Raw genomic sequence first — 56,253 nt, 5'->3', positions numbered from 1 at the left:
GCCACCAGCCGGTCCGGGTCGGCTCCGATTTCGAGGCCCCCGTCGTGGTCACCGGGGAGTACGAGGTCGGCATGCAGGACCAGGCCTTCCTCGGGCCGGAGTCGGGTCTGGCCGTGCCGGCCGAGGACGGCGGGGTGGACCTGTTCGTCGCGACCCAGTGGCTGCACGTGGACCGCGGCCAGATCGCGCCGTGCCTCGGCCTGCCCGAGGAGAAGGTACGGCTGTCGCTGGCCGGGGTGGGCGGCGCGTTCGGCGCGCGCGAGGACCTGTCCATGCAGGTTCACGCGTGCATGCTGGCGCTGCGCACGGGCCGCCCCGTGAAGATCGTCTACAACCGCGAGGAGTCGTTCTTCGGTCACGTTCACCGGCATCCGGCCTGGATGCGCTACGAGCACGGCGCGACCCCCGAGGGCAGGCTGCTCTACGTCAAGGCGGAGATCCTGCTCGACGGCGGCGCCTACTGCTCCTCCTCCCCCGCCGTGGTGGGCAACGCCGCCTCACTCGGGGTGGGCCCGTACGAGGTGGACAACATCTGGATCGACGCCTACGGCGTCTACACCAACAACCCGCCCTGCGGCGCCATGCGCGGCTTCGGCGCGGTCCAGGCCTGCTTCGCCTACGAGTCGCAGATGGACAGGCTCGCCGAGGCGTGCGGCATCTCCCCCGTCGAGGTTCGCATCCGCAACGCGGTCTCCCAGGGCTCCAGGCTGGCCACCGGCCAGGTGATCGACTCTCCCGCACCGCTGGCCGGCATGCTCCGCGAACTCGCCGCGATGCCGCTTCCGGCCGCCGCGGGATCGGACCTGCTGGACATGCCCGGCGGCGTCTCGCAGACCACCCACGGCGAGGGGGTACGGCGCGGCGTGGGGTACGGCGTGGGCATCAAGAACATCTGCTTCTCCGAGGGCTTCGACGACTACTCCACCGCCAGGGTCAGGGTGGAGCTGCTCGGCGGCGAGCCGCATGTCCTGGTGCACACCGCGGCGGCCGAGGTGGGTCAGGGCCTGGTGACGATCCAGGAGCAGATCGCCAGGACTGAGCTCGGCATCGACCAGGTGACGGTCGCCCAGGCCGACACGGCGGTGGGCTCGGCCGGGTCCTCGTCGGCCTCCCGCCAGTCCTACGTCACCGGCGGCGCGGTCAAGGCGGCCTGCGAAGCCGTACGGAAGCGGCTGGACGACCTGCGGGCCGACGGGTCGACGCTGGTGGAGGCGCTGGAGCGGGCCGGCGCCGTCGAGGAGACCAGGGAGTATCGCCACCGGCCGACCTTCCCGATGGATCCGGTCACCGGGCAGGGCGACTCCCACACCCAGCTCGCCCTGTGCGTGCACCGGGCGGTGGTGGACGTGGACGTGGAACTGGGCCTGGTCAAGGTGGTGGAGCTGGCGGCGGTCCAGGACGTGGGCAAGGTGCTGAACCCGCTCGCGCTGGAGGGACAGATCCACGGCGGCTCGGCGCAGGGGCTGGGCCTGGCGCTGATGGAGGAGATCCAGGTCGTAGACGGACGGGTGCTCAACCCCTCCTTCACCGACTACCTGATCCCCACCGTTCTCGACATGCCGCCCATGCGCGTGTCGATCCTGGAGAACCCCGACCCGCACGCCCCCTACGGCCTGCGAGGCGCGGGCGAGCCCCCCACGCTGTCCTCCACCCCCGCCGTGGTCGCCGCCGTGCGGGCCGCGACCGGCCTGCCGCTCTCCCGCGTGCCGATCCGCCCCCATGACATCGCGCTGAGCGGGTAGGAAACGGTCATCCCCCGTGCGAGGGGGGAGCTATGGATCGGTTCTTCGAGCTGTCGGCGCGGAGCTCGACGGTCGCCCAGGAGATCAGGGGTGGCCTCACCACGTTCATGGCCATGGCTTACATCATCCTGCTGAACCCGATCATCATCGGCGGGGCCACCGATGTCACCGGGGCGAAGCTGTCGGTCCCGCAGCTCACCACGTCGACCATCATCGCCGCGGCGGTGAGCACGATCCTCATGGGACTGGTGGGCAACGCGCCTTTCGGCGTTGCGGCGGGGCTGGGCCTGAACGTGGTGGTCGCCTACCAGGCCGCGCCGCACATGACCTGGGCCCAGGCGATGGGACTGGTCGTCCTGGAGGGGCTGCTGATCGTGGTGCTGGCGGTCTCCGGGCTGCGCCGCCTCATCATGGACTCCATCCCGCTCGCCCTGAAACACGCGATCAGCGTGGGAATCGGCATGTTCATCGCGCTGATCGGGCTGGTGGACGCCGGGTTCGTCGGGAGGGGGACGGGGGCGCCGGTGCAGCTGGGCAGGACCGGTCACCTGACGGGCTGGCCGGTCGCGGTGTTCTCCTTCGGCCTGTTGCTGATGATCGTGCTTTTCGTGCGCAGGATCCACGGGGCCATCCTGATCAGCATCGTGATCACCGCCGTGCTGGCGATCGCGGTCAATTCGGTCACGAAGATCAATCCAGCGGACTGGGGCATCGTGGTGCCCCGCGTGCCGGAGGCGGTGGTGTCCCCGCCGGACTTCGGACTGGTCGGCCAGGTGGACCTGTTCGGCGGATTCACCCGCGCCGGGATCGTGACCGCGACGATCGTGCTGTTCACGCTGGTGCTGTCGGGGTTCTTCGACGCGATGGGCACCATCATCGGGGTGAGCGACGAGGCGGGCCTGGTGAACGTAGAGGGCCAGGTGCCCCGGCTGGGGGCCATCCTCACCGTCGACGGCGTGGCCGGAGCGATCGGCGGGTTCTGCAGCTCCTCGGCGAACACGGTCTTCGTCGAGTCGGCGGCCGGGGTCGGCGAGGGGGCCAGGACCGGCCTGTCCGCCCTGGTCACCGGCGCCATGTTCCTGCTGACCCTGTTCATCACCCCGCTCGCCGCGGTTGTCCCCGCCGCCGCGGCGGCTCCCGCGCTGGTGCTGGTGGGCGCGTTGATGATGACCCTGGCCAGGAACATTCCCTGGGATGACCTGGCTCTGGCCATCCCGGCGTTCCTGACGATCGCCATGATGCCGTTCACCTACAGCATCACCAACGGCGTCGGCGTGGGCGTGATCAGCTACGCGGTGGTCCTGACGGCGACCGGCCGGGTCCGCGAGGTCCCGTGGCTCCTCTGGGTGGTCACGCTGATCTTCGCGGCGTACTTCTCCATCGAGGGTCTTCAGGCACTGTTCGCCTAGGGAGCGCCACCGGGCCCCGAGGTGGGGGTGGTGAACTGCTTGCGATTGAGTGTTCATAAGTGTTGTTTAGATACCATCAGTGCTTTACGATCTTCGACGTGAACCTGACGGAATGGGCCAGAGCGCAGGGCGTCGCGCCGCGTACCGCGTACCGCTGGTTCCGTGAGGGCACGTTGCCGGTCCCCGCCGAACGAGTGGGACCGCGCACGATCCTGGTGAACATCGAGGCCAACACCGCGCCACAGAAGACCGAGGGAATCGGCCTGTATGCGCGAGTGTCCTCACAAGACCAGAAGTCCGATCTCGAGCGGCAGACCACCCGGCTGATGGAATGGGCCGCGCAGGGCGGTCACCGTGTCGTCCGGGTCGAATCCGAGATCGGCTCGGGGACGAACGGGGACCGGTCGAAGGCGAAACGGCTGCTGGCCGATCCGGCTGTGACCGTGATCGCGGTGGAGCACAAGGACCGGCTTGGCCAGGTGAACGTGGAGCTGGTCGAAGCCGCGCTGTCCGCGACCGGCCGTCGCCTGGTGGTACTGGACGACGGTGAGGTCGAGGACGATCTCGTCCGTGACATGGCCGAGATGCTGACCTCGTTCTGCGCCCGCTTGTACGGTCGCCGGTCGGCGAAGAACCGTGCCCAAAAGGCCCTGAAGGCCCTGAAGGCCGCCGAGCATGGCTGAACAGCGGAAGCCGTTGCGGCAGATCGCCCGGCCGTTCGTCGCCGACGGACCGTCGGGTGTGTCGATACGGGACCGCCTCAAGGGCCTCACGCCCGAGGACGACACCGCTCCCGCAACGAGTGGTTCCAGAAAACCCGCCGCTTAGCGATCCTGGAGACCGGCTACGAGCAGGTCAAGGCGGAGCGGGATGCCGGGAAGGTCTCCGCGGTGCGAGGCGGCCGTCGGTTGCTGAAGCAGCGGCACAATCTCATCATCGCGAACAAGACGTATGAGCAGTGGCGGTCCGAGTGGGAGGCAGCGCGCTGGTTCCTGACCGCTGACGGCGAGTCCGGCAAGCGATATGGCAACGAGACGATCCGCGTCACCCCGGACGGGGAGGTGTCACTCAAGCTGCCCGGCCCTCTGGCGGACTTGGCGAACGCCCGGCACGGCCGGTACATCCTCACCGCCCGCGTCACCTTCTCCCACCGGGGAGAGGAGTGGCGCGACCGGATCGAAGCGAACCGGGCGGTGGCCTACCGCATCCATCTCAACACCACGTCCGGCCGCTGGTACCTCGACGCCTCCTGGACCCGCAAAGACCTCCCTGTTGTTCCGCTGGATGCGCTGCGGGCCGGTGGCGTGGTCGGCGTGGACACCAACGCCGACCACCTCGCCGCCTGGCTGCTCGATGAGCACGGCAATCCGACCGGTGCGCCCCGCCGCTTCGACTACGACATGTCCGGGTCGGCCACCCACCGGGACGCTCAGCTCCGCCACGCCCTCACCCGGCTCATCCACTGGGCCGAGTCCACCGGTGTCGAAGCCATCGCGATCGAAGACCTCGACATCACCGGCTCCAAGACCCGGGAGAAACACGGCCGCAAGAAGCGGTTCCGGCGGCTCATCTCGGGCATCCCCACCGGCAAACTCCGTGCACGCCTGCTGAGCATGTGCGCGGAAGCCGGACTCGGCGTGATCGCTGTCGATCCCGCCTACACCAGCCTGTGGGGGGCCGAGCACTGGCAAAAGCCCCTCACTACCGCACGACGCCCCGCCAGCCGCCACCAGGCAGCGAGCGTGGCGATCGGACGACGCGCCCTCGGCCTCCGGATCAGGCGACGGACGGCACCGCCCCGCCAGCACCAGAGCGATGCCGGCGGGCATCGGACCGCCCAGGCCCGGCCCGAAGGCCGAGAACGCGAGGGAAACCGCCCCCGTGTGCCCGGACCACGGACACGATCCGTCGGCGCTAAACGCGGAAGGAACGCGGTGGACCAGCCCATCCAAGACCGTTCGGGATGGGCTCAGTGCCAGATTGATCTTCACGGTCACTTCTGATCACTGTTCAGGAACGGTGAGAGCCGCCGAGGTCGCCGTGGACGTGGCTGCCGGGGTCGCCGTCGGGGCGACCGGGGCCGACGTGGTCGTCGCCGGAGCGGGCGTGGTCTGCGGGGTCACGGGCTGGCCGGAGGCCGGGGGCGTGGGGACCTGCGCGGTCGGCTGGGGCTGGCCCGTGGACGGCGTCCCGGTGCTCTCGGTATTCCCGGCGCTCCCGGTGCCGGACAGCCGGGCGGCCATGGCGTCGGCCTGTTCCTTGGTGAAGGAGCCGGTGATGCTCAGGCTGTCCTGGGTGATCACCTGGGCGACCCGGGGAGCGGCCACCACCTTCTCCCCGACGACGATCGCGATCGGCTGGTTGACCGCCTCCTTGGTCAGGTCGTTGATCCGTTCGAGGAACGTGGGCGCGAACGCGATCCTGACGGAGTACGCGCCGCTCGTCTCCTGGATCACCTCGATCTTCCGCACGGCGTTCACGCTGACCCCGGCGGCGAGCGTGTAGCAGATCTTCCCCTCGTCGTCGGGTATGGCCTCGGGGGCCGTGCAGGGGGCGGCCCCCGTCCCGACCACCGGGGCGAAGTGGATGGGGGCGGAAAGGCGCCGGGGTGGCGCGGCCCCGAGCGGCATGTCGGGGTTCTTGGTCATGAGCACGGCGAGAGTGCCGAGCACGCCGGTGATCAGCACGACGACGACCAGCGCGAGAACCAGGACGACGGTGGTGAGCCGGCTCGCCTGGGGCTCACCGGGCAGGCCGGCGCCGGCCTGCCCGCCCGGCCCGGCCCCCGGTCCTCGTGGCCCTTGTGGCCCTTGCGGTCCCGGGGAACCGTGGGGTTCGGCCTGGGGTCCCGGCGGCCTCGGGGGATGCCCGGAAGGCCCTGGTGGAGGTCCCTGTGGCACGGGTGGGTCGTCCGGACCCGCGTGCATCTCCATCGTCATATCCCCGTACTCTTCGCATTTGCTCGCGGTGAGCTTATCGATCAGCGCAAGGAACGGGTAACCGGTCGGCCGAGTCCGCTTCCAAACGGAAGAATGGACTGCAATTTACATACTGTCAGCAAAACTGACCCACTCCTTCCATCTTGCGCGTAGTGACCCTTTTCCCAGGAACGCACAGTAAAGAGGAGACAGGCGCGAATTCTGGAGGAGTTGTGAAGATCGCAGTTCCCCGCGAGGTCAAGAACCACGAGTATCGCGTGGCCCTCACTCCCGCTGGAGCCCATGAGTTCATCCGGAACGGCCATCAGGTCTTCATCGAGAAAGACGCGGGAGCCGGGTCCTCGATCCCTGACGCCGATTTCCAGAGCGTGGGGGCGACCATCGTGGACTCAGCGGACGATGTGTGGGCCGTGGGCGATCTGGTCCTGAAGGTGAAAGAACCGATCGCCGAGGAATATCACCGAATGCGCAAGGGACAGGTGCTCTTCACCTACCTGCACCTGGCCGCGTCGGAGGCGTGCACCCGAGCCATGCTCGAATCCGGCGTCACCGGCATCGCCTACGAGACCGTACAGACCGCGAACGGCGCCCTGCCGCTGCTGGCCCCGATGTCAGAGGTGGCCGGCCGGCTCGCCCCGCAGGTGGGCGCCTACCACCTGATGCGGCCGGAAGGCGGCCGCGGCGTGCTCATGGGCGGGGTGTCGGGTGTGCACGCGGCCAACGTGGTCGTGATCGGCGCCGGCGTGTCGGGAATGAACGCCGCGGTCATCGCGCTCGGCATGCAGTCCGAGGTGGTGCTGCTGGACAAGAACATCGACCGGCTTCGCCAGGCCGACGTCATCTATCAGGGCCACTGCCAGACGGTCGCGTCGAACAGCTACGAGATCGAGCGTGCGGTCCTGGCCGCCGACCTGGTCATCGGCGCGGTGCTGGTCCCGGGCGCGAAGGCGCCCACACTGGTCAGCAACGAGCTGGTGTCGCGGATGAGGCCCGGTTCCGTTCTGGTCGACATCTCCATCGACCAGGGCGGCTGCTTCGAGGACTCCCGGCCGACCACGCACGCGGAGCCGATCTACCAGGTGCACGACTCGATCTTCTACTGCGTGGCCAACATGCCGGGCGCGGTCCCGCACACCTCGACCTACGCCCTGACCAACGTGACCCTGCCCTACGCCGTGGCCATCGCCGAACAGGGCTGGCGCGCGGCGCTGCGCGGCGACCCCGCCCTGGCTCTCGGCCTGAACACGCACGAGGGGCACCTGACCAACCAGCCCGTGGCCGAGGCTCACGGGTTGGAAGCGGTGCCCCTGGGGCAGGTGCTCGCCTAGCGAGAGGTCCGGCTCGCCCGCCGCGCGAGGCCGTACCGGTAAGGCGACCTCAGGAACTCGGCGTCGCGCTGGGCGACGGGGTCGCCTTGGGAGCCGTGGACGGCTTCTGGCTCGGAGCCGCCGTCGGGGCGGTCGCCGGAATCGGGGCCTCCGCGGTGGTGGTGCTTATGCCGCCGCTGCAGGACGCTCCGAACTCGGGGGTCTCGGCGCTGTTGTTCCTGTATTTGGCGATGTATTTGGGCAGGCGCGGGTCGTCCGCACCGTCCAGCTTCAGCTGCTTGTTCCAGGAACTGGCCACGACCTTGGCGGGCAGCCCCGGGTACGGGCTCAGGAGCATGTAGTCCTTGGAGGCCAGCTCCTTCAGCCTGGCCACCTGGTCCTTGGGCAGGTCCGGCTGGTAGGTGATCCACACGGCGCCGTGCTCCATCGAGTGGACGGCGTTCTCGCTGTTGATCGGCTGGTCGTAGATGCCGCAGTTCTGCCAGCCGGGGTTGTGCTCGCCGCCCATCGGCGGGTTCTCCTTGTAGCTCACCTTGGCCGCGACGTGCTGACCTCCGGCGTACTTCGCGCTCGTGACGGCGTCCAGCGAGGTCACGACCCGCTCGTTGATCAGGTAGAAGGCGACCAGCCCGACGAGCAGGACGATGACGGCGCCTCCGGCACCCCACATCAAGAGCGCGGTCCGGCGCTCCTTACGCTTCTGCTCCGCACGCATCCGGGCGAGATGTTCCCGCCTCGCCTGCGTCTTTTCCTTCGTCATCGAGCCTCCAGCCGGCAACCAACCTGCGGTCACACTATGCCCTACCGACGTGTGTGGAGAATAAGCGAATCACAATGCGCGATACAGCGACGATTCACGACAGTGGGTAGTCTTGGCAAGCAATGAAAATCCCCACCGAAGAGCCCTCGAAGCCAAGACGTCGTGCGGCGCTGGGCGTGCTGCTCGGCTGTCTGGCCGCGGTGGCCGTCCTGATTCTGATCATCGGCAGGACCACGGCCCCGACCGACGCCTCGGCGGAGGCCGGGTTCGCCCGCGACATGGCCGTCCACCATGCCCAGGCCGTCGAGATGTCCTTCATCGCCAGAGACGGCAGCAAGGACGAGTCACTTCGGCGGCTCGCCTACGACATCATCGTCACGCAGACCGCCCAGCGCGGGATGTTCGGCGGCTGGTTGCAGCAGTGGGGGCTGAACCAGTCCGGTGAGCGGCCGGCGATGGCCTGGATGGCCGGTCACGGCCATGGAGGAGCCGCCGGGGCCCCTGCCACGATGCCCGGCATGGCCAGCGAGGAGGAGCTCAAAAGGCTCCGCGAGGCCACCGGCAAGGACCAGGAGATCCTCTTCCTGCAGCTCATGATCCGCCACCACGAGGGCGGCGTGCAGATGGCCCGGGCCCTGCTCAAACTGTCGGACCGCGACGAGGTGGTCACGACGGCCCAGCACATCGTCGACGGTCAGGCGGGAGAGATCAAGCTCATGACCGACATGCTGAGGCAGCGCGGCGCCCAACCGCTGCCTTCCATCCTTTAATCGCGCCATCCTTTAATCGCGTCGGCACGTCCCTGCGCGGCCGGGTTTCCGGCCAGGGCAGCATGGAGCCAACCTGGCCGGAGGAGATAAAACAGAATGGTGAACGACGAGCCGGAGAACCGCCTGGAGGTGAGCATCTCCGCCGAGGTCGAAGCGGGGCAGTACGCCAACTTCGCCTCCGTGTGGCACACCCAGGATGGCTTCGTCCTGGACTTCGCGGTGATCACCAGACCGCCCCAACTGGCCAACGACCCTTCCTCGGGTCAGCATTTCGTCAGCGTGCCGACCCGGATCGTCAGCCGTATCCGCATCCCCCCGAGCCAGGTGTTCGAGCTGATGAAGGCGCTTGAGCAGCAGCTCACCGCCTACGAGAAGGAAACCGGCCAGAAAAACTGATCTGCGGGGACCCGCCGTCCCCGGCACGGCGGGTCCCCCTGGATCACACGGATCCCTTCACGACAGCCCGATCGCCTCCCGTGCCGCGGCCATCAGGCCCGCGGTGCGGTCGGCGGCCCGCTCGGCTCCGGCGGCGAGGATCCTCGACAGCTCGGCCTGGTCGGATGACAGCTCGGCGTGGCGCTCCTGCAAGGGCCTCAACGTCTCCACCACGGCCTCGGCGGTGTCCCGCTTGAGCGCGCCGTAGCCGTCGTAGACGAGCGACTCGACCGGCTGCCCGGAACAGGCCGCGAGCATGGCCAGCAGGTTGGAGACACCGGGCTTGTCCTGGGGGTCGTAGCGGACCTCGGTGCCCGTGTCGGTCACCGCACGCATGATCTTGCGGTGGATGTCGGCGGGCGGGTCGAGCAGGTAGATCGTTCCCGCGGCCGAGCCGTCGGACTTGCTCATCTTGGAGGTGGGCACGGTCAGGTCCATGACCCTGGCGGCGACCGGCGGGTGCACGGCCTCGGGCACGGTGAACGTCTCACCGTAGAGGCGGTTGAACCGTATGGCGAGGTCTCTGGTCAGCTCGACGTGCTGACGCTGGTCCTCACCCACGGGAATGAAATGCGCCCGGTGGAGCAGGATGTCGGCGGCCATCAGCGCGGGATAGGTGAGCAGCGAGAGCCGCACCTCCTCCTGCTTGGCCGATTTCTCCTTGAACTGGATCATCCGCCGCATCTCTCCGAAGTAGGCGGTGCTCTCCAGCAGAAAGGCCAGCGCGGTGTGCGCGGGCACCTGGGACTGTATGTAGACCAGCGACCGGTCCAGCCCGCAGGCGAGCAGCATGGTGGCCATCTCCCGGGTGCGGGCGCGCAGGCGGGCGGGGTCGTGCTTGACGGTCAGGGCGTGCAGGTCGGCGACCGCGTAGACGCAGTCCGCCTCGTCCTGGAGCCGTACGGCGGGCAGCATCGCGCCGAGGAAGTTGCCGAGTGTGAGATGGCCGGACGCGGTGAAGGCTGAGAAGACGCGCTTTGTCATGGTCACTCCTTAGAAGAGAGACCGCCGCGCCCGCAGGCCGTACACAACGCGAAACGGCCGCCGGTCAACGGCGGCCGTTCGGTTGCGCAGTCGGAACTGGCTAGCGGGTCCGCCAATGGGCGGCCCGCCACAGACCCAGACTGTGCTTGCTCATGGTCAGGATGCTATCTCCTCCGCCACTGCGGCGGCAAAGGCGTCCACGTCGGCCTCTGTGGTGTCGAACGCGGTCATCCAGCGGACCTCACCGGTGGCCTGGTTCCACGTGTAGAAGCGGAAGCGCTTCTGCAGGCGCTCGGTCACGTCCGCCGGCAGGATCGCGAAGACCGCGTTGGCCTGCACCGGGCGCGGGACCTCGACACCGGGGATGTTCCGTACGGCGTCGGCGAGCCGCAGGGCCATGGCGTGGGCGTTGCGGGCGTTGCGCAGCCACAGGTCACCGGCGAGCAGCGCCTCGAACTGGACCGAGACGAACCGCATCTTGGAGGCGAGCTGCATCGCGCTCTTGCGCAGGTAGCGCAGGCCGTTCGCGGCGCCGGGGTTGAGCACCACAACGGCCTCGCCGAACATCATCCCGGCCTTGGTGCCGCCGAAGGACAGCACGTCCACACCCGCGTCGGTGGTGAACGCGCGCAGCGGCACGTCCAGCGCGGCGGCGGCGATGGTGGCGCGGGCGCCGTCGAGGTGGACGATCATCCCGAGCTCGTGGGCGTGATCGCAGATCGCCTTGATCTCGGCCGGGGTGTAGAGCGTTCCCTGCTCGGTGCTCTGCGTGATCGAGACGACCTTGGGCTGGGCACGGTGCTCGTCGCCGAAGCCCCATGCCTGCCTGTTGATCAGCTCGGGGGTGAGCTTTCCATCCGGGGTGGGCACGGTCAGCAGCTTGAGCCCCGCCGACCGCTCCGGCGCCCCGCCCTCGTCGGTGTGGATGTGCGCCGACTCCGCGCAGACCACCGCCTCCCAGTGCGCGGTCATCGCGCGGAGCGCGACGACGTTGGCGCCGGTGCCGTTGAACACCGGCCAGGCCTCGGCCGCCGGCCCGAAGTGCTTGCGGAAGATCTCCTGCAGCGCCTCGGTGTAGACGTCGTCGCCGTAGGCCGTCTGGTGCCCCTCGTTGGCGAGTGCGATCGCCTGGAGGATCTCCGGGTGGACCCCGGCGTAGTTGTCGCTGGCGAAACCCTTCACCAGGGGGTCGTGCCTGCGAATCGCGTCTGTCACTTCTCTCCCTTGGCCGGCGGCCTGGCGGGGCCGCCGGTCTCGCTCACTGACGGGTGAGGTCCACCCGGGTTCCGTTGGCGTCGGTGTCCCAGAGGGCGTCGAACGCCTCGGCGAGGTCGTCGACGTCGGTGAAGCCGGGGAACTTCCGCTCCGGGTTGGCGGCGCGCATGCCCTCGTGCACGAGCGCCTTGACGACCAGGATGTTCGCGGTGGAGGCGGTGCCCTCCAGCGCGTCGGCGAAGGCCAGGGTCCAGGCCTCGGAGGCGGCCTTGGCGGTGGCGTACGCGGCGTTGCCCTGGGTGGGGTGCTCGGCCGCCTTGGCGGAGACGATGGCGAACCGGCCGCGCTCGCTCGCCTTGAGCAGCGGCTCGAAGGCGAGCGTCACGTGCTGGAGGGTGCGGATCAGCAGGTTGTGCAGCAGGTCCCAGTCTTCGAGCTTGGTCTCGGCGAAGGTCGCCGAGCCGCGCCAGCCGCCGACCAGGTGCACGATCCCGTCCACCCGGCCGTGTTCGGCCTCGATGTCCCCCGCGAGCTTCCTGACGGCGTCTGCGTCGAGCAGGTCGACCGGCAAGGTCCCGTCGGCTCCGGACTTGTCGATGCCGATGACCGTGTGCCCCTTGTCCGTGAAGCGGCGGACGAAGGCCTGGCCGGCAGGACCGCCCGCGCCGGCAACAAGGATGATCATGCTCGGATCCCCTTCGTGGAGTCGATGACATCGCCGAGCTTACGGCTCAGGGCCTCGTAGAACATGCTCAGGGGGAACTCGTCGGGCAGCACCGCGTCCACCACGGCCTTGGGGAAGCCCTCGACCGGCAGCGCCTCCACTCCGCGGCTCCACACCGAGGCGGGGTGCGGCTTCACATAGGTCGCGACGAGCTGGTAGGCGGCCAGCCAGTGGGCCAGCTTGGAGCGGTCGATGCCGTCGCGGTAGAGCTTCTCCACCTCGCCGCGCAGGTCCGCGATGCCGTCGGCGAGACGGGCCCAGTCGACGCTCAGCCGGTTGTCGGTCCACCGGATGATGTCGTTGCGGTGCAGGTAGGCGAAGAGAAGCTGCCCGCCGAGCCCGTCGTAGTTGCGGACCCGGTCACCGGTGATCGGGAAGCGGAACAGACGGTCGAAGAGGATCGCGATCTGGACGTACCGGGCGTGCGGCACGCCTTCCTTCTCCAGCTTCACGGCCTCGCCGAACGCGGTCAGGTCGCAGCGGAGCTCCTCCAGGGAGTACAGCCAGTACGGCATGCGCTGCTTGATCATGAACGGGTCGAACGGCAGGTCGCCGTGGCTGTGGGTACGGTCGTGGACCAGGTCCCAGAGCACGAAGGTGTCCTGGGCCAGCTCCTGCGACTCGATCAGCCTGGCCGCGTCCGGCGGCAGCGCCAGCTTGAGCGTGGCCGCGGCGGCCTTGCTGACCGCGCGGAACCGGGCCGCCTCACGGTCGCAGAAGATGCCGCCCCAGGTGAACCGGGCCGGGGTCTCGCGGACCGCGACGGTCTCGGGGAAGAGCACCGCGGAGTTGGTGTCGTAGCCGGAGGTGAAGTCCTCGAAGGCGATCGGCACGAACAGCGGGTTGTCGTAGCGGGAACGCTCCAGCTCGGCCAGCCACTCGGGCCAGACGGTGCGGATCCACACGGCCTCGATGTAGCGGAAGGTGGTGCCGTTCTGGGTGTACATCGGGAAGACGACCAGGTGCTCCAGCCCGTCCACCCGCTGGGTGTCGGGGTGGAAGGCGTTGAGCGAGTCCAGGAAGTCGGGCACACCCAGGCCCTGCTCGACCCACTTGCGGAAGTCGGCGACGACGGCGGCCAGGTAGGCCTCGTCGTGCGGGAAGCGCGGCGTGAGGCCGTCGATGTGGTCGACGATGTCGGAGATCAGCGCCACCGCCCGGTCGTGGTCGCCCTCGATGGAGCCGTCCTTGGCCTGGAGCGGCTTGAGCGCCTCGACGGCGGCCTTGAGCCCCTGGAAGGCGGCGAGCGCCTCGCTCTCGGCGCTGGCCGACGGGGAGGGAACGCGCGCGGCCCAGGTGACGAGGTTGCCCCAGAGCGCGGCGTGGTCGTAGTCGCCGATCGAGTCGTCGCCGAACAGGTCGGAGTCGGCGACCACCACGACGCGGCCCTCGCCGTGCCGTACGGCCACGGCCAGCGGTTTGCCCGCGGGGTCGGCGGTGGGCGACGTCGCGAACAGGACGGTGGCGTCCTCGGGGGCGGTGAGGACTCCGGCCCGGTAGAAGCACGCCCGGCGGGCCCCGGCCAGGAGGTCCTGGTCACCGGCTTCGCCCGGGACACCCAGGACCCAGGAGGCCACGCCGTTGTGAGCGTTCCTGGGGTCCTGGACGGTGGTGTGCTCGACGCCGACGCCGAAGCGGGCGAGCAGCTCGGTGAGGTTGCTGCCGTACTTCTCCTGCTCGCACTCGGCCAGGACGATCAGGCCGCCGCCGCCGTTGACGTAGGCCTCGATCGCGTCGAGCTCCTCGACGGGGAGGACGGGGCTGCCCAGGCCGGTGGTGCGCTCCCAGCGGTCGGCCGAGGGGTGCGCGACGACGAAGACGTCATTGGCGCCCAGGAGGGACGGGGTGACCGGGCCCTCGGTGTGCGCGGCCACGGTGTGCCCCAGGCGGCGCAGGACCTCGGCGGCACGGGCGTAGCTGTTGTCGTCGGGGTGGCCGGGATTCATCGTCTCAGCCATGTCCCGGCGGATGGTCCAGGACTCGCTGTGTGCCTCGTCGAACAGCACCCGCGGGAAAGCCCTCACGATAAATCCTCCCTCAGATGAGACTCAATCACGGAAAATATACACAACGAGTCCAAATTTAGACATGTCCCTTATGGCAAAGCCTGGAGACACTGGAGATCTTCCAGGACGTCCGGGCCGGAGCCCCGAGCGCCGGGCCGGAGACTTCCGGGATGCGGGGACGGCGAAGGCACGGGATCCTCTCCGTATGACCGGGACGCCCAGGGATGTCGTGTTCGACGTTGTGATCGCCGCCAGCGTGTGCGCCGCCACGGTGCTCCCGCTCACCGGCGAGCCGTGGTGGATCATCGTGTGCGCCGTCCTCGCGTCGGCGCCGCTGCTCTGGCGGCGCCGGGCGCCCCTGACCGTGATGCTCGTCGTGGGTCTGGCGACCACCGTGCTGGCACTGCCGAGCGCCCTGCCCCGCCTGCCGTACGGTGCCCTGGTCTGCGTGTACACGCTGACGGTGCTGAGCCCGCCCGTGCTGATGTGGCTGGCCATCGCGCTCACCGCCGCCGGAGTGATCGTCTCCCTCGTCATCCCGCGCGAGGAACTGGCCGACTTCGGTTTCGTGGGCGCGGCCTATGTCGTCGCCGTCGCGCTGGGCATGAGCGCCAGGGCCCACCGCGCGCAGGTCGCCACGCTGCGGGAGTGGGCGCACAAGCAGGAGGAGACGGCGGCGGCCCGTGAGCGCGTGGCCATCGCCCGCGACATGCACGACATCCTGACGCACTCGGTCGGCATCATGGTCGTCCAGGCGGAGGCGGGCCCGCTGGTGATGCGGACCGACCCCGCCCGTGCCGAGGCCGCGTTCGGCGCGATCGCCGAAACGGGCAGGGGCGCGATCGTCCAGCTGAGGCGCGTCCTGGGCGCGTTGCGCTCGGAGGGCGGCCCCAGACCGGGCGCCGACTCGCTGCCGGACCTCATCGCGCAGACCCGGCGGACCGGACTGGAGGTGAGCCTTGAGCAGGACGGACGGCGCAGGACGCTGCCCGCGGACGTCGACATCGCGCTCTACCGCGTCGTCCAGGAGTCGCTCACGAACACGATCAAGCACGCGGCCGCGCGCACGGTTCGGGTGCGGCTGCGCTGGGCGGAGACCGTGCTGCGGGTCGAGGTGAGTGATGACGGCCGCGGCCCGCGGCCGGGCGGGACCGGAGGACATGGCATGATCGGCATGCGGGAACGGGTGCTGGCCTGCGGCGGGACTCTGCGCACCGGGCCCGGGCCCGCTGGAGCGGGATTCGCCGTGTTCGCGACCTTCCCGATTGGATGACCATGCTCCGCGTCCTCATCGCAGACGACCAGGACCTGTTCCGCGGCGGCTTCGCCATGATCCTCGATGCGCAGCCCGACATCACCGTCGTGGGCGAGGCCGCCGACGGCGCCGAGGCCGTCCACATGGCGGTCGAGCTGGACCCCGACCTGGTGCTCATGGACATCCAGATGCCGAACATGGACGGCGTGGCGGCCACGGCGCGGATCCGCGAGGAGACGAGCGCCAAGGTTCTGATCCTGACCATGTTCGACCTCGACGAGTACGTCTACGGCGCGCTGCGCGCGGGGGCCGGCGGCTTCCTGCTCAAGGACGTCCGCCGCGACGAACTGGCCGAGGCCGTCCGGACGGTCGCCGCCGGGGAGGCGCTGCTCGCGCCCACGGCGACCCGGCGGCTCATCGAGCACCTGGTGGGCAGCGGGCACCCCGTGCCGCACCTGGCGGCCCGGCTCGGGGAGCTGACCGTCAGAGAGACCGACACGCTGCGGCTGGTCGCCCGGGGACTGTCCAACGCGGAGATCGCGGCGGAGCTGTTCGTCAGCGAGCACACGGTCAAGACGCACGTCAGCAACCTGCTGACGAAGCTGGGCATGCGCGATCGCGCGCAGGCCGTCGTCTTCGCCTACGAGTCGGGACTGGTCGTCGCGGGATCCTCCGACCCGGCGGGACGGTGACACGGCCGCGAGGATCCGGGTGACCGGCCGCGGAGGTCCGAGTGGCCGGTCTCAGAGGTCGCGGGTGACCGGTCTCAGAGGTCCGGCCCCTGGATCTGGTCCCCGAGAGGGAGGCGGGATTCACTCCGCACGGCGATCCGCCGGGCGGGACGCGGACACGATCATCGAGGCAACCGACACGAGGAAGCCGATGATGTTCACCATGTCCCACCCTGCCGCCGTTGTGCCACTGATCGTGTCACTGGCGCTCGGCGGCTACGCCGCGTCACCTTCCGCGCGGACGACCGGCGCGTCCGGTACGGCCTGCGCCACCACCACTTCGCTGGGCTCCGTCGAAGGCAGGGCGGAGAGCGGGATCTGCGCCTTCCGGGGCATCCCGTACGCCGCCGCGCCGACCGGGGCGCTGCGGTTCCGGCCGCCGCAGCCGGTCGGCGCCTGGCAGGAAACCCTGAAGGCCACCGACGGAACGCGGGTGTGCCCGCAGTTCCCCGATCGGCAGGGAGAGGAGTATCCCGACGACAAGAAGGTGTTCGCCGACGAGGACTGCCTGCACCTGAACGTCTGGACCCCGAAGGCGGATCGCGGCAGGCGGCCGGTGATCGTCTTCATTCACGGCGGCGCGGCCACGTACGGCACGGGCAACGAGGCCAGGTACGCCGGGACGACCCTCGCCGCCAAGGGGGACGCGGTCGTGGTCAGCCTCAACTACCGGCTCGGCGTGCTCGGCTGGACCGAGCTCGGCGGGCTCGACCCGGCCTACCGGGGATCGGGAAACAACGGCCTGCGCGACCAGATGGCGGCACTGGCGTGGGTTCGCGAGCACATCGCCGACTTCGGCGGCGACCCGGAGAACGTGACCGCCGTCGGCGAGTCCGAGGGAGCCTTCTCCATCGGCGCGATGCTCGCCACCGACCATCCGGAGCGGCTGTTCCGCCGGGTGATCCTGCAGAGCGGCACCGGATACATGGCGCACTCCCCCGCGCTGAGCGCCAAACTCACCCCGCGCGGCCTCGATCTTCCGGCGCTGAAGGCGATGAGCACGGAGAAGATTCTCCGGCTTCAGGAGAAACTGCTGGGAGCCGTACCCGGCGCGGCGGGAAGAGCCGTCTACTTCGGCCCCAGCATCGACGGCGAGCTCGTCCGCGGACCGGTTCTCCAGCGGGTCGCGGCGGGCCATGCCAGGGGCATCGACATCATCTCCGGCTCCAACCGGGATGAGATGCGCTACTTCGCGCAGTTCGATCCGGCGGTGCTGAAGATGACCCAGCGCGAGTACGGAGCGTTCTTCCCCCGCGAACTGGCCGGGCGGCGGCAGCGGATGATCGCGGCCTATCGGGCGGGACGCCCAGGAGCCTCGGAGAACGACATCGCGCTGGCCATGCTCACCGACCAGGGCCTGCGGGTGCCCGCGACCAGGCTCGCGGAGGCGCAGAGCCGCTGGGCGAAAACCTACGTGTACCAGTTCGACTGGGCGCCGGAGAACAGGCAGAGCCTCGGGGCGATCCACACCGCCGAGCTTCCCTTCATGTTCGGCACGCTGCGCTTCACCGGCATACCGGGCGGCCAGGCGGCCCTGCGGACCGGCCGCGCCCGCATGAGCGGGTTGTCGAAGCAGATGGTGGAGGCCTGGACCTCCTTCGCGAAGACCGGCGACCCGAACGCGAGCCGTACCGTCCCCAGGCCCGCGTGGCCGCTCTACACCTCCGCGGAGCGCCGGACGATGATCTGGGACACCCCGCCGAAGGTCGTCCGCGCGCCGCGCGAGAAGGAGCGCGCGTTGTGGGACGGCTTCCGCTTCGACGGCCTGGATCTCAACTTCTGACGGCGCCCGGCGCCCGAAGACCGTCTTGCCGCGTTGTTGACACTCCCGGCTCGGCGCCCCATTGTGAACGTGCGTTCATGAACGCACGTTCACAATCATGGCCACACCGGAGCTCGGCCGCATCAACCCGGACGCCAGCGCCGAGGCCACCGCCACGATGATCGTCGGCGCCTGCCACGAGCTGATCCTGCCGTTCACCGATTCTCAGTGTGTGTCTGTGAGGATCGGTGAGCTGCCGCCCGCCGCGCCACGTGGTCTTGTAGGTCAGCTGGCGGCGCACCTCGGCCATGGCGGTGTCGGCGACCGCGCGGGCCAGCTTGCGGGTGGACTCGGCGGTGCGGATCATGCTCAGCCAGGGCAGGGTGCATGACGGCGGTCGGCCTCGATGCGGATGGTTCCGGTGGTGAACCGGCACGACAGCACGGCGCGGTGCTTGGCCCTGAACCGGGGAAAGCCGACCTTCTTACCGGCCCGGGTGCCCTTCCACTGAAAGACTCACGCCCGGCGCGCCCGCGACACCCGCACCCCACGCTCCGGCGCTTCCCATGACCGGTAGCAGCCGACCGGATGCTTCCGTGGTGCGCCGGCACCGGGTGTCCGGCGGGCCGTCCACCTCTCCGGGCGGAAGAAACCAGAGAAGAGCCGATAAACGCCGATAAACAATCAACAGTTCACATCCCCACCTGCTCTGGGGTCGCGGGCCGCCCTCTTACCCCGCGCGGGGGACGGGGAATCCGCCCCCGGACGGACGACCCGGTGGGAGGCGGCGGCCTACCTTCCTTGCGACAGTTCCCGCACAGGCAAGGAAACCCCATGTTCAAAGACTCGGCCGACTTCCGGCGCGTCGCCTCCGGCGTGCTGCTGATCGTCGCCCCGCTGCTCCAGGCCATCGCCGTCATCCTCGACCCCGGCACCTGGGGAGACGACCGGGAGGCCGTCAGCTACGGCGACAACCCGGTCCTCGCCCAGGTCCAGTCGGTCATGTACCACTGGGCCTACCTGCTGATGGCCCTGGTCGCCATCGGCCTGCTGCACGTGATGCGCCGCCGTGCCACGGTCTTCGGCCACATCGTGGGCCCGCTCGTCGCCCTCGGCTACATCAACCTGTCGGGCCTGCTTCTCAGCGACCCGGTGGAGTGGTGGCTCGGCCGGCACAACAGCCCCGAGGAGGCCCAGCGCATCATGGACGAGATGCTGAACCTGCCCGGCTTCATCTTCGGCTTCCAGATGCCCTGGCTGTTCTTCGCCATCTTCGGCATGCCGATCCTGCTGATCGGCGTCTGGCGTGCCGGGTTCGCGCACTGGTGGGTGCCGCTCGTCGTGGCCGTCGGCTACGGGGCCTCGATGGTGGTCCCGTACGGCCCGGCGACCGTCCCGCTGTGGGTCGCCCCGGCGGTCGCGCTGGGCTGGCTCGGCGTCAAGATGATCCGCATGAGCCGCCAGGAGTGGATCTCCTACTACCCGACGGCGGCCCCGGGCCGGACCACGCCCGACTCGTACGCGAACACCACCGCCTGAGCCCGGTCCCGCAGATGAAGCTTCATCAGCACCCGTGCCACATGGGTCTTGACCGTGGCCTCACCGACGAAGAGCTCGCCCGCGATCTCGGCGTTGGTCAGGCCACGGGCCAGAAACCGCAGCACCTCCAGCTCACGCGGAGTGAGCTCGGCGAGCTGCGGCGGGGGCGCGGGGTCGTGGCGGTCGGCGAAGGAGGCGATGACCCGGGTGGTGACGGCCGGGTCGAGCAGGGCGTCGCCGCCGACGACGACGCGGATGGCCTCCACGAGCTGCTCGGGCGGCGAGACCTTGAGCAGGAACCCGCTGGTCCCCGCGCGGAGCGCGGCGTAGAGGTTCTCGTCGGTGTCGAAGGTGGTGAGCATGACGACCTTCGGCGGATCCGGCCAGTCGAGCAGCTGCCTGGCGGCGGTGAGGCCGTCCATGCGCGGCATGGAGATGTCCATCAGGACGATGTCCGGCCGGGTGCGGCGGGCCACGGAAACGGCCTCCAGCCCGTCGGACGCCTCCCCCACCACCTCCATGCCCGGCTCGCTCTCCACCACGAGTTTCAGCCCGGCGCGTACCATCGCCTGGTCGTCGGCGATCACGATGCGAATGCTCACTTCTGCTCCTCGCCCGGCTGCTCGCCGGCTTGCTCCAACGTTCGACTTCTCATCGGCTCAGCCTCGCTCACTCGCGAACACCTCCTGGGAGATCGGCAGGGACGCGTGGACCCGGAAGCCGCCCTCGGGGCGCGGACCGGCCTCGAACCTGCCGCCGAACAGCGCGGCACGCTCGCGCATGCCGATGAGACCGTTACCCGTCGACAGCCCGGACGAGGCCCCACCGCCACCGCCGCCGTCCAGGACCTCCAGCTCCACCGAGTCGGAGTGGTAGGAGATCGTGATCCGGATCTCGGACTCGCCCGCGTGCTTGACCGCGTTGGTGAGGGCTTCCTGCACGATGCGGTAGGCCGACAGGTCCAGCCCCGGCGCGAGCCGTACCGGCTCGCCCCGGACATCGAGCCCGATCCGCAGCCCCGAGGAGACGAGCATGCTCACCGTGCCGGTCAGCTGCTCCAGGCCGGGTTGCGGGATGGCCTCGTCGAGCGGCATGCGCAGCGCGCCGAGCATGACGCGCAGTTCCTCGACGGCCTCGCGGCCCATCCGCTCGATGCCGAGCAGCGCCTCGTTCTCCCCGCCCTGCGTACGGCGGAGCACCCCGGCCTGCATGACCATCATGCTGACGCTGTGCGCGACCACGTCGTGCAGCTCGCGGGCGATGCGGACCCGCTCGTCGGCGACGGCCTGGGCGGCCTGGCGTTCCCTGTCGCGTTCCACCTGGACGGCGTGCTCGGCCAGGCGGCGGGCGCGTTCGGCGTAGGCGCGCACGGCGAGACCGGTGAGGTAGGCGGCGCCGAAGACGACGGTCAGGAAGATGGCCTCCTCGAAGGGAAGCCAGCGGTGGTCGACGGCACCGGAGTCGAAGACCAGGACCCCGGCCACACCCCAGGCCAGACCGGGCTTGAACGGGAGCTCGGCGCCGACCGTGTGAAAGACGATCAGCAGGGAGGCCAGCTGCCAGACCTGGCACTGCTCGTAGCCCTGCCGGTGCCAGGCGTACTGGGCGAGGATCATCAGGATGAAGGTCGCGACCGGTGCCTTGCGCCGGAACCACACCAGCACGCCGGTGACAAGTGCCTGGCCGATCCACCACAGTTCGGGCGTCTCGGTCGCACCGTACTCGGTGGCGACGGTGAAGGCCTCCAACGTGCCCAGAGCGACGATCGCGCAGCCGATCAGCAGATCGGGTCTCGGCACCGTGCGGAGGTGCCGTGAGATCGGCACCGTGCGGAGGTGCCGAGCGAGGGGGAAGGGAACCGCCATGCGGGGAGACTAAACCCTCGCGTCCTCATTGCATATGGGACAAAACACCCAAACAAGCCGCTTGCAAGTGGGTCACAAGTCACGACGCCCGGAAGGACACGCTTCGCACGAACCGGTTGGCCAGCGCGTCGTCGCACCCGCCGGGCGCGCAGAAGTAGATCATAAGCGCGGGTTCGTCCGGCCGCTCCGCCGCCCACCCCGTGAAGTCGAGCCGGCCACCACGCTGCGGGTCCGTGATCGACCCCTCCAGCCGCACGGCGGGCTGCCCGCCCACCCGCACCTGGACCACCTCCGAGAAGACGTTGACCGTACCAGGCAGCGAAGACTGCAGGGTCTCCTGCAGCTGCCGTGCCCCGCTGCGTGGATCGAGCGTGTCCAGAGTCTGCGCGTAGATGCCCGTGGCCTCTTCCGGCGCGCTCTTGATGATCTCGTTCACGGCCGCCCAGTCGGCGGTCACCGGCGTGCGGAACAGCGCCTGGAACTCCTCCACCCTCGGCGAGGCCATCACGAACACGTCCGCGTGCGGGCGCAGGTCCCAGTCGCCGGGATGCTCGAACGCGATCGGCACGGCGGCCGAACCCTGGTAGGGCACCCACTCGTCACCGCCCCGCAGGACCGTCGCGAGCACCGCGACCAGCGCGATGATCGCCACGATCGCGGCTCCCGCGCCGACGAGGATGCCCCGGCCCCCGGACCTGGGCTCTTTCTTTTCCTTCTCCTTCTTCTCCGCCGCCTTCTTCTCCGCCTGAGTGCTCTTCTCCGCCCGAGTGCCCGGGGCGAGCTGGTAGGCGTGGCCGCTGATCGCGTCACGCAACTCGGCGACGAACTGCGTGCAGGTGTCGTAGCGCTGCTCGGGCGACTTGGCCAGTGCCCGCATCATGACGCCGTCGACCTCCAGCGGGAGCTCGGGGCGCAGCGTGCTGAGTGGTGTGGGCACCTCGGCCAGGTGGGCCCACAACAGCGCAATCTCGTTGTCGCGCTGGAACGGCAGCCGCCCGGCCAGCGCCTCGTAGAGCACGCAGGCCAGGCCGTACTGGTCGCAGCGGCCGTCGATGTGCTCCTTGTTGATCTGCTCGGGTGACATGTAGCGGGGAGTGCCGATGAACTGGTCGGTCTGGGTCAGCCCGGAGATCGAGGTGCGGTGCTTGGTGATGCCGAAGTCGGTGAGGTAGGCGTGGTCGCCCTCGGTGTGACCGGCGATCAGGATGTTGGCGGGCTTGACGTCGCGGTGGATCAGGTCGTGCGCGTGCGCGGTGTCCAGCGCGGCGGCCACCTGGGCGAAGATCCGGTTGACCTGGCTGATCGGCATCGGTCCCCGGTCGTAGAAGAGACGGCGCAGGTCGGGTCCGTCGACATAGCGCATCGCGATGTAGAGCGTGCCGTCGGCGGCGGAGTCGGCCTCGTAGATCGGGATGATGTTGGGGTGGTCGATGCTCGCGACCGTCCGCGACTCAAGGACGAAGCGCTGGCGGAAGCGGTCGTCCTCACCGAGCAGCGGATTGAGGATCTTCAGCGCCACCCGGCGGTTCAGCCGGGGATCCACCGCGAGGTAGACCACGGCCATGCCGCCCTTGCCGATGATGTCCTCGATGTAGTAACCGGCCACCTCCTGGCCGATCAGTGCTCTCTCGTTCACCGGACTCACATCTCGGCCGGATGGCCGCAGTAGCCGCAGAAGCGATGCGCGGGCCCCAGCCGCATCCCACAGGCGGTGCAGTATTTCTGGACGGCCGCCTCCGCCGGTCTGACCCCGGTCCCGGGATCTCGCGCGACCAGCACGGGCTGGCCGGGCGAGGGGGAGGACGCCTTGGGCAGCGGGGGGAAGGACCGGCCGACGACGACCGTGGCGTCGGCCCCCTCGTCGAAGGCCGGGCGCTGCGGCGTGGGCGGCACGCCCGGGCTCGGCGTGCCGGCCTTCCCGGAGACGCCCTGCCCGGAGACGCCCTGCCCGGAGACGCCCTTCCCGGAGACGCCCTTCCCGGAGACGCCCTTCCCGGAGACGCCCTTCCCGGGGACGGCCTTCCCGGAGACGGTCTCCCCCGAGCCCGCCTGCCCGGAGACGGTCTCGCCGGATCCGCCTTCCTTCGGCTCCGGCGGCGAACGGCGGCCCCAGAGCAGGAGCGCGCCGGCCACCACGGCCGCCACGAGCACACCGCCCGCCGCGAGGAACGGCCACAGCGGTGGCCCGTCGTCGTGGCCGGCGAACTCTTCCCCAGAGGCCTTCCTGGTCCCCTCGTCCTCGGCGGTGCCGCGTTTCTGCTGGGACGTCCGCAGATGCGCGGCGGCCACGGTGTGCCCCGGATACAGCTCCAGAACGCGCTGGAAGGCGGGCACGGCGTCGCCGTAGTACTTGGTGTGGAAGCGGGTCAGCGCCTGTTCGAAGGCCGCGTCGATCGGGCCGCGCCTGGGCGTGACCTTGGCCTCGGCCAGCGCCTTGGTGATCTCCCGGACGCCGATCATCCGGGCGTCCTTGCCCCCGCCCACCAGCAGCCCGACGACCTCGCCCTTCTTGTCTTCGATCACCGGCCCGCCGAGCAGCCCCCTGTCGACGAGGGCACCCAGCTTCTCCGGCTCGTTGACCTTGTTCTGGGGGTCCTTGAACTGCCGCCCGCCCTCGCCGGCGCCTCCGGCGCGCAGGTGCGCGATGTCCACGGTCTCCGGCAGGTTCACGGCGGGCCGCCCGGTGAACCCGGCGACCGCCACCGGCGAGCCGTCCTTGTCGGGCACCGTGCCCGCGAGCGGCGCGGTGGGCAGCCCCGCGCCGCCGTCGGCGCGCCCGACGGGCATCAGGACGGCCGGGCTGTCCGGCTTGTCACTGGAACTGATGATCTCTGCTTTGAAGCCCTCCTTGTCGGGAGGGGTGATGTTGGGGAAGACCTGGATCTCGGTGGTGACGTCGAAGATGCAGGTCGCCGTGGGCTGCTTGGGCGGGTAGCACTCCTGCAGGTGATGGTTGAGCAGGTCGTCCTTGATCGTGTGCCGCTCGAAGTCGCCGGGGATCTTCACCTTGTGGTGCTCGGCGAAGACCTTGTTGGCGGCGTACACCTCGACGTCCTGAGCGGTCCTGACCACCCGGGTGAGGGTGACGACCGCGCCTTCGGGATTGACGACCGTCCCGGTGCCACTGCCGATCGGCACCTCGTAGGAACGCTCCACATGGACCAGCTCGCCGATGTGGTCCAGCAGGGTGACGTCGACATGCGCCCTCGCCTCGACGCGAACGACCGCCGGGGTCACCAGATCGGTGATCCCGCTCGGATGTTCGTGCGCCAGGGCAGGGACCACCGTGGCGGCCGTCACCACAAGGCCGCCGAGGAGCACCAGAGCCGAGCCGAATCGCCGCATCGCCACTCCCGGAAAGGGTTAGGACAAGCGTGGCAACCGTATTACAGAAGTCAATAGAACAATTGATAGACAAGCGCTTGGTAGGGAAATAACCTGCGGTCCGTGAGCGGGCGAGCCGATGGACACTGCGGCGTTCGCGAATGCGAACGCCGGGCCCCGGGTGAGGAGACCGTATGAACGGGCGAGCCGATGGGCGCGGCGGCGTTCGCGGATGCGGAACCTCGGGCGAGGAGAGCCGGTGAGCCATGCGATCGGGGTCGACGTCGGGGGAACGTTCACGGACGTGGTGCTCAGCGGGCCGGGCGGCGAGATCACCGTCGCCAAGTGCCTGAGCACCCACGACGACCCGGCCGAGGGGATCGTCACGGGCGTCACCGCGGTGCTGGGCCGTACCGCCCCGTCGGCGGTGACCAGGGTCGTGCACGCGACCACGCTGGCCACCAACGCGGTCCTGGAGCGCCGGGGCGGCCGGGTCGCCTACGTCACGACCCGGGGCTTCCGCTCGGCGATCCCCCTCGGCCGGTACGCCCGGGTCGAAGAAGACCGCTACGACCTCCGCTTCGACCCGCCCACGCCGCCGGTCGCGGCCGACGACTGCTTCGAGGTGCCCGAGCGCGTGAACAGCCGCGGCGAGGTGCTCCAGCCGCTGGACGAGGCGGCCGTGGCCCGGGTCGGCGAGGAGATCGTACGGCGGGGCGTCACGGCGGTCGCCGTCTGCCTGCTGCACTCCTACGCCAACCCGTCCCATGAGCAGCGGGTGGCGGAGATCCTCCGAGCCATGGTCCCGACCGTGGTGATCTCCTCGGAGGTCTGGCCGGAGCTGCGCGAATACGAACGGGCGACCACGACCATCATGTCGGCCTACGTCGGGCCGGTGATGGCGGGATATCTGCGGCGGCTGACCGCGCGGCTGGCCGGCATCGGGATCACCGCTCCCGTGCACGTGATGGACTCCGGCGGAGGCGTGATGTCGGCCGAGCTGGCCGCGCGCCGGGCCGTGGCCACGATCGAGTCCGGGCCGGCGGCCGGGGTGCTGGCCGCCGCCGCGACCGGGTATCCGGACGTGATCTCCTTCGACATGGGCGGGACGACGGCCAAGACCTGTGTGATCAGAGGCGGCAGGCCGGAGATCACCCATGAGTTCCACGTCGGCGGCAAGGGCAGCTTCGGCGGTCGCCGCGCCGGGACCGGGGTCCCGGTCAAAACTCCGGCCATCGACCTGGCGGAGGTGGGCGCCGGAGGAGGCAGCATCGCGTGGGTGGATCCCGGCGGCACCCTGCGGGTCGGACCGCGGTCGGCGGGCTCCGAGCCGGGCCCGGCCTGTTACGGTCTCGGCGGCGGCGAGCCGACGGTGACCGACGCCAATCTGGTGCTCGGCTACCTGGATCCCGCCTCTTTCGCCGCCGGGGCGATGCCGTTGTCCAGGGATCTCGCCTGCAAGGCCGTCGATCAGCGCCTGGCCGGGCCCCTGGGGGTGTCCAGGGTCGAGGCCGCGCACGCGGTCCACGAGATCGCCAACGCCTCGATGGGGTCGGCCGTGCACGTGGTCACCGTCCAGCGCGGCATCGACCCCCGAGGGTTCGTCATGGTCGCCTTCGGCGGCGCGGGCCCGATGCACGCGGCCCGGGTCGCCTCCCGCTTCGGCATCTCCACCGTGGTCGTCCCCGCCTACTGCGGCGTCGCCTCGGCGGCCGGGCTCCTGTCCGGCGACCTGTCCACCGACCGCGTCCTGTCCGCCCTGAACGCCGACCCCGACCGGGTCTTCGGCTCCCTCGCCGCGGCCGGCGCCCGCGACCTCGGCGTGAGCCTGGACTCTCCCGGCGTGTCCGTCGCGCGCTCGGCCGACGTCCGCTTCACCGGCCAGGCTCACGAGCTGACCGTTCCGTGGAGCGACTCCCCCGCCGAGGTGGCCGGCCGTTTCTTCGCCAGGTACCGGCAGGTGTACGGCATCGCCCAGGAAGGTCCCACGGAGATCGTCAGCTACCGCGTCCGCGTCACCCGGTCCGCCCACCGCCCCCCGGAACCGGTCAACGGCCCGGCGGCCGCCCCGGTCTCCGCCTCTCCCCCGGCGAGCCGGACGGCCTACTTCCCGGAGCTGGGCGGGTATGTGGAGGTGCCGGTGTTCACCCGGGCGTCCCTCGGGGAGACCGCCGGACCGGCGATCGTCGAGGACGCCGAGTCGACGATCGTCGTTCCGCCGGGGTGGACGGCCCGGCTCGCGGAGACGGCGGCCGTGGTCCTGACGGAGGCCGGCGCATGAACGACACGCTGACCGCGGAGGTGCTGCGCAACGCGCTGGTGGTGGCGGCGGAGGAGGCCAGCATCGTGGTGGTGCGGTCCGCCTACTCGACGTTCATCGTCGAGGGGTCGGACGCGTCGGCGGCGATTCTCGACGCGGGCGGGCGACTGGTCGCCCAGTCGATGGCCACCACGCTCATGAACAGCATGGCCCTCAAGGTCGCGCTGCCGGAACTGCTGGCCGACATCCCGGCCGAGACCATGAGCCCCGGCGACGTGTTCGTGCTCAACGACGCCTACCGGGGCGGCGTGCACACCAACGACCTGCTCGTCTACCGGCCGGTCTTCGTCGAGGGCGTCCCCGCCTACTTCACCGCCACGATGATCCACGTGTCGGACCTCGGCGGCCTGTCGGCGGGCGGCATGGCCCCGCTGGCCACCGACATCTTCCTGGAGGGCCTGCAGCTTCCGCCGATCCGACTGGCCACGGCGCGGGGCGTCGAGAGCGCGGTCGAGGCGATCCTGCGGGCCAACAGCCGCACCCCGGACAAGGTCATGGGCGACGTGCGGGCGCTCATCGCGGGCACCGCGGTCGCCGCCGCCAGGATCGAGGCACTGGCCTCCGAGTACGGCCCGGCCGGGCTCGCCCGGGGCATCGACGACTACCTCGACCACACCGAGGCGAGAACCCGCGCGGCCCTGGCCGAACTCCCCGAAGGCCGCTACGAGGCCTCCTACCTGATCGACGACGACGGCATCGACACCGGCACCTCGCACACGGTCAAGGTCGCGATCACCTTGAGGCCGGGCGCGGGGGCCGTGCTGGACTTCGACGGCACCGGCCCCCAGGTCCCCGCGGCGATCAACTCCTCGTCGTCGCAGTCGCTGGCCGCCGCGGTGTTCGCGCTGCGCTGTTTCCTGGACCCGGCGATCGCGATGAACGACGGCTGCCTGCGGGCGATCGAGGTACGGCTGCCGCCCGGATCGCTGCTGAACGCCCGCTCCCCCTACCCCTGCGGCGGCCGGTTCGTCCCCGTCTACGCGGCGATGGAGGCGATCTTCCAGGCGCTGTCGGACGCGATGCCCGACCGTGCCATCGCCGCCAGCGGGATCCTGCAGCCCTTCTCCATCGCGGCTGTGCGGGCGCCGTACTGGATCCACCTGTCCTACGACTTCGGCGGGGTCGGCGCCCGCCAGGGCAAGGACGGGCCGGACGCGACGGGTGTCCACTTCGGCCTCGGCCGCAACTCCGTCCCCCAGGCGGAACCGATCGAGACCCGCTGCCCGCTGATCGTCGAGTCGGTGGAGATCGTCCCCGACTCCGGCGGTCCCGGCCGCCACCGCGGCGGCCTGGGCTCCCGGACGGTGATCCGCTTCCTGGCCGACGCCCACGTCACCACGCGTGGCGACCGGCTGCGCAACGCCCCGCCCGGCCGTTCGGGCGGCCTGCCGGGGCGGCTCGGCGGCTTCTACCGGCGACGCCCGGACGGCACTCTGGAACGTCTCGCCTCGAAGGTCAACAACGTCTGTTTCACCGCTGGAGAGGCGTTCGTCATCGAGACGACGGGCGGCGGGGGCATCGGCTCGCCGTACGACCGTCCGGTCGAGGAGATCGAGGCCGACCTCAGGGCGGGCAGGATCACCGCCCGGGGTGCCCTGGCCGACTACGGTGCCACCGTGCGGGAGGACGGCTCGGTCGTGCGGCAGGAAGGATGAGGCCGGGTCAGGCGCGAGGGCGCAGAAGGGTGGCCGGATCGAAGCTGACCTCGAAGGGGGCGAACAGCGTCGCGACCTTCCCCGCCTCGTGTTTCTCCGCCGGTTTGTAATCGTCACCGGCGAGCTCGTGAACATGGAGGGATGGCCCGTCATCGAGCTCGACGCGCCAGTAAAGGGGGACGCCCGCCGCCGCGTAGGCGGACCTCTTCATGTGCCTGTCACGCGCCTGGGTGGTCGGGCTGACCAGTTCGACCGCCAGCAGGATGTCGGTCGGCCGGAACATCAGCTCCGTCTCGTCGACGACCTCCGCCGGCACCACGACGAGATCGGGGATGAAGAAATCACGGGGCCCCACTCGGAGATTGACCTCCGGAAGCGGCTCAAACTCCGGCGGCGCGGCATCCTCGAGGATCCTCAGAAGACGTGCGATCGCACGCTGGTGCAGGGGGGTGGGTGATGGGCTCACCAGTAGGCTCCCGTTGAAGAGCTCGTAGCGGTTCCCGTCATCGGGAAACTTGAGCAGGTCGTCGACGGTGAACGGCGGCTCTCCTGGAAGAACCGTCCGCCTGGTCGTCGGCTCTGTCGTCGCCATCGCGGTCACCCACTCAGTATCGGGAGTCTCGCCTTCGCTCACATGCTACTTCCGACAATTCCCTGACTTTCAGTAGTCGACCCATCACGATTCATCCAGTCACGGGCGCCTCGCCGTACCGCGTCGTGGACGGCGCGGGCGATGCGGGCACCCCACATCGAGCGCGGACCGCCGAAGAGCTCCTCGGGGCCCTCCTCCCGTACGGCCACGCAGACCGCGTCGGAGGCGGTGCCCGTGCAGGGGAAACCCTCCTCGACCAACGCCTGGGTCTTCGCCTCGGTCACGGTCATGACCGCGTTGACCAGGGCGGCGTCGCTCATCGCGACCGGGACGGCGACAATGATGTTGATCGTCCCGGGGACGTACATGGGCGCGAGCTCGGGATCGGCGACGCCGTCGGGGGCGGCCGCCCAGGTGGGGACCCGCAGGCCGACGGTCGCCGCCGCCTCCACTCCCCCGTCGACCGCCCGGGTGAACCGGTCCACCGAGGCCGCGGTCAGCATGCCGACGCCGGGTCCCGGCGGGGCCATCTCCAGCAGGTGGTCCACCGGGTCCATCCGCGAGTAGCCGCCGACCACCTGGGCGTTGAGCGCCCATTCGGCCGGGCCGATGCCGCCGCCGACCATGGCCGAGGAGATCGCCCGCCAGCCGGGGCCGAACCTCCACAACAGCGAGGCCAGCCGGGCCCCGTCCTCGACGCGGTGGCTCAGCTCCATGCGCGCTCCCGGCGAGCTCCGGGCCTGTCCCCGAGGCCGGTTCCGGCGTCGTGGCCCGCGTTCAAGGCCGCTCCAGGTGGACTTCGGGCCTGCCGCCGGGGCCGGTCCCGACGCGGACGCGGGCGTCGAAGTGCTCCGCGATCAGCTCGCCGGTCAGCACCTCGGCCGGGGAGCCGGAGGCCGCCACCCGCCCCCCGGCGACCAGCATCATCGAGTCGGCGTACTGACCGGCGACGCTCAGGTCGTGCAGGGTCGTGACCACGGTCAGCCCGTCGGCCAGCCGGAGCCGGTCGACGAGCTCCAGAACCTGCTGCTGATGCCCCAGGTCCAGGGCGGTGGTGGGCTCGTCGAGCAGGAGCACGGGGGCCTGCTGGGTCAGCGCCCTGGCGAGCACGACGCGCTGGCGCTCGCCGCCGGACAGGTGGCCGAGCGTACGGGAGGCGAAGGAGGACAGGTCGAGCCGGTCCAGCACCGACGCGGTCACCTCGCGGTCGTGGCGGCTCTCGCGACCCAGGTAGGGGATGTACGGCGTGCGGCCCAGGAGGGCGTAGTCGAACACGGTCATGTCGACCGGGAGCGCCGGGGCCTGCGGGGCGTAGGCGAGCAGCCGGGCCCGCTCCCTGGGCCTGAGCCGGCGGACCGGCGTGCCGTCGACGAGCACCTCGCCCGAGCAGGGCAGCACCCCGGCGAGCGCCTTGAGCAACGTCGACTTGCCCGCGCCGTTGGCTCCGATGACGGCCAGCCAGTCACCGCCGCCCACCTCGAACTCGACGCCGGACAGCACCGTCCGCCGCTCCAGGACGACCGTGAGGTCCTTCACCCTGACGTGGCTCACCCGGCCTCCCCTGCCCTCGGGCCGAGAGTCTCCGGGGCGGGGGCCTCCGGGGCGGGGGTCTCCGAGGCGAGAGTCTCCGGGACGGGGAAGGGTCTCAAGTCTCCACCCTTCTGGTCATGCGCAGCACGACCACGAAGAACGGCGCGCCGACGAAGGCGGTCACCACACCGATGGGCAGCTCGGCCGGGGCGAGCACGGTCCGGGCGATCAGGTCGGCGAGGACCAGGAAGGCGGCGCCGCCGACGAGCGAGAGCGGGAGCACGATCCGGTAGGACCCTCCGGCCAGGCGGCGGACCACGTGCGGGACCACGATGCCGACGAAGCCGATCAGGCCGCTGACCGCGACGGCCGCGGCGGTGGCCAGGGAGGCGGCGAGCAGCACGACGAGCCTGACCCGCACGACGTTGAGGCCGAGGCTGACCGCCTCGTCGTCACCGACCGAGAGCACGTCGAGCAGCCTGCCGTGGAGCAGCATGACCGTCACCGAGATCACGGCGTAGGGGATGACCAGCTTGACCTGGCTCCAGCCCCCGCCGACATCACCGAGGATCCAGGCGTAGATGCGCTGGAGCTCCTCCACTCTGAGCTGCTGCAGGAAGGTCTGGACGGCGGTGAGGAAGGACGAGACGGCCACGCCCGCGAGGACCAGCGTGGCGGTGCCGCCGCGCCCCGCGACATTGCCCAGCGCGTACGCCAGCAGGACACCGCCGATGGCCCCCGCGAAGGCGGCGACCGGGATGAGAAGCGCGCTGTCCTCGCCCTTCATGAACACGATCGCCGTCGTGGTCGTGAGGCCCGCGCCCGCGGCGGCCCCCAGCAGGTAGGGGTCGGCCAGCGGGTTACGGAACACTCCCTGGTAGGCGGCGCCCGCCGCGGCCAGCAGCCCGCCGACGATCGCGGCGAGCAGGATCCGGGGCAGCCGTATCTCCCACAGCAGGCCCTGCTCGACCGGGGCCAGCCCCGAGTCGGCCGAGACGAACGGCAGCCAGTCGAGCAGCTGCAACGCCACCTTCCCCGGCGCGATGTCCGCCGCGCCGATCAGCAGGGCGGCGAGCATGCTCGCAAGGAGAACGCCCGGCGCCACCAGGGACACCGCCGGGCGGAGCCCGGACGCCGGCCGTACCGGGACACGGGGCGTCTTCACCTAGTTGGTCGCGGCCTTCTGCACGGCGTCGCCGACCTGCTTGGCGAGGTCCACGACGCGCGGGCCCCAGCGGGAGGCGATGTCGTCGTCGAGGGAGATGACCTGGTCGTTCTTGATCGCCGAGAGCTTGGACCAGCCGGGACGCTTGGCGAGGGTGTCCTTGGTCTGGGCGCAGCACTTGGTGTCGGCCAGGAAGATGACGTCCGGGTCGGCCTGGGCGACGAACTCGGCGGAGAGCTTGGGGTAGCCGCCGGCCGCGTCGGGGGCCTTGTCCGCGATGTTGGTCAGGCCGAACAGACCGTAGATCTGGCCGATGAACGTGGTGGACGTGGCCGAGTAGGGCGTGACGTCCAGCTCGTGATAGTAGGTGAGCTTCTTGTCCTTGGGCGCGGTGGCCGCGACCTCCTCGATCTGCTTCCTCATCCCGGCCACGACCTCCTCCGCCTTGGTCTTGTTGCCGGTCGCCGCGCCGAGGTCGACGATCTGGTCGTAGGCCTCGTCGAGCTTGGTGGCGGAGGGCTCCAGAAGCACCGGTACGTTGACCTTGGCCAGCTTGGCCACGATGCCGTCGCTGTCGTTGGAGAGCACGACCAGGTCCGGCTTCTTGGCGATGATCGCCTCGGCGTTCGGCTTGAAGCCGGACAGGTCGGTCTTGGGCGCCTCGGCCGGGTAGTTCGACTGGTCGTCCACCGCGACGACCTGGGCCCCGGCGCCGACGGCGAACAGGCTCTCGGTGGCGGTGGGCGACAGGGAGACGATGCGCTCGGGCTTCTTGGCGATGGAGATCGAGCCGTTTCCGGCCTCGACCGTGACGGGGAAGACCGCCGTCGCGGGAGCCGCGGACGCGGTGGCCGCGCCGGAGGTGGCGGCGCCGGAGGCGGCGGCCGTGCCGGGAGCGGAGGTGGAGTTCTGACCGCATCCGGCCAGGGTCAGCACACCGAGCAGCGCGCCTGCGAAAGCGGTACGTACGGGCCTCAAGCGAGGTCCTTTCAGTTGCCGGAACCGGAAGACCCGCGAAAGGGACGGGTCACCCTTTTCCACGAGGGATGACGACGTCGGCACAGCGGAAGGCGACCTGGCTCGGCCTGTGGAGGACCATGACAGTTGCGGGACAGCGCCGGACTCACACCGGACTTCGCTACGCGCTGCGCGTCAGACAAACGTTATCAATCCCCCCGGACGTCTCGGAGTCAAGGGGTTCGGCCGGCTTCCTCCGCGCTACCCGGGCCGTCCCTCCACCTCACGGGAACCGCTCGTCCGCCTCACGCGAGCTGCTCCTCCGCGGCGGCGATGATCTCCTGAAGACGCAGGCCGTGGGCGGCGTCGAGCGGGTGGCCGCCACGCCGTACGGTCTGGGCGAACTCCGCGAGCATGACCGCGAAGACGTCGGAGCCGAGCCGGCTGCCGTCGATGGACTCCCGTCCCAGGCGGCCGTAGATGTCGACGCTGGAGGGCGGCGTCTCGCCCGGCACGCTCATGCACAGCGAGGCCTCGCTGACCGCGCCGGTCTCGTGCTCCAGGAGCAGACCGGCCCAGCCCCTGGGGTTGCCGTGGGCGCGGACCCCTGTGACCCGGCCGAGCGCGGCGTCCAGCATGTCGATCATGTGCGGGCCGACGTCGAGGATCGCACCGCGCTCCAGCCGCCACGGGGTGGCGAAGTCGCCGCCGAGCATGGATCCGGAGACGTTGGCCGCGCGCCCGCCGAAGGGCTCGATGGCCGACACTCTCGCCAGGAACGACCGGGTGGCCGCCGAGTAGCGCCAGGTGAGAACCATCTGCGAGGCCACGCCCGCCTCGCCGACCGCGTCGGCCAGCCTGCGGGCCCCGTCGAGATCGGCCGCGAGCGGCTTCTCCAGCAGCAGCGCCTTGCCCGCCTTGGCGGCCAGCACGCCGAGCTCGGCCTGTACGGCGGGCGGCACCGAGAACGCGACCGCCTCGCAGTTGTCGAACAGCTCCTCGACGCGTTCGTAGACCGGGACGCCGAACCTGGCGGCCATCTCGGGACGCCGTGCCCACACGCCTGTCAGGCGCGTGTGGGGTCCCGCCGCCAGCATCGGCGCGTGCACCATCTCCGCCCACGGTCCCGCGCCCACCAGACCCACAGATATCGTCACGGACCCAGCTTCTCACGGGTCCGTGCCCGAGGTGGCGTCCCCGGGCCGGTGCGCGACGGCACCGCCGCCGGCGATCGTCCGGCCGGTCACGCGGCGTGCCGTGCCGGTCGTCACCAGTCCACGTGCAGCGCCGTCAGGCCCCGGCCGACGATCGAGGTGCGGTAGGCGACGGGCGGTCCCGGGACCAGCCGCAGGTTCGGCAGGCGCTCGCCGAGCACCGTGAGGGCCGTGCGGAGCTGCAGCCGGGCGAGCGCGGCGCCCACGCAGAAGTGGATGCCGTAGCCCAGCGTCATGTGCGCGTCGGCGTTGTGGCGGTCGATCCGGAACCGTTCGGGCTCGGCGAAGACGGTTTCGTCGTGTGCCGCGGAGTCTGTGGAGAGCAGGCAGAGCGCGCCCGCCGGGACGGTGACGCCGTGCATCTCGACGTCGGTCCTGGCGTAGCGGAAGGAGCCGAGGCTGGCCCCGTCGATGCGCATGCACTCTTCGACCGCGTTCTGGACCGCCCTGGCCGGGACGGGCCAGATCTTCTCGCGCAGCAGCCGGAAAACACTGTTACCGAGCTGGTTGGGCACGGTGTCGTTGCCGCCGAGCAGGATCGTGGAGATCAGCTCGACGACCTCGCGGTGGGACAGCTCGGTGCCGATGAGCGACGTCATCAGCGAGGTGAAGTCGTCGCGCGGCTCGGCGGCGCGGGCGGCGACGAGTTTGTCCACGTAGTCGAGGTAGACCAGGAAGCTGCGCGCCAGCACGAGCTGCCGATCCGGCGGCTGCGGCGACAGGAAGAGCTGGAACCAGTCCTTCACGTGCTCCTTGACGAACTCCTCGTCCTCCTCCGGCACGCCGATGAACCGGGCGGTGAGCTTGGCGGAGGGCGTGTGCGCCAGGTCGGCGACGAAGTCGCCCCCGCCCCGCGCGGCCACCCGGTCGATCGCCGCCTCTGTCAGCTCCCGGAACCGCCCCTCCATGGCGGCCACGGCTCTCGGGGTGAAGGCCCGAGACACCGACCGGCGCAGGCGGGTGTGCGTGGGCGGATCCACGTTGGCCACGAAGCTGGACAGGAACGAGCCGTGCTCGCCGAGGACGTCCTTGGTCTCCTGGGCCAGGCTTCTGGAGATCGTCAGCGACCCCTCGGAGGAGAAGCGCCTGTGGTCACCGTAGGCGGCGCGGACGTCCTCGTGCCTGGTCAGGACGTAGGCGCCCAGGTGCTCGCTGTGGAAGACGGGTTGCTCGCGGCGGAGCCTGCGCAGGAAGTCGTACGGCGCGGCGACGTGCCAGGCCGCGCTGACGTCGAAGTCGTTGGCGGTGATCAATGGCCTGCCTCTCAGTACGGCCCGCGCCGGGCGAAGACGTCGCGAGGGTTGCCGACGAGCATCTGCTGGATCTGTTCCTCGGTGACGCCGCGCCGGCGAAGCTCCGGCAGCACGTCGCGGGAGATGTGGAGCAGGTGGTAGTTGGGGTGGCGCCGCCGTACCACGTCGTGGTCGAAGCGGTCGTTGAAGCAGTAGGAGTCGTGGGACAGGACCATCTTCGAGGCGTGGCCGCGCTCGCACATCGCGGCCACGACCGCCACCCGGTCCTCGAAGGAGCTGATCGTCTCGATTCCGAACCGGTCCATGCCCAGGTAGGAGCCGCCCGCGACGAGCTCCTCCAGGTAGGCGAGGTCGGTGGAGTCCCCGGCATGCCCGATGATCACCCGGGTCAGGTCCACCCCCGCCTTCGCCAGGAGTTTCTGCTGCTCAAGACCGCCGCCGGAGGCGCTGTGGGAGTGGGTGGAGATCGGTACGCCGGTCGCCCGGTGGGCCTCGGCGACCGCGCGGAACACCCGCTCGCACCCCTTCGTCATGCCCTGGTTGTCGGAGGCGCACTTGAGGATGGCCGCCTTCACCCCGGTGCGCCCGATGCCTTCGGTGATGTCCCTGACGAAGAACTCGGCCAGCCGGTCGGGCCCGCCGAACAGCGACCCCGGGCCCCGGTTGCCGAAGTACGGCGGGAGCGCGTCGTAGGTGTAGAGACCGGTGGCGGCCACGATGTTGACCTCGGTCAGCTCGGCCACCCGCTGCACGGCGGGCACGTAACGGCCGAGTCCCACCACCGTCAGATCCACGATCGAGTCGATGCCGTGGTTCTTGAGGTCGGTCAGCTTGTCCGCCGCCTCGCGGGCGCGGCGCTCGAGGTCCCAGCCTTCGGGGACGTCCGGCCAGTTCCACAGGATCTCCGGGCTGAGCCCGAAGACGTGCTCGTGCATGAGCGTCGCCCCCAGGTCCCCGACCGGCCCGGTGATCGTCTCGATGCCCGGGCCCGGCTCAGCGTTCATGATTCGCTCACCACTCCTCGCTCGCTCCAGGGGCGACTCGTCCCTCGCCGACCCCTCCGCTCACTACGTCGGGTTCGCTCAGCGTTCATGATTCGCTCACGCATGGGCGACGACCGGGAACTTCGGGTGCTCGAACGGCTGGTTGACGGTCAGCCCCAGGCCGTCCGTCTGCTGGTACGGCATGCCGGTGTAGAGCGCGTCCGCGTCGAAGTAGGTGACGGTGAACGACAGGCGGGCGGTGCCGAGGCGGTTGGCGGCGGCGCCGTGGACGGTCAGCGCGTGATGCGCGGTCGCGTCCCCGGAGGCCAGGTCGAGCGGCGGGGAGACCTCCAGTTCCTTGAGCCAGGGGTGCTGGCTGAGCTGGTCGTCGCCGTCGCGGGCGAAGGAGCGGCCGAGCGCCCCGTACCGGTGGGAGCCGCTGTAGAACCGGAGCGAACCCGCCTCCGCGGGCACGTCCACCAGCGCCAGCCAGACGGTGAGCATGGCCGAGCGGTCCATCGGCATCCACGGGAAGTCCTGGTGGAACTCGGTGGCCCCGTGCCCGCCGCCCGGTTCCTTGATCAGCAGGTTCGTCACCTGGATCCTGACCCCGGTCACCCCGTGCAGCAGCCGGGTGGCGCCGCGGCCGAGCGCCGGGGCGAAGGCCAGGTCTCTGAAGTGCTCGTCGGCCTCGGCGACGTCTCTGGACTGCCCGAACGCCTGGTCCACCTTGGAGGTGACGGCCCGGGAGCGCTCCCGGAGACGTCCCAGGGCCCGGTCGCGGAGCACGGCCACGTGATCGGGGTCGACCAGGCGCGGCAGCCGTACCCAGCCGTTGTCCTTGAAGAACGCGACCTCGTCGTCGGTCACGTCGCGGACCAGGGTGTTGTCAGCCATGGGCTCAGTGTCGGACCTCTCCCCTTTGTAGAGCAAGCGCTTGGTAAAATCGAATCGCGCGATGTCCGCCCGCCCCCGGTTCGTCTATTCTCTAGCAAGCGCTTGGTGCAAACAGAGGGGGTGCCGATGGACCGCCCGTTCCGGTTCGCCGCCGTGATCCGCGAGGCCGAGTCGGCCAGGGCCTGGGCCGGCAAGGCTCGCCGTCTGGAGGACTCCGGGTTCGACGTGCTGCTCGTCCCCGACCACCTGGTGGGGCCCCGCTTCGCCCCGATCGCGGCGATCACCGCAGCCGCGTGCGCGACCAGCCGCCTGCGGGTGGGCACCCTGGTCGTCGCCAACGACTTCCGGCACCCCGCCGTGCTGGCCAAGGAGGCGGCCACCGTCGACCTGCTGTCGGAGGGCCGCCTGGAGCTGGGCCTGGGCACCGGCTGGATGGCCGCCGACTACGCCTGCGCGGGACTGGCGTTCGAGCCGCCCGGAGTCCGGGTCGACCGGCTGGCCGAGGCGATCGCCGTGCTCAAGGGGCTCTGGGCCGACGGCCCGTTCACCTTCCACGGCGAGCACTACCGGATCACCGGCCTGGAGCAGTGGCCCAAGCCGTCACGCCGCCCCCACCCCCGGCTGCTGCTCGGCGGCGGAGGCCCCCGCATGCTGGGGCTCGCCGCCCGCGAGGCCGACGTGATCAACCTCGGCATGCGGGTGCGCGCCGACGGCACCGGCCCCGACGGCACGGACGGGGGCCTGGACGCCTTCCTCGCCAAGATCGACCTGGTACGGCGGGCCGCCGCCGGCCGCTACGACCGGATCGAACTCGGCACCAGCGTCCAGCAACTCGGCATACGCAAACAGGACGAGCCATGGAGTGCCGCGGACTCCTCCCGGCAGGACCGGACACCCCAGGTGCTGCTCGGCACCCACCAGGACATCGTGGACAAGCTTCGCTACTGGCGCGACACCCATGACCTGTCTTACTTCGTGCTCCACCACGAACGCGACCTGGACGCCTTCATCCCGGTCGTCGAGGAACTGGCGGGGCACTGACCGGCCGACGCGAGCCGTACCGGCATGATGGATCTCCTATGAACGAGATGCTTCTGCTGCGGCACGGCGAGACGGAGTGGAGCCGTGACGGGCGCCACACCGGACGCACCGACCTACCGCTGACCGAAAAGGGCGAAGATCAGACCCGGGCGCTCGCCCGGCTGGCCAAGGGCAGGTCGTTCGACCTGGTCCTGGTCAGCCCCGCGCTGCGGGCCCGCCGTACGGCCGACCTCGCCGGGATCACAGAGTACGAGGTCGACCCGGACCTGTGGGAGTGGGACTACGGCGGCTACGAGGGCATCACCACCCCGACGATCCGCGAGACCCGTCCCGGCTGGTACCTGTGGCGCGACGGGGTTCCCCCGGGCGACGCCGACCACCCCGGCGAGAGCGTGGAGGAGGTGGGCGCCCGCGCCGACCGGGTGATCGCCCGAGCCCGCGGGGCCGAGGGCGGCGTGGCCCTGGTCGCCCACGGTCACTTCCTGCGCGTGCTGTGCGCGCGCTGGCTCGGCCTGCCCCCGCGGGACGGCCGCCTGTTCCGCCTGGACACCGGCACCTACTCCCGGCTCGGGTTCGAGCACGGCGAGCCGGTCGTCCTCACCTGGAACGCCCTGGCGTGAAGCCGTTCGCCGGACCCTCGTCGCGACCGGTGAAGTAGCGCTCGATCGCCGGGCGCAGGCGGACGCGCTCGAAGTCGTCGTCGGGCAGGGCGAGCCGGTACGGGCGGCACCACTCGGTCACGGGGGCGGCGCGGTCGCGCCCCCGTCCCAGGGTGGGGCCTGAAGCGGTGAGAGCCGCGAGCCGGGGAACGGTGCCAGCAGGGTCTCCCGCCACGGGCCGGCCAGGAAGTCCCGCGACCGCTTCCGCCAGTCGAGCAGCCGCCCGTCGGGCTCCACCTCGTCGTCCAGGCCGAGCGCGGCGTCTCTCGCGCGCTGCAGGGCCAGGTGGTCGTCCAGCGACATGCCCCAGATCGTGACGACCTCGGTGTCGCAGAACAGCACCTCGTACAACCCGATCGGCCGGTGGCCGTGGTCGGCGAGGATGGGCGCGCGTTCTTCGCGAACCGCGTCGAGATAGTCCAGCGCCGCGCCGGGGCGCACCTGGGCGCTTTCGAACAGGTAGAACGGCGCCGCGTAGCCCTCGGCGGTGATGTCGGCCAGCGCCGGGCTGCCGTGCACCGCGCCGAGCGGGCGGGAGAAGGCGGAGAAACGCAGGTCGTCGATGTCGGACAGGAAGAGCTTGCCGTCGACGCCGTCGTAGATGTTCATCATCTGCCGCCAGCCGCCGTCCCAGCCGCCGTGGCAGTCCCAGAGCGTGACGGCCTTGAACTGGGGGTGGCCGGTGATGCCGACGGCGTAGAAGGCGCCCACGAGGTCGATCTCCCGCGACCTGATGGACAGCCCCTCGGTCAGCTCGGGGACGTCGAGGGTTTCGTCCTCCTTCTTGTACCGCGTGAGCCAGGTCAGGTACTCCAGGGGTTTGCGGGAGTTCATCGGCCGGAAGTCGACCTCTTCGATCAGGTAGATGCCTCGCCGCATGGAAAGCGCCTCCTCGACCCAAGCGAATGCTTGGTTGGCTACCCTAGTCGAGGAGGCGCAGGCCGTACAGCCTTGGGGTATCGCTCAGGCGACCGCCGTGGCGGGCTGGGGCCCGCGGCCGGTCAGCCACTCAAGGACCCTGCGATGGCCGTGGCAGGCATCCTCGAAATGGCCCCATCGCCAGTAGCGGGGCTGGTCGCGCACTCCGGTGACCCATGTGCGATAGGACACCGGAGCGGCCGCTCCATCCCCCCCGACCGGCGAGGCGACGCCGTAGGTACGAATCACGACGCGCCCCCCTGGCGCCAGCAACACGTCGTCGGCCACGGGATACAAGGTCATCTGGTCGAGCACGGCCTGGGCCCCCAATCACTGTGGGCTCAAACTCTCGCCTGCCGACCCACTCCCCCGGTTACATCGCCGACGCGACCGGGTTAACCAGTCGAGCCGGGCGTAAAAACAGCGTTACACCGTAAGGCTGTCGAACTCCCCGTCTTTCACCCCGAGCACCAGCGCGCGAATCTCGTCTCGGGTGTAGATCAGCGCCGGCCCCCCAGGAAAACGAGAGTTGCGGACGGCGATGCTGCCGTCCGGCAGTTCGGCGAGCTCGACGCAGTTGCCCGTCGAGTTACTGTGACGGCTCTTGCGCCAGCTGGCCCCGGCCAGGTCCGTGGCGGGCATGCCGTTGTAGGTCTGCTTCATTTAGATCTCTCTGAGAAGGTCGCCGAGTATCTCGGCAGTGCCCCCAGGCGTGGTGCTTTCCACACACAGCTGCTCCATGGCCGTGAGGTACGGGTCGACGTCCTCACGTTTGTCCAGGTAGAGGGCACCCCAGAGCTGCTCGACATAAACGACGTCCGACAGGTCGGACTCGGGAAATCGCAAGATGCTGAACGCGCCACCCTCGGCCGCGTGCATGCCGTACCGGAAGGGCATCACCTGGATGGTGATGTTGGACAGCGTGGCCACCTCCAGCAGGTGCTGGAGCTGCTCACGCATGGTCTCCTTGCCTCCGATGGGCCGCTTCAGGGCCGCCTCGTCGATGACCGCCCACAGGCGAGGGCCGTCCTTCTTCGTCAGGCGCTCCTGTCGCTGCATGCGCATGTGCACGCGACGCTCGATCTCCGCCTCCGGCGCGTCCGGGTAGCCCAGCCGGATCACGGTGCGCGCGTAGGCGGACGTCTGCAGCAGGCCGGGAACGAACTGCACCTCGTAGGTGCGGATCACGCTCGCCGCCTCTTCCAGCCCCACGTAGGTGGTGAACCAATTCGGCAACAGGTCGCTGTACTTGTGCCACCAACCGGGGGTGTTCGCCTCGCGGACCATCTCCAGCAGGCCGCGCCGCTCTGCGTCATCGAGCACGCCGTACAGGGTGAGCAGGTCTTCCACGTCTCGTGTCTTGAAACCGACACGGCCTAGTTCCATTCGGCTGATCTTGGACTCGGAGGCGCGGATGTGAAATCCCGCGACCTCACGGGGAAGCCCCTTCTCCTCACGCAGGCGGCGCAGGCTTGCGCCGAGCATGATGCGCCGAACGGTGGAACCGGTACCGGGCGGGTCCATGGACACGTGGTTGCTCCTCGCTCGCTTTCCTGATCGACAGTTTGTCACTTTGCGGCCCAAGATTCCTTAGCCGCGGACAAGATCCCCTTTCCCTTCAGATTGCCGAATCATGGGTAACCGTAGCGGTTGCACACACCTTATGCACGTGCATTCGCTCTTGCACCTGCACGGGAGTTTGCATCATGATGATCGCGTGCAGTCCGCCCAAACCGCGCCCCCTCGGACATCATGGACAGCGCTCGACTGGTGGCCCCCAGTCGGCTGGTGGCCTGATGCGGCGCGTGACCTTCTCTCCGGTTCTCCGGCCATGGCCAGCGCCACCTTCGTCCTCCCCCCGCAGGCCGAGTCCGTCCATTCCGCCCGCAGCTTCGCGACGGGGACTCTCATCGGCTGGAAGCTTCCCGAGCTGAGCGAGAACGTGGAACTGGTCGTCTCTGAACTGGCCACCAACGCGTTGAGGCACGGCCTGCGGCTGGCCGAGTCACGCGCGCGGGAACCGATCAGGCTCTCCCTGCTGCGCCGTGACAACCTCGTCACCTGCGCGCTCAACGATCCGGGTTCGGGCTTTCCCACGCTCCGCGACCCGTCGCCGCTGGAGATCGGCGGACTCGGACTGCACATCGTCGAGTCACTCAGTCTTCGCTGGGGCTGGGCACCGCTGGCTCCTTACGGCAAAATCGTCTGGGCCGTCCTGCGATAGAACCTCCCAGGAAGGCCGCCACCAGACCTTCCCGAAAGGCGCCGCCTCTTCCCCTCACCTGGCGCCGATCGGTCCTGGGACCGCCACGACCCCCCGTTGGCGGTCCCGGGACCGGTCAGAACGCGGAAGAGCATCTCTGGAACGCGTTGCATTCTGCGCGGTGCATGCCCCCAGGCATGTCCTCTGCATTACCGTGGATGCCTATGGCTCACGGAGAGTCCCGCGCGAGATTCCTGCAGAGAGCTGCGAGATGGACGATCACCTGCTCGGCTGGTTGAAAACCCTCGACGAAGAACGGCTCACCCGAGTCCTGGCCAACCGGCCGGACGCCATCGCCCCGCCGTGGCCGCGCCGCCTGGACACCCTGGCGCAGCGGCTGGGCAACGGGTTCGCGGTGATAGCGGTCATGCGCGGCCTTCCGCTGCCATCCCTGGAGGTCGCGCAGGCGTCCCTGGCCCTCGGCAACCAGGTGAGCCTGGAGGCGCTGGCCCGGTTCCTCGGCGTGCCGCAGGCCGAGGTCGCTCCCTGGGTCGACCGCCTGTTCGACCACGCCCTCGCCTGGCCGGACGACGAAGGGCGGATCCGGATTGCCGACGGGGTCGCCCGGTGGTGGACGGCTCCCTGCGGACTCGGCGAACCACTCGCGCACTACCTGAACTCCTGGACGGTCAGCGCCGACGCCCTGCGCGCGCTCGCCAGGGCGCTCGGCCTGCCCCACGGCCCCAGACGCCGTACGGTCGCCAGGGTCATCGAGGTCCTCTCGGACCCCGATCGGGTGGTCGCCCTGGTCGAGCGGGCTCCGCAGGGCATCGGGCGGCTGCTGGAGGAGTTCGCCTGGGACGGCCCGATCCGCGACGTCGACGGCGGCCGGTTCGTCATGCCGGGTGCCCCGGAGAAGTGGGCCACCGATCACGGCCTGCTCTTCCGGCCGAGCTGGAACGTGGCCGAGATGCCCCGGGAGGTGGCGCTCGCGCTGCGCGGCCCCGGCTACCACCCGCCGTTCACCCCCACCCCGCCCGAGCTCGCGACCGTCCCGGTGGATCCCGAGGCCGTGGACCACCTGATGACCCTGGCGGCCCCGCACGTGGTGGAGCGCTGCGCCGCCATGCTGGAGAACACGGCCAAGATCCCGCTGCCGCTGCTCAAGGCGGGCGGGGTCGGCGTGCGCGAGGTCAGGCGGCTGGCCAAGGACACCGGCTGCGACGAGGACGAGACCCGGCTGCTGCTGGACGTCTGCGCGGTGGCCCGGCTGCTGGCCTGGGACGAGTCGGCCGGCGGGCTGGTGCCCACCGAGAAGTTCGACCGCTGGCGGCTGGACGACGCGGCGGCCAGGCTGCGGGTGCTGCTGTCCGCGTGGTGGCGGATGGAGCGCTCGTCGCTCCGCCGGATCGACGGCAAATACGGCACGGTGCTCGGCGACGACCCCGCCGGAACCGCGGTCGCCCGGGCCCGGCGCGCGGTGCTCGGCGTGCTGGGCCGCTTTCCGGCGAGTACGGCCTGCCCCGATCTGGCCGGCCTGGTCCGGTCGGCGCACTGGCACTCCCCGCTGCTCGACCAGCCGCTTCTGGCCGAGTGCGCCCCGGCCGTGCTGGAGGAGGCCCGGATGCTCGGCCTGGTCGCCTACGACACGATCACCGACCTGGGCCGCGCGCTGGCCTCCCTGGACGCCGTCGCCGGAGACGAGAACGACGACTCCGCACCGCTGGTGGAGAACGACCCGGTGCTGGTCGAGTGCTCGACGCGGGCGCTGGCCAGCGTACGGCGGAGCGCGCTGTTCGGCGCCGACCTCACCGCCGTGGTGACCGGGCCGCCCTCCACGGAGCTGGCCGAGCTGCTGGACCGGGCCGCCGAGCGCGAGTCGCGTGGCGCGGCCTCGGTGTGGCGGTTCACTCCGGCGAGCGTGCGCCGGGCGATGGACGCCGGCCACACCGCCGACGGCCTGCTGGCCGACCTCGCCGAGGTGGGCACGGTGCCGCAGCCCCTCGACTACCTGGTGCGCGATGTGGCCAGGCGGCACGGCGAGGTCACGGTGACCACGGTCGCCTGCATCGTGCAGGCCTCCGACCCCGCGCTGCTGGCCGAGATCGCCGGGCACCGGCGGCTGGGCAGGCTGGGCCTGCGGTTGCTCGCACCCACCGTGCTGGCCAGCACGATGCCCGCCGCCAGGACCCTGGCCGCGCTCCGGGAGAACGGCTACGCCCCGGTGCCCGTCGAGGACACCGGGGAGATCACCGTCCGCCGCGCCCGGACCGAGGAACCGCAGACCGGGCGGCTGATCCTGCTGCCGGGCGGACGGGTGGCCGAGCTGGAGCAGCCGCCGTACCCGCTGGTCGAGCCGCCGCCGGACCCGCACGAGCACGCCCAGCGGCTGCTCACCGCCGAGGGCGACGCCGTCCGGCAGCACGGCAGGACGTGGGCGATCATCGGCCGCATGGCCTCCCGGCTGCCGACCGCCCAGCAGTCCCTGCTCGGCTTCGTGGTGGACCGCGGCGTGCGGGCCGCGATCACGCTGGCCGACGGCCTGACCGCCACCATCAGCCACGGCGAGCTGCGCAGCGGCGTGCTCGACGCGTGGTGCGAGGAGGCCGGAGACTACCTGGAGTTCCCGCTGGCCGACATCATCGAGGTCCGCGGCGCCTACGCCTGACCTCTCATCCGCCGGGACGGCAGACGGTGCCGTCCGGGGGCAGCCGCAGGCTGGTCAGATACCGGTTCACGTGAGCGATGGCGCACGAGTTGCCGGTGAGATAGAGGCCGTGGCCGTGGCCGTCGTAGCGAACCGCCGACGAGCCGGGCACTCGCCGTACGAGATCGTCGGTATACGCGAAGTCGATCCACGTACCCACGCCCAGGAACGGTGGGAGGCCACGAGCGGGCAGAGGGCGGGGCGGGTTGGTGACGGGGGCCGGCCAGCCGATGCAGCCGAGTGGGTGCCACTGCCTGATCCCGGTCATGTTCGGCGAGAGCTCCTGGCCGCGCCGCTGTCCCTCCTGGTATTCCTCGTAGCTCCCGTAGCCCATGCCGTCCAGGCAGTGGGTCATGTTCGCGCCGACGGCCGAAGAGACTTTCAGGCTTCCCGTCCCCTGTTCGACATAGTCGGCGAACCCTGAGGCGTCACCGTTCCTGGCCCTGCCGATGGCCTCGGCGAGCTGCCGCCATCGGGGGAACTCGGGCTCCGGGCCGGGTGATGTGAGGTGGGGGGCGGCGGCGACCTTCAGGTCGAAGCCGGTGTACGCGGCCTGGCGGGGTTTGCCCTTCACCGGGATCGGCGACCGGTCCGCGCCGGCCACGAGTCCTCGCCAGACCGCGCCGACGTCCTCACCGTTCAGCTCGCAGGAGGTGGTGGACCCGCACCAGGTGGTGAACCGCTCGAACTGCTTCTCGATTCCCGAGTAGGTCATCCGGTCGGATTCGGCACGATCGGGAAGCAGGTTGACGATGCCGTCCATCACCATCGCGCGGACGCGTGCGGGGAACAGCCGGGCGTAGGCGACCGCAGGCACTCCTCCGTAGGAGGTGGCGATGAAGCTCAACCGCTCCTCCCCCAGGGCGGCGCGGATCGCCTCGATGTCCCGGGCGACGGAGGCGGAGTCCATGTGATCGAAGAACTCCGGGTCGGCCTTGCGGCAGCGCTGCGCGGACTCCCGGTTCGCCTTCGCCAGCGCGGCGTACTGGGCGCGGTTATTCGGCAGGAAGATCCAGGGACCGGAGTCGAGGCACTCATATGACAGCACGCCCAGGTCGACGGCGTTCCGCGGGGCGAAACTGACCACGTCGAACCGCTCCCGCAGATCCGTGAAGCTGCCCGCGGACCCCTTCAGGCCATCGACCCCTGAGGCACCCGGCCCGCCGGGGATCGAGAACACCGTGCCGATCCGGCGCTCCGTGCCGGTGGCCGGCAGCCTGCCGAGCGGCAGGGTGATCTTCCGCCCGAACGGCTTCGCCCAGTCCACGGGCACCTGGATCGAAGCGCACCGCATCTCCGGCGGGACATCCTTGTCCGGACACGCCTTCCACGCCAGTGTCGACGAGGCCGGGGCCGCCGAGTCGTCCGCGAGGGCCGGAACCGCCCCTGCCAGGATGATCGCGGCCGCTCCGGCGGCCAGAACCTTGATCCTGCGGCCCTTCAGTGTGATCGCGACGGCTCCCGCGGTCAGCGCCGCGATCGTGTAGGCGGCCAGCAGGGCGACGGCCGCCGGCGGGGGCAGCAGGCCGCCGCCGACGCCGGCGATCTGGGAGGGGAGGTTCTCGATCATGAAGGAGCCGATCTGTGCCCCCAGAGGTCTGGGCAGGGTCTTCGCCACGACCGGGAGCACGAACAGGATCATGATCAGGGCGATCAGGGAGCCGGGGGTGGAGCGGATCGCCGCCCCCACGCCCAGCCCGATCAAGGCGACCGCCACCATGGACAGCCCGGCGACGACCACCGCGGTCAGCACGCCCGGCTCGGAGAGAGAGGCACCCAGCGTCCGCCCGTCAAGAAGCAGCTGACCGGCGCGGTCGCCGAGAACCGCCTGGCTGGCGAAGTGCATCGCGAACGCGAGGACCTGACCGGCGGCCAAGGCGACGGCCGCGAGACCCGGGATCTTGGCGAGCAGGAACACCTGCCGTCGTGGAACGGCCACCAGGCTCGTACGGATCATGCCGGTGGCGTACTCCGAAGTGATCGCGAGAGCACCGAGCGCGCCGAAAACGAAGTAGGCGACCGGCAAGCCGTTGGCGAGCCCGTCGCCGTTCGCCGGGAAGCGCATCTTCTCCTCCGCGCTCTGGGTGTCGAACCCGCGAGTGATCATGAAGGCGATCCCGGCGCAGAGCAGTACGGCGAGCAGGGAGACGGCCAGGAGGTAGAGGTTCGAACGGAGCGAGCGGAACTTCAGCCATTCCGAGGCGATCACGTCGATCATCGGGCCGCCTTTTCCTTACCGGTCAGGTGAATGGGCCGGGCACCGTACTCCACGCTCTCTTCGGTGAGTTCCATGAACGCCTCCTCCAGAGAGGCGCCACGCGGTGTCAGCTCGTGCAGTTCGATCCCGCTCGCCAGAGCCAGCGAGCCGATCCCGGCCGCGTCGATGCCGCTCACCGACAGCCCGCCGTCGCCTTCCGTGCTCACCTTCGCCCCGCGCGCCGCAAGGACGGGGACCAGCCGCGCCGGGTGTGGCGTGCGCACCAGCACGTCCCGCTGGAAGCGTTCAGCCAGGGACTCCATCGCGGTGTCGGCGATCAGCCGTCCGCGCCCGATGACCACGACGTGGTTGGCGGTGAGCGCCATCTCGTTCATCAGGTGGCTGGAGAGCAGAACCGTGCGGCCCTCGGCCGCGAGCGACCGCAACAGATCGCGGATCCAGCGGATGCCCTCGGGGTCCAGCCCGTTCAGCGGCTCGTCGAACATCAGGACACCCGGATCGCCGAGCAGCGCCGCGGCGATGCCGAGCCGCTGCTTCATCCCGAGGGAGAAGCCGCCGATCCTCTTGCCGGCGACCTCCGTCAGGCCGACCTGCTCCAGTGAGGCTGCCACCCGGCGGCGCCCGATGCCGTTGCTACGCGCCAGGCAGTGAAGATGGGCCTGTGCGGTACGGCCCCCGTGCACCGCCCCGGCGTCGAGCAGAGCCCCCATCGCGTGCATGGGCCGGCGCAGGGACGCGTAGGGGCGGCCGTCCACCAGCGCCTCGCCCGAGTCCGGGACCTCCAGACCGAGGATCGCTCGCATGGTCGTGGACTTGCCTGCCCCGTTCGGGCCGAGAAAGCCGGTCACCAATCCCGGTTTCACCGCGAAGGACAGTTCGTCGACGGCGAGCGTGCCGCCGTAGCGCATGGTCAGACCGCTCACTTCGATCATGACCTTCACCTCCCGGTACGGCCGGCACCCGGACCGCCGGATCCATCGATGAGCCTCATCACGGCCGGGAAATCATCTGGAACGGCCTTGCCAGGCATGCTGGTGATCACAAAGACTCCTGTCGCTTGAAGGTTCGGATCCAGCCTCCGGCGGTGGCTCACGGACCTCCATCGGTGCGCGCCTCCCGCGTGGGTGGGATGTCGCCACCCCTGTGGTAGGTCCAGGCCTACCGTCTCCGGTTCTCCTATCGGGCAGACTGCTCCGGTGACCATGATTCGCCGCACCCTGCGGCGCGGGCTCGGCTCGGCCGGCGGGCTGCTGCTGAACGCCGCCACGGGTGTGGCCGCGCTGCTGCTGATCGCCCTGATGCTGGTGAGCGCCGCGCTGGTCCCGGTGGCCGGGATCGGTCTTTGGCTACTGGCCCGGGTGCTCACGCCGGTCCGGTCGCTCGCGCGCTTTCAGCGGGCTTGGGCTGGCCGGACGCTGGGGCGGGGCATCACCGAGCCGTACCGCTCACCGGCCGGACCGGGGATCCGGGCACATCTGATCCCCTGTCTGCGAGATCCCGCCACCTGGCGCGATCTCGCCTGGCTGGCCGTCCACGGCGTCACCAGTGCTCTCTTCACCATCGCCGTCTGGGCGATGTGGTCCGCCATCGATCTGATCTTGTACCTCCCCGTGACACGGACAGGCTCGTCGGTGAGCGTCGCGCTCTCGCTTGCGATCACGGCCATCGTGGCCGTCACCCTGATGGCCGTTCCCCTGTTCCGCGCCGGACAGGCACGGCTGGCCTGCCTGCTGCTCCGGCCGGGGTTCTCGGCGGCCGAGCGGATCAGGCAGCTGACCGAATCGCGGGCCGCGACGATCGGCGCGCAGGCCGCCGAGCTGCGCCGGATCGAACGCGATCTGCATGACGGCGCGCAGGCGCGGCTGGTCTCGATCCGCATGAATCTCGGGCTGGCCCGGGGCAACCGTGACCCCGTCCAGATCCAGGAGCTGGTCGAGGAGGCCTGGGAGTCCGTCGGCCAGGCCCTGACCGACCTGCGGGACCTCGTGCGCGGCATCCATCCGCCGGTGCTCGCCGACCGAGGGCTGAGCGGGGCGATCGAGGCCGCCGCGCTGCTCTGCCCGGTGCCGGTCGAGATCGAGATCGACCTGCCGGGCCGGCCGGAGGCGCCGGTCGAGTCGGCCGCGTACTTCGCCGCCGGCGAGGCCCTGACCAACATGGCCAAACACAGCGGCGCCACCCGGGCCTGGGTACGGCTGCGTCACTCGGGCGACGTCCTGCGCCTGACCGTGGGCGATGATGGGCGCGGCGGTGCCGACCCCTCGGCCGGCACGGGCATCCGCGGTATCGAACGCCGACTGTCCGCCTTCGACGGCTCGCTCACGGTGAGCAGCCCCGTCGGCGGCCCGACCGAACTCACGATGGAGCTGCCGTGCGCGTTGTCATCGCCGAAAATCTCGCCCTCCTACGCGACGGCCTGACCCGCCTGCTGTCCGCCAAGGGGTTCGACGTGGTGGAGGCCGTCGACAACGGCCCGATGCTGCTCGACGCGCTGACCCGGCATCACCCCGATGTCGCCGTCATCGACGTACGGCTGCCGCCCACCTTCACCGACGAGGGCCTTCGCGTCGCCCTTGAGGCCCGGCGCCGCCTGCCGGGGCTGCCGGTGCTGATCCTGTCGCAGTATGTCGAGCAGCTCTACGCTCGCGAGCTGCTGTCCGATCGCGCGGGCGCGGTGGGTTACCTCCTCAAGGATCGGATCGGCGACGTCGACCAGTTCGTCGACTCCGTACGCCGGGTGGCCACCGGAGGCACCGCCATGGACACCGAAGTGATCTCCCAGCTTCTGACCCGCCACGGGAGGGACGAGCCTTTCGCCGAGTTGACCGCGCGGGAGCGGCAGGTGCTCGCGATGATGGCCGAGGGCATGTCCAACATCGCGATCGCCGGACACCTGCACGTCACGGACAAGGCGATCGGCAAGCACACGAACAACATCTTCGCCAAGCTGGGGCTGCCGCCGTCGGACGACCACAACCGGCGGGTGATGGCCGTACTGGCCTGGCTCGAGACGGACCCCGGGTCTCCGGCCCGCTGAGGCGACATGTCACGCCGACCGGCCGTGGCAGCCGGTGGCCATGACGGAACCGGATCCCGGCCGCCACCGCGGCCGGCGACTCCTGCGTGACGCTCGACGAGCCGAGCTCATCGCAGGACGAGGTCCCGCACCGCCTGCCTGGCGCGTGCCTCGCCGTACTCACCGGCCAGGGCCGTCATGTGCTCGGCGGCCAGCGGGGCGAGCAGGGCGTGGGCGAGCGGGCCCGCGTCGCAGCCGGGGCGGGCCTCGGTGAGCAGGATCTCCACGTGACGACGCCAGAACCGGTAGGCGCCGATCCGGTAGCGGGCGCCGGGACTGGCGGTCTCCGACATCCGGACCAGGTCGAGGTGGCCGAGCAGGTAGTCGAGGTAGGCGTCCACGAACGCGGCCAGCCGATCGGCCGCCGTGGCTCCGGGTCCCAGGGGGGCGGGGCCGGACAGGATCGCCTCCTGGAGCTCGCGCTCCCGCTCGTCGAGAAGCGCGACGGCCAGTCCGGACTTGTCGCCGAATCTCCGGAAGAGGGTGCCCTTGCCCACCCCCGCCTCGGCCGCGACCGCGTCCATCGACACGCCGTCCACGCCCTTCTCGCGGAACAGCTTCGCCGCCGCGGCCAGCACCTTCAGGCGGTTGCGTGCGGCGTCGGCCCGTTCCCTGGGCCGCTCGTCGAGCAGCGTCCGAAGCGGCTCGCTTGACGAAGCGGACCGTGGTCCGTTAAATTCCGAATCACTCACAGAAACGGACTATAGTCCATTTGAGGCCGGGGAGGCCAGAAATGACAGCACTGATCACCCGCGACGAACTGAAGGCCGCGATCGAGGCGGGCACCGTCGTCGTCGTGGACGCACTCGGCGGCGACTACTACGCCCAGCAGCACCTGCCCGGCGCGATCGCCCTGGTAGAGAGCGAGGTGTCCACCCGCGCCGCCGAGCTTCTTCCCGACAAGGACGCCGCCGTCGTCACCTACTGCTCCAACCCCGCCTGCGGCAACAGCGAGGCGGTGGCCCGGCGGCTGGCCGCCCTCGGCTACACCGACGTCCGCAAGTACCGGGAGGGCATCCAGGACTGGGTCGAGGCGGGGCTGCCCGTCGAGTCCGGCGTCGCCGCCCGCTGACACCGGCGCCCGCGGTGGCACCCGGTGATGGCCGCCCGCCTCCTCCGGGTGCCCCGAACCCATCGGGGACACCCGGGGACGGGCGCCGTGTTCATCGGCACCCGCCCGGCGGCCCGCTCCGGGCGTTCAGCCCCTGACCCCGCAGCGGCGCAGGGTCAGCAGGGCGAGCGCCCGCGTGACGTCCCGGAGCTCGCGCAGGTCGACCCGCTCGCGCGGGGCATGGGCGAAGCGCACGTCACCGGGCCCGTAGTGCAGGGCCGGGATGCCTCCGGCGGTGTAGAGGCGCAAGTCGCTCCCGTACGGCGCGGCCGTCTCCACAGGGCGGGTCCCGGTGACGTCGGCCACCGCCCCGGCGACCTCGCCCGGCAGTTCGTGCCCCGCGGGCAGCCGCCCGCTCGCGAACTGGCCGCCGGGCCAGGTGACGACCGGAGGATGCTCGCGCAGCCACGGGTGGCCGAGCTCGGCGATCGCGGCCTCCAGGGCGAGGCGCGCCTCGGCGGGGTCCTCGTCCAGGCGTACGCCGAGCCGGCCCTCCGCGACGAGCAGGTCCGGCACGCTGCTGGCCCAGTCGCCCGCACGGACCGTGCCGACCTCGATCGGATAGGGCAGCGGGTTGCCGTCGAAGATCGGGTCCGGGTCGCGGTTGCGGTCGGCCTCCAGGCGCCTGATCGCCTCGAAGACCGGCCAGAAGACCTCCAGCGCGTTGACCCCCTCGTAACGGGTGGCGCCGTGGGCCGCCCGCCCCGCCACCTCGATCCGGAACGTCAGCGCGCCCGCCGTCGCGGCGATGATCGCCCCGCTGGTCGGCTCGGTGATCACCGCGGCCTCGCCCCGATGGCCCCGGGTCAGGGTGGCGAACGCGCCCAGCCCGCCGTCCTCCTCCCCCGCCACACAGTGCACGGCCAGCGGGCGCGCAAGCCGTACCCCTGACCTGCGGAGGGCGGCGACGACGGCGAGGTTCGCCGCGAGCCCGGCCTTCATGTCGCAGGCGCCCCTGCCGTACAGGACGTTTCCACTGATCCGGGCGTCGAAGGGATCGCCTCCCTCCCACTTGGCCAGGTCGCCGGGGGGAACCACGTCCACGTGCCCCTGCAGGACGAGCGCGGGATCGCCCTCGCCCTCGGTGACGCCGACCACGCCATAGCCCTCGGTGCGCGGGGCCTCCATACCGGGGAACCCGGGGGCGGCCCGGAGCGCGTCGAGGTCGAGCTTCCAGACGTCGACGTCCAGCCCCGCCTCGGCGAGCAGCCGGCCGCAGCGGTGCTGCAACTCCGACTCGGCGTCCGTGCCGGTCACGCTCGGCACCCGCACCAGGTCGGCCAGCAGCCGGACCGTCTCCGCCTCGTCCAGGGCGGAAAGCACCCTCGCCTCGCTGTCGGACATACCGCTAGCCTTCCAGAGCCACCCGGCGGGCCAGGCCCAGGGGGAGGCTTCCGGAGCCCGCCAGGGTGTCGTGGAAGGTCCGCAGGTCGCCTCTGCCCGCCGCCGTGTAGTCGTCGCGGATGCGGTCGATCTCCAGGGCTCCCGTCAGGTAGGAGGGCGCCTGGGTGGGCCACGCGCAGTAGCGGTTGACCTCACCCTTGGCCGTGCCGGGGGTGAGCGAGGACCTGGTGGTCATGAAGTCCTCCGCCTCCTCGACGCTCATGTCGCCGCAGTGCAGCGAGACGTCCACGACGATGCGGGCCGCCCGGAAGAGACGGCAGTCCAGGTGGGCGAGCTCCTGGGCGGGGGTGGTGAAGTAACCCTGCTCCCACATCACCTTCTCGACGTAAAGGGCCCAGCCCTCGGAGAAGTAGGGCGTGCGGAACAGCTTGCGGGCTCGGTGCGGGCTGCCCGCCATCCACGACAGGTGCCAGTGGTGGCCCGGATAGGCCTCGTGGACGGCGATGGAGGGCATCTGGGCCCTGGAGTTGGTGCGCAGCCGCTGGCGCACCTGCTCCTCGGTGAAGGAGTCAGGGGTGAACGGCACGAAGAAGTGCCCGATCCGGGAGGTGGACAGGGGCGGGGGCTGCAGGTAGGAGGCGACGGAGAGGATGGGCCGCTGAAACTCCGGCGACGGCACCACGAGGCACTCCTCGCCGTCGGCGAACGTCACCAGCCCCCGTTCCCGCACGAACTCCCTGGCCCGCTCGGTCTCGGCCTCGTATTCGGCCCGCATGTCCTCCAGCGTCGGCGCGTGGTCGTCCTGGAGCGCCGTGACGGCCGCGTGCCAGCCGTCGGAGCCGCCGGGCAGCCGCCGGGCGACCTCGCGCATCCGGGCGTCCAGCTCGTCGTAGGCGGCCCGGCCGCGCGTGAGCAGTTCGTCGGCGCCGTAACCGAGCATCTCCCGCTCGCGTAGCAGCGTGGAGTACAGCTTCTCCCCCATCCGCCAGGTGCCGGTGGCCTCGAAACCCTCAAGGAACTCCACCAGCTCGTCGAAGGCCGCCGCCGCGGGCTCGGCCGCCGCGGCCAGCCGGGCGCGCAGGGACTCGTCCGCGACCTGGCCCGGGACCGTCTCGGTGAGGAAGTGCCGGGCGGTCCGCGCCTGGCCGAGGCCGCGCTCGACCAGCAGCGCGGCCGCCAGCTCCGGGTCCAGGTTCGTACGGCAGGCGGCCAGGACGCCCGGCACCTCGGCCAGCCGCGCGACGGCCGCGTCGACCAGCTCCGCCTCGGAGGACAACCGGTGAAGGAACGGGGCGAACATCGAGGCGAAGATCGGCACCGTGTAGACGGAGGGGTCGCGCCGCCACAGGGGCCAGGACTCGTAGGCGAGCCCGCCGCGCAGTGCGGACACGACGAGCTCGCGGTCGATCTCGTCGTCGAAGCCCGCGCCCTCTGTCGCCTGGAACCGCTCCAGCCAGCTCCGCGACTCCCGCTCCCGGGAGAGGAAGCCCGCCTCGGTGAAGTCGCCGAGGGTCCTGTCGTAGCCTTCGGCACCCGCGAGGGTGGCGGTGATGGGGTTGGTGCTCAGGTGCCAGTCGATGAAACCGTCGACCAGGTGGGGGGAGGGGTCCGTCATGACCCGTGAGCCTACTCCGCGTCCAGGATCTTGTTGCCATGTCGATTGTCGATGGCCACGTTCTGGCAGGCGCTGACCCCCCTGCCGAGCGCCGTGGTCGCCGTGAACACCGATGACACGCTCCGGCCGGCGGACGTTCCACTCGATCCTGAAGAACGGCAGGGCCAAGGCCATCCGGTTCACCACGCTGACCAGGCTCTGCGAGGTCCTGGAATGCCAGCCGGGAGACCTGCTCAGCCACCGTCCCAGGCGGGAGCAGTGACCTGGCCGTCCTCATCCGGGACGGCCGTACTGACGAGATGAGCCGGTACGGCCTCGCCGTTCCCATAAGCTTCTGGTGTGGGTGACCCGAAATTCGAGATCCAGATGCTCCACGACCGTGTCATGGTCAAGGTCGAGCAGGAGTCCGAGGAGCGCCGCAGCACGGCGGGCATCGTCATCCCGGCGACGGTGAAGATGGCCAACCGGCTCGTCTGGGGCGAGGTCTGCGGCGCGGGCGCGAGCGTCCGCACCGTGAAAGTCGGCGACAAGGTCCTGTTCAATCCCGAGGAGCAGTACGAGGTCGAGGTCCACGGCCAGGTCTATCTCGTCATGCGCGAACGCGACCTGCACGCCCTCGCCACCCCGCAGACCGACAACGGCACCGGTCTGTATCTGTGAGGCGGCCTCCCGGGTCGTGACCGGCACCGCGCCGGCACCGCGCCGGCGCTGCCCCGCCCGGGTCGCCGGGACGCGAGGCCCCCACCGGTCACGGCCTCCCCGCGGACGGCGAAACCCGTCCGTCCGGCGGATCACCTGCGGGTGTAGCTGAGATAGACCTTCCTGTCCCAGTCTTCGGCGGGAATGTCGGCCAGCACCCGCACGACCCTGCCCTGGAGATCGGCCACGACGGCCCGGTAGGCGCCCGCGCCGGACGTGACGGCGATGAGGTGCTTGTCGTCCCACCATCCCAGCAGGGCCTTCGGCTGGATGTTCACCCTGGCCGCGAGCCTGCCCGAGGTGCGGTTCCAGACGCAGACGTGTTCGGCGTAGGTCACCGGGCACCAGGTCGTGAAAGTCCGCCCGGCGGGTGAGAAGGCGTCCTCGCCTCCGGCGGGGGCGCCCGTCTTCACCAGGGTGCGCCGGATCGCGCCGTCCTGGCCGTAGAAACGGGTGCCTCCCCTGTATTCGGCGACCACGTCGACGCCGTCGGAACTCCACCGGAACCTGGCGGCCCTGTCCACCCCCGGCACGGTCACCGTCCGGGCCGTCCTCGCCGTCGCGTCGACGATCACGAAGCCGGTCGTCTCCCAGCCCGCGCCGTTCTTCCTCTGGACGGTCAGGACCGCTTTCCCGCCATCGCGGGACCAGTGGGCGAACTGGGCGATGAGCGGCTTGGCGACGGTCTGGATCCTGCTGCCCTTGTTCCCGGCCAGATCAGCCAGGAGCACCGAGTCGTGGCCCGTGCTGTAGGCGATGGGAACCGCGAGCGCCTTGGCACCCCCGGGCCCGACCGTGATCTCCTGATAGCCGACCTGCCTGGCGAAGCCGGTGCTTCTGCGCAGGTAGGCCACGTTGCCGAGGGTGTAGGAGGTGACCTTGAGCGGATCGGACGGGTTCTCGCGCACGGTCACCCGGGTGCCGGGCAGCGTGAGGTCCGCCGTCCTGGCGGCCTCGGCGGCGTGTGCGGCGGGCAGGACCGGCACCAGGGCCGGAAGCGCCGCCGAGATCGCGATGACGGCGCGACCGAGCGGCCGGTAAATCCCAGGAGTCACAGACACGGCGGCAGCCTAGGCCGGAAGTTCCTCATAGATCGTGATCTATAACGGATCGGTTGGTCTGGCAAGGGTGATCCTGTACGGCGGGCCCGCCGTACAGGCGTCCTCCTCCCGAAGGCGTCCCCAGCCGCCAACTAGCGCCGACAACTCAGAACCTTGATTCCGTCCGGTATAGATCATCGGCCGTGAGGCCATGCCCTGGGAAAACGTCGAAGGTGAAACTGGGCACCGACAGGCAAGCGGCAACCCA

At 70.4% G+C, this 56,253-nt stretch carries 52 protein-coding genes and 1 pseudogene (1 of these 53 only partly in view); 23 read left to right on the top strand and 30 right to left on the bottom strand.

Going from position 1 to position 56,253, the window contains the following annotated elements; all coding sequences use genetic code 11:
• From ACFY2X_RS42110 to ACFY2X_RS42095, 4 genes are all read left to right on the top strand, one after another.
• On the top strand, positions 1-1,742 hold the 3' portion of the coding sequence (locus ACFY2X_RS42110; protein ID WP_389949378.1) for a xanthine dehydrogenase family protein molybdopterin-binding subunit. Its footprint begins 472 nt before the window's first position; the window shows 1,742 of its 2,214 coding nt (coding positions 473-2,214); the start codon falls outside the window, past its left edge; the stop codon is at positions 1,740-1,742.
• A gap of 32 nt (positions 1,743-1,774) precedes the next feature.
• Positions 1,775-3,151 (top strand): NCS2 family permease, encoded by a 1,377-nt coding sequence (locus tag ACFY2X_RS42105; protein ID WP_389949375.1) that lies wholly within the window; start codon positions 1,775-1,777, stop codon positions 3,149-3,151.
• 98 nt (positions 3,152-3,249) lie between these two features.
• Positions 3,250-3,834 carry an IS607 family transposase gene (locus ACFY2X_RS42100; protein WP_389949372.1) on the top strand — a complete coding sequence of 195 codons (585 nt, stop codon included), beginning with the start codon at positions 3,250-3,252 and terminating at the stop codon, positions 3,832-3,834.
• 207 nt (positions 3,835-4,041) lie between these two features.
• Positions 4,042-5,154, top strand: a complete 1,113-nt coding sequence (locus tag ACFY2X_RS42095; protein ID WP_389949369.1) for a hypothetical protein — start codon at positions 4,042-4,044, stop codon at positions 5,152-5,154.
• Here ACFY2X_RS42095 and ACFY2X_RS42090 read toward each other — a convergent pair whose 3' ends face one another.
• The gene (locus ACFY2X_RS42090) at positions 5,155-6,084 is read right to left on the bottom strand and encodes a hypothetical protein (RefSeq protein WP_389949366.1); all 930 of its coding nucleotides are present in this window, start codon (positions 6,082-6,084) and stop codon (positions 5,155-5,157) included.
• A 218-nt stretch (positions 6,085-6,302) separates the two neighbouring features.
• Here ACFY2X_RS42090 and ald point away from each other — a divergent pair, with 218 nt between their 5' ends.
• A complete protein-coding gene (ald, locus tag ACFY2X_RS42085) occupies positions 6,303-7,418 on the top strand; it encodes an alanine dehydrogenase (protein WP_389949363.1) in 1,116 nt (371 codons plus the stop codon).
• 49 nt (positions 7,419-7,467) lie between these two features.
• On the opposite strand, the gene ACFY2X_RS42080 is transcribed toward ald, so the two are convergent.
• Positions 7,468-8,178 (bottom strand): DUF3105 domain-containing protein, encoded by a 711-nt coding sequence (locus ACFY2X_RS42080; RefSeq protein WP_389949360.1) that lies wholly within the window; start codon positions 8,176-8,178, stop codon positions 7,468-7,470.
• Positions 8,179-8,300: 122 nt separating this feature from the next.
• Here ACFY2X_RS42080 and ACFY2X_RS42075 point away from each other — a divergent pair, with 122 nt between their 5' ends.
• Positions 8,301-8,948, top strand: coding sequence for a DUF305 domain-containing protein (locus tag ACFY2X_RS42075; RefSeq protein WP_389949357.1), 648 nt, complete (start codon positions 8,301-8,303; stop codon positions 8,946-8,948).
• 96 nt (positions 8,949-9,044) lie between these two features.
• Positions 9,045-9,344 carry a DUF3467 domain-containing protein gene (locus tag ACFY2X_RS42070; RefSeq protein WP_389949354.1) on the top strand — a complete coding sequence of 100 codons (300 nt, stop codon included), beginning with the start codon at positions 9,045-9,047 and terminating at the stop codon, positions 9,342-9,344.
• A gap of 57 nt (positions 9,345-9,401) precedes the next feature.
• Here ACFY2X_RS42070 and trpS read toward each other — a convergent pair whose 3' ends face one another.
• The 4 genes from trpS to ACFY2X_RS42050 all read right to left on the bottom strand — a co-directional run bounded on the left by trpS (position 9,402) and on the right by ACFY2X_RS42050 (position 14,330).
• Complete coding sequence (gene trpS, locus ACFY2X_RS42065) at positions 9,402-10,367, bottom strand: tryptophan--tRNA ligase (RefSeq protein WP_389949351.1); 966 nt, start codon at positions 10,365-10,367, stop codon at positions 9,402-9,404.
• A 156-nt stretch (positions 10,368-10,523) separates the two neighbouring features.
• Entirely contained in the window at positions 10,524-11,582 is a 1,059-nt protein-coding gene (locus ACFY2X_RS42060) for a threonine aldolase family protein (protein ID WP_389949348.1), read from the bottom strand.
• A 43-nt stretch (positions 11,583-11,625) separates the two neighbouring features.
• Positions 11,626-12,267: an SDR family NAD(P)-dependent oxidoreductase gene (locus tag ACFY2X_RS42055; RefSeq protein WP_389949345.1), complete on the bottom strand. Its 642-nt coding sequence runs from the start codon at positions 12,265-12,267 to the stop codon at positions 11,626-11,628.
• Complete coding sequence (locus ACFY2X_RS42050; protein WP_389949342.1) at positions 12,264-14,330, bottom strand: DUF6421 family protein; 2,067 nt, start codon at positions 14,328-14,330, stop codon at positions 12,264-12,266. Before ACFY2X_RS42050 ends, ACFY2X_RS42055 begins: the two co-directional genes overlap by 4 nt.
• A gap of 187 nt (positions 14,331-14,517) precedes the next feature.
• On the opposite strand from ACFY2X_RS42050, the gene ACFY2X_RS42045 reads away from it, so the two are divergent.
• The 5 genes from ACFY2X_RS42045 (at position 14,518) to ACFY2X_RS42025 (ending at position 19,599) form a co-directional block, all read left to right on the top strand.
• On the top strand, positions 14,518-15,585 hold the full coding sequence (locus tag ACFY2X_RS42045; RefSeq protein WP_389949339.1) for a sensor histidine kinase: 1,068 nt from the start codon (positions 14,518-14,520) through the stop codon (positions 15,583-15,585).
• A 2-nt stretch (positions 15,586-15,587) separates the two neighbouring features.
• On the top strand, positions 15,588-16,259 hold the full coding sequence (locus ACFY2X_RS42040) for a response regulator (RefSeq protein ID WP_389949336.1): 672 nt from the start codon (positions 15,588-15,590) through the stop codon (positions 16,257-16,259).
• A 202-nt stretch (positions 16,260-16,461) separates the two neighbouring features.
• Complete coding sequence (locus ACFY2X_RS42035; RefSeq protein ID WP_389949333.1) at positions 16,462-18,081, top strand: carboxylesterase/lipase family protein; 1,620 nt, start codon at positions 16,462-16,464, stop codon at positions 18,079-18,081.
• Positions 18,082-18,178: 97 nt separating this feature from the next.
• Positions 18,179-18,451, top strand: a complete 273-nt coding sequence (locus ACFY2X_RS42030) for a hypothetical protein (protein WP_389949330.1) — start codon at positions 18,179-18,181, stop codon at positions 18,449-18,451.
• 443 nt (positions 18,452-18,894) lie between these two features.
• Complete coding sequence (locus ACFY2X_RS42025; protein WP_389949327.1) at positions 18,895-19,599, top strand: hypothetical protein; 705 nt, start codon at positions 18,895-18,897, stop codon at positions 19,597-19,599.
• On the opposite strand, the gene ACFY2X_RS42020 is transcribed toward ACFY2X_RS42025, so the two are convergent.
• The 4 genes from ACFY2X_RS42020 to ACFY2X_RS42005 form a co-directional block, all read right to left on the bottom strand.
• Positions 19,539-20,201, bottom strand: coding sequence for a response regulator (locus ACFY2X_RS42020; protein WP_389949324.1), 663 nt, complete (start codon positions 20,199-20,201; stop codon positions 19,539-19,541). The genes ACFY2X_RS42025 and ACFY2X_RS42020 overlap by 61 nt on opposite strands.
• Positions 20,202-20,258: 57 nt before the next feature.
• Positions 20,259-21,464 (bottom strand): sensor histidine kinase, encoded by a 1,206-nt coding sequence (locus tag ACFY2X_RS42015; RefSeq protein ID WP_389949321.1) that lies wholly within the window; start codon positions 21,462-21,464, stop codon positions 20,259-20,261.
• A gap of 79 nt (positions 21,465-21,543) precedes the next feature.
• Positions 21,544-23,100 (bottom strand): serine/threonine-protein kinase, encoded by a 1,557-nt coding sequence (locus tag ACFY2X_RS42010; RefSeq protein ID WP_389949318.1) that lies wholly within the window; start codon positions 23,098-23,100, stop codon positions 21,544-21,546.
• Between the two features lie 5 nt (positions 23,101-23,105).
• Positions 23,106-24,809, bottom strand: a complete 1,704-nt coding sequence (locus ACFY2X_RS42005; RefSeq protein WP_389949315.1) for a zinc ribbon domain-containing protein — start codon at positions 24,807-24,809, stop codon at positions 23,106-23,108.
• A gap of 238 nt (positions 24,810-25,047) precedes the next feature.
• On the opposite strand from ACFY2X_RS42005, the gene ACFY2X_RS42000 reads away from it, so the two are divergent.
• Both ACFY2X_RS42000 and ACFY2X_RS41995 read left to right on the top strand, forming a co-directional pair.
• Positions 25,048-27,069, top strand: a complete 2,022-nt coding sequence (locus ACFY2X_RS42000; protein WP_389949312.1) for a hydantoinase/oxoprolinase family protein — start codon at positions 25,048-25,050, stop codon at positions 27,067-27,069.
• Positions 27,066-28,763: a hydantoinase B/oxoprolinase family protein gene (locus tag ACFY2X_RS41995; protein ID WP_389949309.1), complete on the top strand. Its 1,698-nt coding sequence runs from the start codon at positions 27,066-27,068 to the stop codon at positions 28,761-28,763. Before ACFY2X_RS42000 ends, ACFY2X_RS41995 begins: the two co-directional genes overlap by 4 nt.
• Positions 28,764-28,770: 7 nt before the next feature.
• Here ACFY2X_RS41995 and ACFY2X_RS41990 read toward each other — a convergent pair whose 3' ends face one another.
• The 9 genes from ACFY2X_RS41990 to ACFY2X_RS41950 form a co-directional block, all read right to left on the bottom strand.
• The gene (locus ACFY2X_RS41990) at positions 28,771-29,355 is read right to left on the bottom strand and encodes a Uma2 family endonuclease (RefSeq protein ID WP_389949306.1); all 585 of its coding nucleotides are present in this window, start codon (positions 29,353-29,355) and stop codon (positions 28,771-28,773) included.
• Positions 29,356-29,393: 38 nt separating this feature from the next.
• Positions 29,394-30,071 (bottom strand): adenosylcobinamide amidohydrolase, encoded by a 678-nt coding sequence (locus ACFY2X_RS41985; protein WP_389949303.1) that lies wholly within the window; start codon positions 30,069-30,071, stop codon positions 29,394-29,396.
• 61 nt (positions 30,072-30,132) lie between these two features.
• The gene (locus ACFY2X_RS41980) at positions 30,133-30,906 is read right to left on the bottom strand and encodes an ABC transporter ATP-binding protein (RefSeq protein ID WP_389949300.1); all 774 of its coding nucleotides are present in this window, start codon (positions 30,904-30,906) and stop codon (positions 30,133-30,135) included.
• Between the two features lie 94 nt (positions 30,907-31,000).
• Positions 31,001-31,963 (bottom strand): FecCD family ABC transporter permease, encoded by a 963-nt coding sequence (locus ACFY2X_RS41975; protein WP_389949448.1) that lies wholly within the window; start codon positions 31,961-31,963, stop codon positions 31,001-31,003.
• An 87-nt stretch (positions 31,964-32,050) separates the two neighbouring features.
• On the bottom strand, positions 32,051-33,028 hold the full coding sequence (locus ACFY2X_RS41970) for an ABC transporter substrate-binding protein (protein WP_389949297.1): 978 nt from the start codon (positions 33,026-33,028) through the stop codon (positions 32,051-32,053).
• 284 nt (positions 33,029-33,312) lie between these two features.
• A complete protein-coding gene (locus tag ACFY2X_RS41965; protein ID WP_389949294.1) occupies positions 33,313-34,164 on the bottom strand; it encodes a Gfo/Idh/MocA family protein in 852 nt (283 codons plus the stop codon).
• Positions 34,165-34,274: 110 nt separating this feature from the next.
• A complete protein-coding gene (locus tag ACFY2X_RS41960; protein WP_389949291.1) occupies positions 34,275-35,474 on the bottom strand; it encodes a cytochrome P450 in 1,200 nt (399 codons plus the stop codon).
• 11 nt (positions 35,475-35,485) lie between these two features.
• Entirely contained in the window at positions 35,486-36,478 is a 993-nt protein-coding gene (locus tag ACFY2X_RS41955; RefSeq protein WP_389949288.1) for a phosphotriesterase, read from the bottom strand.
• Between the two features lie 96 nt (positions 36,479-36,574).
• On the bottom strand, positions 36,575-37,354 hold the full coding sequence (locus tag ACFY2X_RS41950) for a phytanoyl-CoA dioxygenase family protein (protein WP_389949285.1): 780 nt from the start codon (positions 37,352-37,354) through the stop codon (positions 36,575-36,577).
• A 126-nt stretch (positions 37,355-37,480) separates the two neighbouring features.
• On the opposite strand from ACFY2X_RS41950, the gene ACFY2X_RS41945 reads away from it, so the two are divergent.
• Together ACFY2X_RS41945 and ACFY2X_RS41940 are read left to right on the top strand one after the other, a co-directional pair.
• The gene (locus ACFY2X_RS41945; protein ID WP_389949282.1) at positions 37,481-38,395 is read left to right on the top strand and encodes a TIGR03621 family F420-dependent LLM class oxidoreductase; all 915 of its coding nucleotides are present in this window, start codon (positions 37,481-37,483) and stop codon (positions 38,393-38,395) included.
• Positions 38,396-38,433: 38 nt separating this feature from the next.
• Positions 38,434-39,015 carry a histidine phosphatase family protein gene (locus ACFY2X_RS41940; RefSeq protein WP_389949279.1) on the top strand — a complete coding sequence of 194 codons (582 nt, stop codon included), beginning with the start codon at positions 38,434-38,436 and terminating at the stop codon, positions 39,013-39,015.
• On the opposite strand, the gene ACFY2X_RS41935 is transcribed toward ACFY2X_RS41940, so the two are convergent.
• From ACFY2X_RS41935 to ACFY2X_RS41915, 5 genes are all read right to left on the bottom strand, one after another.
• Positions 38,993-39,136: a hypothetical protein gene (locus ACFY2X_RS41935; protein ID WP_389949276.1), complete on the bottom strand. Its 144-nt coding sequence runs from the start codon at positions 39,134-39,136 to the stop codon at positions 38,993-38,995. The genes ACFY2X_RS41940 and ACFY2X_RS41935 overlap by 23 nt on opposite strands.
• Complete coding sequence (locus ACFY2X_RS41930) at positions 39,133-39,933, bottom strand: hypothetical protein (RefSeq protein WP_389949273.1); 801 nt, start codon at positions 39,931-39,933, stop codon at positions 39,133-39,135. The genes ACFY2X_RS41935 and ACFY2X_RS41930 overlap by 4 nt, the downstream gene beginning before the upstream one ends.
• Before the next feature lie 84 nt (positions 39,934-40,017).
• A complete protein-coding gene (locus ACFY2X_RS41925) occupies positions 40,018-40,275 on the bottom strand; it encodes a hypothetical protein (protein ID WP_389949270.1) in 258 nt (85 codons plus the stop codon).
• 123 nt (positions 40,276-40,398) lie between these two features.
• The gene (locus ACFY2X_RS41920; protein ID WP_389949267.1) at positions 40,399-40,635 is read right to left on the bottom strand and encodes a DUF397 domain-containing protein; all 237 of its coding nucleotides are present in this window, start codon (positions 40,633-40,635) and stop codon (positions 40,399-40,401) included.
• Positions 40,636-41,457 carry a helix-turn-helix domain-containing protein gene (locus ACFY2X_RS41915; RefSeq protein WP_389949445.1) on the bottom strand — a complete coding sequence of 274 codons (822 nt, stop codon included), beginning with the start codon at positions 41,455-41,457 and terminating at the stop codon, positions 40,636-40,638.
• Positions 41,458-41,803: 346 nt separating this feature from the next.
• On the opposite strand from ACFY2X_RS41915, the gene ACFY2X_RS41910 reads away from it, so the two are divergent.
• Both ACFY2X_RS41910 and ACFY2X_RS41905 read left to right on the top strand, forming a co-directional pair.
• Positions 41,804-42,196, top strand: a complete 393-nt coding sequence (locus ACFY2X_RS41910) for an ATP-binding protein (RefSeq protein ID WP_389949265.1) — start codon at positions 41,804-41,806, stop codon at positions 42,194-42,196.
• Between the two features lie 250 nt (positions 42,197-42,446).
• The gene (locus ACFY2X_RS41905) at positions 42,447-44,843 is read left to right on the top strand and encodes a helicase-associated domain-containing protein (RefSeq protein WP_389949262.1); all 2,397 of its coding nucleotides are present in this window, start codon (positions 42,447-42,449) and stop codon (positions 44,841-44,843) included.
• Positions 44,844-44,847: 4 nt separating this feature from the next.
• Here ACFY2X_RS41905 and ACFY2X_RS41900 read toward each other — a convergent pair whose 3' ends face one another.
• Positions 44,848-47,100 carry an alpha/beta hydrolase gene (locus ACFY2X_RS41900; RefSeq protein ID WP_389949259.1) on the bottom strand — a complete coding sequence of 751 codons (2,253 nt, stop codon included), beginning with the start codon at positions 47,098-47,100 and terminating at the stop codon, positions 44,848-44,850.
• Positions 47,097-48,032: an ABC transporter ATP-binding protein gene (locus ACFY2X_RS41895; RefSeq protein ID WP_389949256.1), complete on the bottom strand. Its 936-nt coding sequence runs from the start codon at positions 48,030-48,032 to the stop codon at positions 47,097-47,099. Before ACFY2X_RS41895 ends, ACFY2X_RS41900 begins: the two co-directional genes overlap by 4 nt.
• Before the next feature lie 270 nt (positions 48,033-48,302).
• Here ACFY2X_RS41895 and ACFY2X_RS41890 point away from each other — a divergent pair, with 270 nt between their 5' ends.
• Both ACFY2X_RS41890 and ACFY2X_RS41885 read left to right on the top strand, forming a co-directional pair.
• The gene (locus ACFY2X_RS41890; RefSeq protein ID WP_389949442.1) at positions 48,303-49,520 is read left to right on the top strand and encodes a sensor histidine kinase; all 1,218 of its coding nucleotides are present in this window, start codon (positions 48,303-48,305) and stop codon (positions 49,518-49,520) included.
• The gene (locus ACFY2X_RS41885) at positions 49,472-50,137 is read left to right on the top strand and encodes a response regulator (protein ID WP_389949254.1); all 666 of its coding nucleotides are present in this window, start codon (positions 49,472-49,474) and stop codon (positions 50,135-50,137) included. Before ACFY2X_RS41890 ends, ACFY2X_RS41885 begins: the two co-directional genes overlap by 49 nt.
• A gap of 107 nt (positions 50,138-50,244) precedes the next feature.
• On the opposite strand, the gene ACFY2X_RS41880 is transcribed toward ACFY2X_RS41885, so the two are convergent.
• Positions 50,245-50,868, bottom strand: a complete 624-nt coding sequence (locus ACFY2X_RS41880; protein ID WP_389949252.1) for a TetR/AcrR family transcriptional regulator — start codon at positions 50,866-50,868, stop codon at positions 50,245-50,247.
• Between the two features lie 41 nt (positions 50,869-50,909).
• On the opposite strand from ACFY2X_RS41880, the gene ACFY2X_RS41875 reads away from it, so the two are divergent.
• Entirely contained in the window at positions 50,910-51,248 is a 339-nt protein-coding gene (locus ACFY2X_RS41875) for a rhodanese-like domain-containing protein (RefSeq protein ID WP_389949250.1), read from the top strand.
• A gap of 126 nt (positions 51,249-51,374) precedes the next feature.
• On the opposite strand, the gene ACFY2X_RS41870 is transcribed toward ACFY2X_RS41875, so the two are convergent.
• Together ACFY2X_RS41870 and ACFY2X_RS41865 are read right to left on the bottom strand one after the other, a co-directional pair.
• Positions 51,375-52,631, bottom strand: a complete 1,257-nt coding sequence (locus ACFY2X_RS41870) for an ArgE/DapE family deacylase (RefSeq protein WP_389949247.1) — start codon at positions 52,629-52,631, stop codon at positions 51,375-51,377.
• A 4-nt stretch (positions 52,632-52,635) separates the two neighbouring features.
• Positions 52,636-54,246 (bottom strand): DUF885 domain-containing protein, encoded by a 1,611-nt coding sequence (locus ACFY2X_RS41865; protein WP_389949244.1) that lies wholly within the window; start codon positions 54,244-54,246, stop codon positions 52,636-52,638.
• A gap of 142 nt (positions 54,247-54,388) precedes the next feature.
• Between ACFY2X_RS41865 and ACFY2X_RS41860 the strand changes: the two are divergent.
• Both ACFY2X_RS41860 and ACFY2X_RS41855 read left to right on the top strand, forming a co-directional pair.
• Positions 54,389-54,508: pseudogene (locus tag ACFY2X_RS41860) on the top strand (helix-turn-helix domain-containing protein); the annotation flags it as partial.
• 77 nt (positions 54,509-54,585) lie between these two features.
• Positions 54,586-54,906 (top strand): GroES family chaperonin, encoded by a 321-nt coding sequence (locus tag ACFY2X_RS41855; RefSeq protein WP_389949241.1) that lies wholly within the window; start codon positions 54,586-54,588, stop codon positions 54,904-54,906.
• A gap of 131 nt (positions 54,907-55,037) precedes the next feature.
• Here ACFY2X_RS41855 and ACFY2X_RS41850 read toward each other — a convergent pair whose 3' ends face one another.
• Complete coding sequence (locus tag ACFY2X_RS41850; protein ID WP_389949238.1) at positions 55,038-56,006, bottom strand: hypothetical protein; 969 nt, start codon at positions 56,004-56,006, stop codon at positions 55,038-55,040.
• Between the last annotated feature and the right edge of the window lie 247 nt (positions 56,007-56,253).

The sequence above is a fragment of the Streptosporangium sp. NPDC000396 genome (assembly GCF_042898655.1).
GTDB lineage: Bacteria > Actinomycetota > Actinomycetes > Streptosporangiales > Streptosporangiaceae > Streptosporangium.
The sequence above is the reverse complement of the archived record's forward strand: the minus strand, read 5'-3'. Positions and strand labels throughout refer to the sequence as shown.

Excerpts from the sequence above, each read along its gene's own strand:
- ACFY2X_RS41925 (WP_389949270.1), bottom strand. The coding sequence starts at position 40,275 with ATGACCTTGTATCCCGTGGCCGACGACGTGTTGCTGGCGCCAGGGGGG.
- ACFY2X_RS41915 (WP_389949445.1), bottom strand. The coding sequence starts at position 41,457 with ATGCTCGGCGCAAGCCTGCGCCGCCTGCGTGAGGAGAAGGGGCTTCCC.
- ACFY2X_RS41950 (WP_389949285.1), bottom strand. The coding sequence starts at position 37,354 with ATGGCTGACAACACCCTGGTCCGCGACGTGACCGACGACGAGGTCGCG.
- ACFY2X_RS42075 (WP_389949357.1), top strand. The coding sequence starts at position 8,301 with ATGAAAATCCCCACCGAAGAGCCCTCGAAGCCAAGACGTCGTGCGGCG.
- ACFY2X_RS42005 (WP_389949315.1), bottom strand. The coding sequence starts at position 24,809 with ATGCGGCGATTCGGCTCGGCTCTGGTGCTCCTCGGCGGCCTTGTGGTG.
- ACFY2X_RS42030 (WP_389949330.1), top strand. The coding sequence starts at position 18,179 with ATGGCCACACCGGAGCTCGGCCGCATCAACCCGGACGCCAGCGCCGAG.
- ACFY2X_RS42055 (WP_389949345.1), bottom strand. The coding sequence starts at position 12,267 with ATGATCATCCTTGTTGCCGGCGCGGGCGGTCCTGCCGGCCAGGCCTTC.
- ACFY2X_RS42105 (WP_389949375.1), top strand. The coding sequence starts at position 1,775 with ATGGATCGGTTCTTCGAGCTGTCGGCGCGGAGCTCGACGGTCGCCCAG.
- ACFY2X_RS41985 (WP_389949303.1), bottom strand. The coding sequence starts at position 30,071 with ATGGAGCTGAGCCACCGCGTCGAGGACGGGGCCCGGCTGGCCTCGCTG.
- ACFY2X_RS41910 (WP_389949265.1), top strand. The coding sequence starts at position 41,804 with ATGGCCAGCGCCACCTTCGTCCTCCCCCCGCAGGCCGAGTCCGTCCAT.
- ACFY2X_RS41940 (WP_389949279.1), top strand. The coding sequence starts at position 38,434 with ATGAACGAGATGCTTCTGCTGCGGCACGGCGAGACGGAGTGGAGCCGT.
- ACFY2X_RS41865 (WP_389949244.1), bottom strand. The coding sequence starts at position 54,246 with ATGACGGACCCCTCCCCCCACCTGGTCGACGGTTTCATCGACTGGCAC.
- ACFY2X_RS42090 (WP_389949366.1), bottom strand. The coding sequence starts at position 6,084 with ATGGAGATGCACGCGGGTCCGGACGACCCACCCGTGCCACAGGGACCT.
- ACFY2X_RS41890 (WP_389949442.1), top strand. The coding sequence starts at position 48,303 with ATGATTCGCCGCACCCTGCGGCGCGGGCTCGGCTCGGCCGGCGGGCTG.
- ACFY2X_RS41975 (WP_389949448.1), bottom strand. The coding sequence starts at position 31,963 with ATGCTCGCCGCCCTGCTGATCGGCGCGGCGGACATCGCGCCGGGGAAG.
- ACFY2X_RS41905 (WP_389949262.1), top strand. The coding sequence starts at position 42,447 with ATGGACGATCACCTGCTCGGCTGGTTGAAAACCCTCGACGAAGAACGG.
- ACFY2X_RS42025 (WP_389949327.1), top strand. The coding sequence starts at position 18,895 with ATGTTCAAAGACTCGGCCGACTTCCGGCGCGTCGCCTCCGGCGTGCTG.
- ACFY2X_RS41955 (WP_389949288.1), bottom strand. The coding sequence starts at position 36,478 with ATGAACGCTGAGCCGGGCCCGGGCATCGAGACGATCACCGGGCCGGTC.
- ACFY2X_RS42080 (WP_389949360.1), bottom strand. The coding sequence starts at position 8,178 with ATGACGAAGGAAAAGACGCAGGCGAGGCGGGAACATCTCGCCCGGATG.
- ACFY2X_RS41875 (WP_389949250.1), top strand. The coding sequence starts at position 50,910 with ATGACAGCACTGATCACCCGCGACGAACTGAAGGCCGCGATCGAGGCG.
- ACFY2X_RS41990 (WP_389949306.1), bottom strand. The coding sequence starts at position 29,355 with ATGGCGACGACAGAGCCGACGACCAGGCGGACGGTTCTTCCAGGAGAG.
- ACFY2X_RS42040 (WP_389949336.1), top strand. The coding sequence starts at position 15,588 with ATGCTCCGCGTCCTCATCGCAGACGACCAGGACCTGTTCCGCGGCGGC.
- ACFY2X_RS42045 (WP_389949339.1), top strand. The coding sequence starts at position 14,518 with ATGACCGGGACGCCCAGGGATGTCGTGTTCGACGTTGTGATCGCCGCC.
- ACFY2X_RS41930 (WP_389949273.1), bottom strand. The coding sequence starts at position 39,933 with ATGCGGCGAGGCATCTACCTGATCGAAGAGGTCGACTTCCGGCCGATG.
- ACFY2X_RS42035 (WP_389949333.1), top strand. The coding sequence starts at position 16,462 with ATGTCCCACCCTGCCGCCGTTGTGCCACTGATCGTGTCACTGGCGCTC.
- ACFY2X_RS41945 (WP_389949282.1), top strand. The coding sequence starts at position 37,481 with ATGGACCGCCCGTTCCGGTTCGCCGCCGTGATCCGCGAGGCCGAGTCG.
- ACFY2X_RS42070 (WP_389949354.1), top strand. The coding sequence starts at position 9,045 with ATGGTGAACGACGAGCCGGAGAACCGCCTGGAGGTGAGCATCTCCGCC.
- ACFY2X_RS41870 (WP_389949247.1), bottom strand. The coding sequence starts at position 52,631 with ATGTCCGACAGCGAGGCGAGGGTGCTTTCCGCCCTGGACGAGGCGGAG.
- ACFY2X_RS41995 (WP_389949309.1), top strand. The coding sequence starts at position 27,066 with ATGAACGACACGCTGACCGCGGAGGTGCTGCGCAACGCGCTGGTGGTG.
- ACFY2X_RS41920 (WP_389949267.1), bottom strand. The coding sequence starts at position 40,635 with ATGAAGCAGACCTACAACGGCATGCCCGCCACGGACCTGGCCGGGGCC.
- ACFY2X_RS42015 (WP_389949321.1), bottom strand. The coding sequence starts at position 21,464 with ATGGCGGTTCCCTTCCCCCTCGCTCGGCACCTCCGCACGGTGCCGATC.
- trpS (WP_389949351.1), bottom strand. The coding sequence starts at position 10,367 with ATGACAAAGCGCGTCTTCTCAGCCTTCACCGCGTCCGGCCATCTCACA.
- ACFY2X_RS41900 (WP_389949259.1), bottom strand. The coding sequence starts at position 47,100 with ATGATCGACGTGATCGCCTCGGAATGGCTGAAGTTCCGCTCGCTCCGT.
- ACFY2X_RS41895 (WP_389949256.1), bottom strand. The coding sequence starts at position 48,032 with ATGATCGAAGTGAGCGGTCTGACCATGCGCTACGGCGGCACGCTCGCC.